General features: G+C 69.9%; 59 protein-coding genes, 1 pseudogene and 2 riboswitches (1 of these 62 cut by a window edge). Of the genes and pseudogenes, 36 read left to right on the forward strand and 24 right to left on the reverse strand.

Annotated elements, in window-relative coordinates; all coding sequences use genetic code 11:
• Nucleotides 1-150 precede the first annotated feature (150 nt).
• Complete coding sequence (locus tag ABIA33_RS13625; RefSeq protein WP_370080975.1) at nt 151-666, forward strand: flavodoxin domain-containing protein; 516 nt, start codon at nt 151-153, stop codon at nt 664-666.
• Nucleotides 667-1,010: 344 nt separating this feature from the next.
• A complete protein-coding gene (locus tag ABIA33_RS13630) occupies nt 1,011-1,253 on the forward strand; it encodes a hypothetical protein (protein ID WP_370080977.1) in 243 nt (80 codons plus the stop codon).
• Nucleotides 1,254-1,347: 94 nt separating this feature from the next.
• Here the strand turns inward: ABIA33_RS13630 and ABIA33_RS13635 are convergent, their stop codons facing one another.
• From ABIA33_RS13635 to ABIA33_RS13660, 6 genes are all read right to left on the reverse strand, one after another.
• Nucleotides 1,348-2,223, reverse strand: a complete 876-nt coding sequence (locus ABIA33_RS13635; RefSeq protein ID WP_370080979.1) for a universal stress protein — start codon at nt 2,221-2,223, stop codon at nt 1,348-1,350.
• 46 nt (nt 2,224-2,269) lie between these two features.
• Nucleotides 2,270-3,859: an oleate hydratase gene (locus ABIA33_RS13640; RefSeq protein ID WP_370080981.1), complete on the reverse strand. Its 1,590-nt coding sequence runs from the start codon at nt 3,857-3,859 to the stop codon at nt 2,270-2,272.
• Between the two features lie 436 nt (nt 3,860-4,295).
• Nucleotides 4,296-5,168 (reverse strand): universal stress protein, encoded by an 873-nt coding sequence (locus ABIA33_RS13645; protein ID WP_370080983.1) that lies wholly within the window; start codon nt 5,166-5,168, stop codon nt 4,296-4,298.
• Nucleotides 5,169-5,224: 56 nt separating this feature from the next.
• Nucleotides 5,225-5,683 carry a cyclic nucleotide-binding domain-containing protein gene (locus ABIA33_RS13650; RefSeq protein ID WP_370080985.1) on the reverse strand — a complete coding sequence of 153 codons (459 nt, stop codon included), beginning with the start codon at nt 5,681-5,683 and terminating at the stop codon, nt 5,225-5,227.
• A gap of 203 nt (nt 5,684-5,886) precedes the next feature.
• Nucleotides 5,887-6,630, reverse strand: coding sequence for a beta-phosphoglucomutase family hydrolase (locus ABIA33_RS13655; RefSeq protein WP_370080987.1), 744 nt, complete (start codon nt 6,628-6,630; stop codon nt 5,887-5,889).
• Nucleotides 6,627-9,041: a glycoside hydrolase family 65 protein gene (locus ABIA33_RS13660; protein ID WP_370080989.1), complete on the reverse strand. Its 2,415-nt coding sequence runs from the start codon at nt 9,039-9,041 to the stop codon at nt 6,627-6,629. The genes ABIA33_RS13655 and ABIA33_RS13660 overlap by 4 nt, the downstream gene beginning before the upstream one ends.
• A 551-nt stretch (nt 9,042-9,592) precedes the next feature.
• On the opposite strand from ABIA33_RS13660, the gene ABIA33_RS13665 reads away from it, so the two are divergent.
• The 5 genes from ABIA33_RS13665 to ABIA33_RS13685 all read left to right on the forward strand — a co-directional run bounded on the left by ABIA33_RS13665 (nt 9,593) and on the right by ABIA33_RS13685 (nt 11,883).
• A complete protein-coding gene (locus ABIA33_RS13665) occupies nt 9,593-10,201 on the forward strand; it encodes a DUF5994 family protein (protein ID WP_370080992.1) in 609 nt (202 codons plus the stop codon).
• A 288-nt stretch (nt 10,202-10,489) separates the two neighbouring features.
• Complete coding sequence (locus ABIA33_RS13670; RefSeq protein WP_370080994.1) at nt 10,490-10,687, forward strand: hydrophobic protein; 198 nt, start codon at nt 10,490-10,492, stop codon at nt 10,685-10,687.
• A gap of 144 nt (nt 10,688-10,831) precedes the next feature.
• Nucleotides 10,832-11,113, forward strand: coding sequence for a GlsB/YeaQ/YmgE family stress response membrane protein (locus ABIA33_RS13675; protein WP_370080996.1), 282 nt, complete (start codon nt 10,832-10,834; stop codon nt 11,111-11,113).
• A gap of 199 nt (nt 11,114-11,312) precedes the next feature.
• Nucleotides 11,313-11,669, forward strand: coding sequence for a PRC-barrel domain-containing protein (locus ABIA33_RS13680; protein WP_370080998.1), 357 nt, complete (start codon nt 11,313-11,315; stop codon nt 11,667-11,669).
• Between the two features lie 43 nt (nt 11,670-11,712).
• Nucleotides 11,713-11,883, forward strand: a complete 171-nt coding sequence (locus ABIA33_RS13685; RefSeq protein ID WP_370081000.1) for a hypothetical protein — start codon at nt 11,713-11,715, stop codon at nt 11,881-11,883.
• 114 nt (nt 11,884-11,997) lie between these two features.
• Here the strand turns inward: ABIA33_RS13685 and ABIA33_RS13690 are convergent, their stop codons facing one another.
• From ABIA33_RS13690 to ABIA33_RS13715, 6 genes are all read right to left on the reverse strand, one after another.
• Nucleotides 11,998-12,171, reverse strand: a complete 174-nt coding sequence (locus ABIA33_RS13690; RefSeq protein ID WP_370081002.1) for a CsbD family protein — start codon at nt 12,169-12,171, stop codon at nt 11,998-12,000.
• A 42-nt stretch (nt 12,172-12,213) separates the two neighbouring features.
• Nucleotides 12,214-12,384 (reverse strand): DUF5670 family protein, encoded by a 171-nt coding sequence (locus ABIA33_RS13695; protein ID WP_370081004.1) that lies wholly within the window; start codon nt 12,382-12,384, stop codon nt 12,214-12,216.
• Between the two features lie 439 nt (nt 12,385-12,823).
• Nucleotides 12,824-13,651, reverse strand: a complete 828-nt coding sequence (locus ABIA33_RS13700) for a SigB/SigF/SigG family RNA polymerase sigma factor (RefSeq protein WP_370081586.1) — start codon at nt 13,649-13,651, stop codon at nt 12,824-12,826.
• 70 nt (nt 13,652-13,721) lie between these two features.
• Nucleotides 13,722-14,147: an STAS domain-containing protein gene (locus ABIA33_RS13705; protein WP_370081006.1), complete on the reverse strand. Its 426-nt coding sequence runs from the start codon at nt 14,145-14,147 to the stop codon at nt 13,722-13,724.
• 359 nt (nt 14,148-14,506) lie between these two features.
• Entirely contained in the window at nt 14,507-15,031 is a 525-nt protein-coding gene (locus ABIA33_RS13710) for a hypothetical protein (RefSeq protein WP_370081008.1), read from the reverse strand.
• Nucleotides 15,032-15,561: 530 nt separating this feature from the next.
• Nucleotides 15,562-15,744 carry a hypothetical protein gene (locus ABIA33_RS13715; RefSeq protein WP_370081010.1) on the reverse strand — a complete coding sequence of 61 codons (183 nt, stop codon included), beginning with the start codon at nt 15,742-15,744 and terminating at the stop codon, nt 15,562-15,564.
• A 548-nt stretch (nt 15,745-16,292) separates the two neighbouring features.
• Here ABIA33_RS13715 and msrA point away from each other — a divergent pair.
• Nucleotides 16,293-16,817 (forward strand): peptide-methionine (S)-S-oxide reductase MsrA, encoded by a 525-nt coding sequence (gene msrA, locus ABIA33_RS13720; protein ID WP_370081012.1) that lies wholly within the window; start codon nt 16,293-16,295, stop codon nt 16,815-16,817.
• Nucleotides 16,818-16,879: 62 nt separating this feature from the next.
• Here msrA and ABIA33_RS13725 read toward each other — a convergent pair whose 3' ends face one another.
• Entirely contained in the window at nt 16,880-17,767 is an 888-nt protein-coding gene (locus ABIA33_RS13725) for an SDR family NAD(P)-dependent oxidoreductase (protein ID WP_370081014.1), read from the reverse strand.
• 71 nt (nt 17,768-17,838) lie between these two features.
• On the opposite strand from ABIA33_RS13725, the gene ABIA33_RS13730 reads away from it, so the two are divergent.
• Together ABIA33_RS13730 and ABIA33_RS13735 are read left to right on the forward strand one after the other, a co-directional pair.
• On the forward strand, nt 17,839-18,762 hold the full coding sequence (locus ABIA33_RS13730; RefSeq protein WP_370081016.1) for a LysR family transcriptional regulator: 924 nt from the start codon (nt 17,839-17,841) through the stop codon (nt 18,760-18,762).
• Between the two features lie 86 nt (nt 18,763-18,848).
• Complete coding sequence (locus ABIA33_RS13735; RefSeq protein WP_370081018.1) at nt 18,849-19,367, forward strand: hypothetical protein; 519 nt, start codon at nt 18,849-18,851, stop codon at nt 19,365-19,367.
• Here the strand turns inward: ABIA33_RS13735 and ABIA33_RS13740 are convergent.
• Nucleotides 19,360-20,520, reverse strand: coding sequence for a glycoside hydrolase family 64 protein (locus ABIA33_RS13740; protein ID WP_370081588.1), 1,161 nt, complete (start codon nt 20,518-20,520; stop codon nt 19,360-19,362). The two genes, ABIA33_RS13735 and ABIA33_RS13740, sit on opposite strands and share 8 nt — an antisense overlap.
• A gap of 473 nt (nt 20,521-20,993) precedes the next feature.
• On the opposite strand from ABIA33_RS13740, the gene ABIA33_RS13745 reads away from it, so the two are divergent.
• Nucleotides 20,994-21,659, forward strand: coding sequence for a class I SAM-dependent methyltransferase (locus ABIA33_RS13745; protein ID WP_370081020.1), 666 nt, complete (start codon nt 20,994-20,996; stop codon nt 21,657-21,659).
• A 306-nt stretch (nt 21,660-21,965) separates the two neighbouring features.
• Nucleotides 21,966-22,538, forward strand: coding sequence for a hypothetical protein (locus tag ABIA33_RS13750; RefSeq protein WP_370081022.1), 573 nt, complete (start codon nt 21,966-21,968; stop codon nt 22,536-22,538).
• A gap of 128 nt (nt 22,539-22,666) precedes the next feature.
• Here the strand turns inward: ABIA33_RS13750 and ABIA33_RS13755 are convergent, their stop codons facing one another.
• A complete protein-coding gene (locus ABIA33_RS13755; protein ID WP_370081024.1) occupies nt 22,667-23,932 on the reverse strand; it encodes an alginate lyase family protein in 1,266 nt (421 codons plus the stop codon).
• A 592-nt stretch (nt 23,933-24,524) separates the two neighbouring features.
• Here ABIA33_RS13755 and ABIA33_RS13760 point away from each other — a divergent pair.
• From ABIA33_RS13760 to ABIA33_RS13770, 3 genes are all read left to right on the forward strand, one after another.
• Nucleotides 24,525-25,280: a hypothetical protein gene (locus ABIA33_RS13760; protein ID WP_370081026.1), complete on the forward strand. Its 756-nt coding sequence runs from the start codon at nt 24,525-24,527 to the stop codon at nt 25,278-25,280.
• Between the two features lie 66 nt (nt 25,281-25,346).
• Complete coding sequence (locus tag ABIA33_RS13765; RefSeq protein WP_370081028.1) at nt 25,347-25,931, forward strand: PadR family transcriptional regulator; 585 nt, start codon at nt 25,347-25,349, stop codon at nt 25,929-25,931.
• Nucleotides 25,932-25,950: 19 nt separating this feature from the next.
• The gene (locus ABIA33_RS13770; protein WP_370081030.1) at nt 25,951-26,931 is read left to right on the forward strand and encodes an NADPH:quinone reductase; all 981 of its coding nucleotides are present in this window, start codon (nt 25,951-25,953) and stop codon (nt 26,929-26,931) included.
• Nucleotides 26,932-27,306: 375 nt separating this feature from the next.
• Here ABIA33_RS13770 and ABIA33_RS13775 read toward each other — a convergent pair whose 3' ends face one another.
• The 3 genes from ABIA33_RS13775 to ABIA33_RS13785 all read right to left on the reverse strand — a co-directional run bounded on the left by ABIA33_RS13775 (nt 27,307) and on the right by ABIA33_RS13785 (nt 31,566).
• Nucleotides 27,307-28,701, reverse strand: a complete 1,395-nt coding sequence (locus tag ABIA33_RS13775) for a PP2C family protein-serine/threonine phosphatase (RefSeq protein WP_370081032.1) — start codon at nt 28,699-28,701, stop codon at nt 27,307-27,309.
• Between the two features lie 224 nt (nt 28,702-28,925).
• Complete coding sequence (locus tag ABIA33_RS13780; RefSeq protein WP_370081034.1) at nt 28,926-29,156, reverse strand: three-helix bundle dimerization domain-containing protein; 231 nt, start codon at nt 29,154-29,156, stop codon at nt 28,926-28,928.
• Between the two features lie 229 nt (nt 29,157-29,385).
• The gene (locus ABIA33_RS13785) at nt 29,386-31,566 is read right to left on the reverse strand and encodes an MMPL family transporter (RefSeq protein ID WP_370081036.1); all 2,181 of its coding nucleotides are present in this window, start codon (nt 31,564-31,566) and stop codon (nt 29,386-29,388) included.
• A gap of 402 nt (nt 31,567-31,968) precedes the next feature.
• Here ABIA33_RS13785 and ABIA33_RS13790 point away from each other — a divergent pair, with 402 nt between their 5' ends.
• Nucleotides 31,969-32,616, forward strand: a complete 648-nt coding sequence (locus tag ABIA33_RS13790; protein WP_370081038.1) for a TetR/AcrR family transcriptional regulator — start codon at nt 31,969-31,971, stop codon at nt 32,614-32,616.
• Nucleotides 32,617-32,707: 91 nt separating this feature from the next.
• Here the strand turns inward: ABIA33_RS13790 and ABIA33_RS13795 are convergent, their stop codons facing one another.
• Nucleotides 32,708-34,324, reverse strand: coding sequence for an MFS transporter (locus tag ABIA33_RS13795; protein WP_370081590.1), 1,617 nt, complete (start codon nt 34,322-34,324; stop codon nt 32,708-32,710).
• 203 nt (nt 34,325-34,527) lie between these two features.
• On the opposite strand from ABIA33_RS13795, the gene ABIA33_RS13800 reads away from it, so the two are divergent.
• A complete protein-coding gene (locus tag ABIA33_RS13800; RefSeq protein ID WP_370081040.1) occupies nt 34,528-34,863 on the forward strand; it encodes a YciI family protein in 336 nt (111 codons plus the stop codon).
• Nucleotides 34,860-36,080 (forward strand): RNA polymerase sigma factor, encoded by a 1,221-nt coding sequence (locus ABIA33_RS13805; RefSeq protein ID WP_370081042.1) that lies wholly within the window; start codon nt 34,860-34,862, stop codon nt 36,078-36,080. The genes ABIA33_RS13800 and ABIA33_RS13805 overlap by 4 nt, the downstream gene beginning before the upstream one ends.
• 64 nt (nt 36,081-36,144) lie before the next feature.
• Here ABIA33_RS13805 and ABIA33_RS13810 read toward each other — a convergent pair whose 3' ends face one another.
• Both ABIA33_RS13810 and ABIA33_RS13815 read right to left on the reverse strand, forming a co-directional pair.
• Nucleotides 36,145-36,630: a hypothetical protein gene (locus ABIA33_RS13810; protein WP_370081044.1), complete on the reverse strand. Its 486-nt coding sequence runs from the start codon at nt 36,628-36,630 to the stop codon at nt 36,145-36,147.
• A 93-nt stretch (nt 36,631-36,723) separates the two neighbouring features.
• Complete coding sequence (locus ABIA33_RS13815; RefSeq protein ID WP_370081046.1) at nt 36,724-36,930, reverse strand: hypothetical protein; 207 nt, start codon at nt 36,928-36,930, stop codon at nt 36,724-36,726.
• 231 nt (nt 36,931-37,161) lie between these two features.
• Between ABIA33_RS13815 and ABIA33_RS13820 the strand changes: the two genes are divergently transcribed.
• Both ABIA33_RS13820 and ABIA33_RS13825 read left to right on the forward strand, forming a co-directional pair.
• The gene (locus tag ABIA33_RS13820) at nt 37,162-37,383 is read left to right on the forward strand and encodes a hypothetical protein (protein ID WP_370081048.1); all 222 of its coding nucleotides are present in this window, start codon (nt 37,162-37,164) and stop codon (nt 37,381-37,383) included.
• Between the two features lie 120 nt (nt 37,384-37,503).
• Nucleotides 37,504-38,448, forward strand: a complete 945-nt coding sequence (locus tag ABIA33_RS13825; RefSeq protein WP_370081050.1) for a DUF5996 family protein — start codon at nt 37,504-37,506, stop codon at nt 38,446-38,448.
• A 27-nt stretch (nt 38,449-38,475) separates the two neighbouring features.
• Here the strand turns inward: ABIA33_RS13825 and ABIA33_RS13830 are convergent, their stop codons facing one another.
• Nucleotides 38,476-39,363 (reverse strand): helix-turn-helix transcriptional regulator, encoded by an 888-nt coding sequence (locus ABIA33_RS13830; protein ID WP_370081052.1) that lies wholly within the window; start codon nt 39,361-39,363, stop codon nt 38,476-38,478.
• A gap of 177 nt (nt 39,364-39,540) precedes the next feature.
• Between ABIA33_RS13830 and ABIA33_RS13835 the strand changes: the two genes are divergently transcribed.
• The gene (locus tag ABIA33_RS13835; RefSeq protein WP_370081054.1) at nt 39,541-40,509 is read left to right on the forward strand and encodes an SDR family NAD(P)-dependent oxidoreductase; all 969 of its coding nucleotides are present in this window, start codon (nt 39,541-39,543) and stop codon (nt 40,507-40,509) included.
• A 91-nt stretch (nt 40,510-40,600) separates the two neighbouring features.
• On the opposite strand, the gene ABIA33_RS13840 is transcribed toward ABIA33_RS13835, so the two are convergent.
• Nucleotides 40,601-41,434, reverse strand: a complete 834-nt coding sequence (locus ABIA33_RS13840) for an alpha/beta fold hydrolase (RefSeq protein WP_370081056.1) — start codon at nt 41,432-41,434, stop codon at nt 40,601-40,603.
• Nucleotides 41,435-41,717: 283 nt separating this feature from the next.
• Between ABIA33_RS13840 and ABIA33_RS13845 the strand changes: the two genes are divergently transcribed.
• From ABIA33_RS13845 to ABIA33_RS13860, 4 genes are all read left to right on the forward strand, one after another.
• Nucleotides 41,718-42,197, forward strand: coding sequence for a MarR family winged helix-turn-helix transcriptional regulator (locus ABIA33_RS13845; RefSeq protein ID WP_370081058.1), 480 nt, complete (start codon nt 41,718-41,720; stop codon nt 42,195-42,197).
• 205 nt (nt 42,198-42,402) lie between these two features.
• Entirely contained in the window at nt 42,403-42,603 is a 201-nt protein-coding gene (locus ABIA33_RS13850; protein ID WP_370081060.1) for a hypothetical protein, read from the forward strand.
• A 628-nt stretch (nt 42,604-43,231) separates the two neighbouring features.
• Complete coding sequence (locus ABIA33_RS13855; RefSeq protein ID WP_370081062.1) at nt 43,232-44,131, forward strand: YhjD/YihY/BrkB family envelope integrity protein; 900 nt, start codon at nt 43,232-43,234, stop codon at nt 44,129-44,131.
• A 276-nt stretch (nt 44,132-44,407) separates the two neighbouring features.
• Nucleotides 44,408-45,133 (forward strand): polysaccharide deacetylase family protein, encoded by a 726-nt coding sequence (locus tag ABIA33_RS13860; protein WP_370081064.1) that lies wholly within the window; start codon nt 44,408-44,410, stop codon nt 45,131-45,133.
• Here the strand turns inward: ABIA33_RS13860 and ABIA33_RS13865 are convergent.
• Nucleotides 45,123-45,638: a transporter substrate-binding domain-containing protein gene (locus tag ABIA33_RS13865; protein ID WP_370081592.1), complete on the reverse strand. Its 516-nt coding sequence runs from the start codon at nt 45,636-45,638 to the stop codon at nt 45,123-45,125. The genes ABIA33_RS13860 and ABIA33_RS13865 overlap by 11 nt on opposite strands.
• Nucleotides 45,639-45,874: 236 nt before the next feature.
• Nucleotides 45,875-45,985, reverse strand: a riboswitch (SAM riboswitch).
• Between the two features lie 167 nt (nt 45,986-46,152).
• A riboswitch (SAM riboswitch) is annotated at nt 46,153-46,263 on the forward strand.
• A gap of 21 nt (nt 46,264-46,284) precedes the next feature.
• Between ABIA33_RS13865 and ABIA33_RS13870 the strand changes: the two genes are divergently transcribed.
• The 11 genes and pseudogenes from ABIA33_RS13870 to ABIA33_RS13920 all read left to right on the forward strand — a co-directional run.
• Nucleotides 46,285-46,365 (forward strand): putative leader peptide, encoded by an 81-nt coding sequence (locus ABIA33_RS13870; protein WP_370081594.1) that lies wholly within the window; start codon nt 46,285-46,287, stop codon nt 46,363-46,365.
• Nucleotides 46,366-46,612: 247 nt separating this feature from the next.
• Entirely contained in the window at nt 46,613-47,821 is a 1,209-nt protein-coding gene (locus tag ABIA33_RS13875; RefSeq protein WP_370081066.1) for an LLM class flavin-dependent oxidoreductase, read from the forward strand.
• A 16-nt stretch (nt 47,822-47,837) separates the two neighbouring features.
• Complete coding sequence (locus ABIA33_RS13880; protein WP_370081068.1) at nt 47,838-49,259, forward strand: NtaA/DmoA family FMN-dependent monooxygenase; 1,422 nt, start codon at nt 47,838-47,840, stop codon at nt 49,257-49,259.
• Nucleotides 49,256-50,392: an LLM class flavin-dependent oxidoreductase gene (locus ABIA33_RS13885; protein WP_370081070.1), complete on the forward strand. Its 1,137-nt coding sequence runs from the start codon at nt 49,256-49,258 to the stop codon at nt 50,390-50,392. The genes ABIA33_RS13880 and ABIA33_RS13885 overlap by 4 nt, the downstream gene beginning before the upstream one ends.
• Before the next feature lie 2 nt (nt 50,393-50,394).
• Nucleotides 50,395-51,528 carry an LLM class flavin-dependent oxidoreductase gene (locus ABIA33_RS13890; protein ID WP_370081072.1) on the forward strand — a complete coding sequence of 378 codons (1,134 nt, stop codon included), beginning with the start codon at nt 50,395-50,397 and terminating at the stop codon, nt 51,526-51,528.
• Between the two features lie 60 nt (nt 51,529-51,588).
• Nucleotides 51,589-52,101, forward strand: a complete 513-nt coding sequence (locus tag ABIA33_RS13895) for an NADPH-dependent FMN reductase (RefSeq protein WP_370081074.1) — start codon at nt 51,589-51,591, stop codon at nt 52,099-52,101.
• Complete coding sequence (locus tag ABIA33_RS13900) at nt 52,098-52,589, forward strand: flavin reductase family protein (protein ID WP_370081076.1); 492 nt, start codon at nt 52,098-52,100, stop codon at nt 52,587-52,589. The genes ABIA33_RS13895 and ABIA33_RS13900 overlap by 4 nt, the downstream gene beginning before the upstream one ends.
• A 12-nt stretch (nt 52,590-52,601) precedes the next feature.
• Nucleotides 52,602-52,706 (forward strand): annotated as a pseudogene (locus ABIA33_RS13905) (NADP-dependent oxidoreductase); the annotation flags it as partial.
• 127 nt (nt 52,707-52,833) lie between these two features.
• A complete protein-coding gene (locus ABIA33_RS13910; protein ID WP_370081078.1) occupies nt 52,834-53,289 on the forward strand; it encodes an Rrf2 family transcriptional regulator in 456 nt (151 codons plus the stop codon).
• Between the two features lie 132 nt (nt 53,290-53,421).
• On the forward strand, nt 53,422-54,351 hold the full coding sequence (locus ABIA33_RS13915) for a helix-turn-helix transcriptional regulator (protein WP_370081080.1): 930 nt from the start codon (nt 53,422-53,424) through the stop codon (nt 54,349-54,351).
• Nucleotides 54,352-54,472: 121 nt separating this feature from the next.
• Nucleotides 54,473-54,619, forward strand: the start of a protein-coding gene (locus tag ABIA33_RS13920; protein ID WP_370081082.1) for an organic hydroperoxide resistance protein. Its footprint extends 276 nt past the window's final position; the window shows 147 of its 423 coding nt (coding positions 1-147); it begins with the start codon at nt 54,473-54,475; the stop codon falls past the right edge of the window.

A 54,619-nucleotide genomic window follows, 5' to 3' on the forward strand; every position in this document is an offset into this window, starting at 1 on the left:
GCGGGGCCCCGGCTCGGGGGGGGCGGGGGCCCGCTTCGGCGGGCGCGGGGGGGGGGGGGGGGGCCGCCCCGGGGGGGGGGGGGGGGGGGGCCGCCCCCCCCCCCCCCCCGCCGCGGTATGTCCGTCAGACCACACATCCGAGGTGACGCCATGAACATCCTGGTGGGCTACGCGAGCGCACATGGCTCAACCCGGCAGATCGCCGAGCGGATCGCCGAGCGCATCCGCGAGTGCGGCGCGAAATCCGACGTCCGAACTGTCGAGGAGGTGCAGTCGCTGGACGGCTACGACGCCTTCGTGCTCGGCAGCGCGGTGCACAACCAGTCCTGGCTGCCCGCGGCAGTGGACTTCGTCCAGGGCAACGCCGCAGCGCTGGCGGACCGTCCCGTGTGGATCTTCAGCGTCGGGATGCCTGCGGCCCTGCGCGGGCCGTGGAAGGCCTTCGCGGACAAGGAGAGGCCGCATATCCTCGCCCAGCTCGACGAGACCCTCCGCCCGCGCGACCACCAGCTCTTCTCCGGTGCCATCGCGCGTGAACACCTACCGCTGTCCGGGCGGCTGATGTTCCGTGCAGCCGGGTGCCACTTCGGCGACTTCCGGGACTGGGACGCGATCGACGCCTGGGCCCGAGCGGTCGGTCGCCAGCTGACCGCCCGGGCTGCCTAGGCCGGCGGCAGGCAGGCGGTGAGCACCCAGCCCGCACCGCGCCGCCGTGCGGGTGCTCGTCGTCGAGGACGATCCCTGAACCGCCAATTCGCGGCTGCGCGGACTGGACCGGGCGCGGTATCTGGCGCGGAGCCTCGACACCGGCCGTGCGGCTCTGGCCGCCGACCCAGTGCCCGACGCGAGCGCGTGCCTCGTGTTCTGCTGCACCGCACGCCCAAACGGGCCCGACCCGCCTCGGTACAGCAGACCCAGCTCCAGCCGGTACGTCGGCCACCGGGAACAGGAGCGCTCGGCGCGGCGCTGTTCCATATACCTACTCGGGTATGTGAGGGGATGTGAGGACCATGGCACTGCTGGACGAGACCGCCGATCCATCCGAAGCCGGACCACTGGTGACGGTATGCGGACGCCGGATCGTGGTGAGCGAGCTTTCCTTTTCCGGTCCCGGGCACGCGATCGGCAGAGTGACTCTGCGCATCGGCCCGGAACGGGATGGCGCCCCCACGGCCTGGGCGGGCCTGAGCGCGTCCGAGGCACGCGCACTGGCTCACCTGCTGCTGGTGCACGCCCGGGCGGTCGAGCAGTAGATCCGGCTGAGCCGGCGCCTCTACCGGCTCTGTCGCCGACGGGTCCACTCGGGCTCGGGAAAATGCTTCGACTGACGGCAGGAAAGCCGACGGGTCACGGGTGCGGGACGACGGCGACGGGTGCCGCGGCGTGGTGGAGTGCGGCGTGCGCGACCGGTCCCAGGCGCAGGCCGACGTCGTGCGGCCGGATACGGCGTCCGACGACCACGAGGTCGGCGTGTACGGACGCCTCGACGACCGCCCTGGCGCCTCCCCCGATCCGTGCGTCCTCGACTACCTCGATGTCGGGGAACTTGTCGCGCCACGGCAGGAGTGCCTGGGAGAGGAGCGCCGCCTCGGCGGTCTGCAGGTCCCCGCTCTGGGTCAGCGGAGCCGCCCAGCCGACGGTCGACCAGACCGGAGGCAGGTCCCAACCGTGGACGGCCCTGACGCCGGCCCCGCGTAGCGCGGCCTCGGCGAAGGCGAACTCGAGCACCGGGCCGACCTGGGCACCCGCGTCGATTCCGACCACGACCTGCCCTCGGGACGGTGCCGACTGCCGGGAGTCCGGCTCGGCGCGTACCACGACGGTCGGAGCCTCGGCTCGTGCGGCAGTTGCCAGACCGACGGAACCGACCAGCAGGCCCGCGAAGCCGCCGAGTCCGCGCGATCCGAGCACCAGCATCCCACCGTCGCCGGACACGGACACCAGTCCCTCGACGACCTGGTCGTGGACCAGGCTGGTGTCGACGAAGAGCTCGGGGTGGCGGCCCTGGATCTCGTCCCGAATGTGGGCGAGCATCCTCAGGGCCGCCCCCTGGAAGTCGTGGTCCTCGGCATCCGTGGCCGACGGCGCGTCGAGCCAGGGACCGGCGTGGACCAGTCGCAGCCGAACGCGGCGGCGTACTGCCTCGTCCGCCGCCCACTGAGCGGCGAATGTGCTCTGCGGTGAGCCGTCAACGCCGGCGATCACGGGCTGCTCCACGTTCATGATGGTCCTCCTTCGTATGCGCATGGGGGTCAGGACCTCGCGGGGGTCAGCCGAAAGCGGTCTTCAGGGCGAGGAAGGCGGTCTTCGGGTCCGAGAGGGCGTGGTAGATCGGCGGGATGGGCTTGTCGACGCCGAGCAGTCCGTAGACGGCATGCATGGCGCCGCGCACCGAGTACTCGACGGTGAAGACCACGTCCTCGGGGATCTCCACGTACTGGCCCAGGAAGGCGAAGTTGGCGGCGCCGTGCGGGATCACCAGCGGCCGGTCGTGGACCGCACGGCGCTCGAACTGGCTGGTGATGTACGGCATCATCACCGTTGTCACGGTCGTGCTGGCACGGACCTCCTCGGCGATGTCCTCGAAGCCCAGGTGCCCCAGCAGCTCGGTGAGGATCTCCTGGCCGGTGGCCTCAGACATCTTCTTGCCGGTGTAGTCGCCGGTGGTGTCGACGAACAGGCTGTAGCCCCACAGGGTGAACACGTCCTCGGGCTGGCCCTCGAAGTGCGGCTGGTGCGGCACCACGATCGACATCAGCCAGTTGGAGTCCTTGAACGTCATCAGCGCGCCGGTGCCCGGGGCGTTGCCGGTGAACTCCTCGATGCGCTCCAGCAGCAGCGGACTGCGCATGGTGAGCGTGAAGGACTCCCACTTCGCCTCGCCGACGTTGCCGTTGAAGACGCCGGGACGGCCGAAGTCGGGTGCCTTGCGGGCCAGGGTCTCCCACAGCGCCCAGCCGCCGTCGCGCTTGTCCCGCACCAGCTCCGGTACGGTGTCGTCGCCGCCGTAGCCGGCGTCGGCGGTCATCGAGCCCAGGGTCAGAAACGCCAGGTCGCCCGGCTGCAGCTCGCACACGGCCGGTGCGCCGTTGCGCTCCACGTGAATGCGATCCGCGCGCCGCACTCCGTCGACGGTGGTGAAGTCCACGTCGGTGACCTTCACCTCGTAGTCGATGTGCACGCCCCGCTCGACCAGCCAGGCTCGGAGCGGCCGGACGATGGAGTCGTACTGGTTCAGGCGGGTGCGGCGGACCCCGGACAGGGTGTGGATGCGGGGGAACTCCTGCATGAAGCGCAGGAAGTAGCGCTTGAGCTCGATGGCGCTGTGCCAGTTCTGGAAGGCGAAGGTGGTCCGCCACATCGCCCAGAAGTTGGTGGCGAAGAAGTGCTCGGAGAAGAACTCGTCGATCCGGCGCGCGCCGATCACCGATTCGGGCAGGGCCAGCAGGCGCGCCAGTTCGATCCGGTCCCGGTGGTCAAAGCCCAGTTGCGTGGCGTCGACAACGGCGTGGTTGCGGTCGATGAGTCGGGCGTGGGCCTCGGTGGGCCACTTCTCGTTGAACTCGACGGTCTCCTGGCGCACCGACAGCGAGTCGGCGTCCAGGGTGGGGATGGTCTCCAGCAGGTTCCACAGGCAGGTGTACGCCTCCTCCTCCAGCATTCGCCCGCCACGGGTCACGTATCCCAGCTCGCGGTCCCCCCGGCCGTCCAGCGAGCCGCCGGGCACGGTGAGCTCCTCCAGGATGTGGATGTCCTCGCCGGGGAAGTCCGCGTCGCGGATCAGGAAGGCCGCCGCCGCGAGAGAACCGATGCCGCCGCCGACCAGATACGCCTGCGTCCTGCGCTGACTGTAGATCATTGCCACTCCTGTGCCTCGCAGGGTGCCGCTGTGACCAGCGGTACTACCTCCACCCTCGGGCCACGGCAGGGGCTACCAGGAGGGCCGAACGGCCCCAGGTGCCCGGCCGCAGGGCCCGCGTGATCCGCCCGCCCGGCAGGCCGACCCCCTGGCTGCCCACGCGTGGCCCGGTGACTCGACCGAGGGACCTGTCTGGCCCTACGCGGCATTGCGGGGCTCGGGGACGTCTCAACGGCGCTCGCTCTTCGGCCCGCCCGCCGTGGGCGCGGCGCTCATCGGCGGCGTGATCGGCACCGACGGGTTCGCCCTACAGCTCGAACGAGCCCCCGGTCGCCCCCGGTCGCCCCTGCCGTCAACGGCCATCGGTGAGTGCGGGTCAGCTGCCCTGTGGCCGCCGCGATCCCCGGGACTCGGCCGGAAGGAAAGCCTGCCGCGGTCAGCGGAGCGGCACCACGGCGACTGGGCAACGCGCGTGGTGGACGACCGCCTGGCTCACCGAGCCGAGCCGGCTCACTGGTCCGTCCTGGGTACCGTGGCGGCCAACCGCCACCAGTTGCTGCGTCGCGGACAGGCTCACCAGGTACTTCGCCGGGCTCGAGCGCACGATGTCCTCCTGCACCGGCACGTCCGGATACTTCTGGCGCCATCCGGCCAGAACCTCCGCAACCAACCGGGTCTCCTCCGCCGCCACGTGGCCCTCCTCGTAGACGGGCGGGAACGCGTGCCCCGGCCCGACGACCAGCGGGTAGCTCCAGGCGTGCACGACGCGCAGCCCCAGTCGGCGCCGCTGGGCGGTCTCGAAGGCGAAGGCGAGCAGCTCGTCGGAGGGTTCGCGCCCGTGCACGCCCACGGCCATCGACACCGACGCGCTCCCCTCGCTGGGGACCTCGGCTCCGATGTTCGGCACGACGACCACCGGGCAGGCGGCATGCGCGGCGACATGCAGGCTGGTCGAGCCCGCGAGCAGGCCGGGGAACCCGCCTGTGCCGCGCGAGCCGACCAGCAGGAGCTGGGCTGCGGCGCTCAGGGCGACCAGCGCCTCGCGGGGCGCGACGTCCACCACCCCGCTGCTCACCTCGAGCTCCGGGTGCCGGCCCTTCGCCCGCGCCACGAGCTCCTGTAGTGCCTGCTCTGCCCAGCGCCTGGCGATCGAGGCGTCGGGCGAGCCGGACGCCTGGTGCGGCTCCCCCGACCAGGCGTGGACCAGATGCAGCCGGGTGCCCCTCAGCTGAGCCTCGTCGGCGGCCCAGTCGACCGCAGACGTGCTTCCTGCGGCGTCGTCGACTCCAACGATCACAGGGTGTGCCATGGCATGCTCCGTAAGGTGTCAGGCGGCCCAAGGGGCCGGGTGTGGCTGCCGGGGATTCAGCGGTCTCCTGTCCCGCTCCCGTACGGGGCGTACAGGTCGAGCAGCCGGCTGCGAGTGGTCCGCAGACGCGTGCCGATGACGGCCGCGCAGCGCAGCACCAGCGACCGGCCGAGGTCGGGGTTGTCCTCGCAGAGCGCACGAACTCCGGCTGCGTCGAACTCCAGGGCGGTCACCGGGCCGCGAGTCCGGGCACCGAGCGACCACTGGTACGGCGGGAATAGCCAGGACCAGCCCAGCAGGTCGCCGCCGTGGAGCGTCTGCACCACGACGGGCTGGCGGCCCGGCACTCGCAGGTCGAGGTCCACGGCACCATGACCGAGCAGCCAGAACCGGTCCGCCCGCTGGCGCTCTTCGAAGATGTGGTGCCCGGCGGGGAAGGAGGTCTCCCGGGAGAGCGCCAGGAGCAGGTCCTGATGCTCCGCGCTGAGCTCGTCGAGGAAGAGGAAGGAGTGCATGGTTTTCACCGCCCATTCGGTCTGTCTCCATCATGGGTCGCAGACGGCCGCCAGGGGCCTGGCCGAACGGCCCTGATCCCCGGCGTGGTGGAAGCCCGCACCGGGGCCTACCGGCGCTCGGAACGGTGTTGGCGCAGCCCCGGATGGTCGGCCGGTCCTGGTCCAGTCGGCAACGTGGACCAAGTCCCGACCGTGTGCCGTGGTCACGCCCGTTCTCCGAGCAGTTCGGCCAGGTCCCGGACGACGAAGTCGGCCCCGTGACGACGCAGGGCCTCGGCCTGGCCGACCCGGTCCACGCCGACGACGAAACCGAAGCCGCCGGCACGGCCCGCCTCCGCGCCCGACTGCGCGTCCTCGAAGACCGCCGCTTGTCCTGGGCCCACGTCCAGCGCGCGGGCGGCGGCGAGGAAGGTGTCCGGCGCCGGCTTGCCGGGCAGTCCCTGTGCAGCGGCGACCACACCGTCGATCCGCACCTCGAAGAGGTCCTCGATGCCTGCCGCCACCAGTACGTCACGGCAGTTGGCGCTCGATGAGACCACGGCCCGGCGCAGACCGGCCGCGCGCGCAGCCTGAACGTAGCGGACCGAGCCCGGGTACGCCTCGACACCTTCGTCTTTGATCATCCGGAGCACGATGTCGTTCTTCCGCGCGCCGAGGCCGTGCACCGTGTCCCGGTCTGCGGAGTCGTCCGTGCCGCCCTCGGGCAGCCGGATGTTCCGGGAGGCGAGGAAGGAGCGCACCCCATCGGCCCTGGGCAGCCCGTCGACGTACCGGTCGTAGTCCGCAACGGGGTCGAAGGGGCGGAAGCCGCTACCCTCGCTTCGGCTCAGGAAGGCGTCGAACATCTCCTTCCAGGCCGCCGCGTGGACGGTCGCAGTGCGGGTGAGCACGCCGTCAAGGTCGAACAGGCAGGCCTGGATAGCGTCGGGAAGTCCAAGAGGTGTCATGTGTCTCCCCCGCCCGGACCAGCAGCAGCCGGGGTCGCGACGGCTGCGTCGCCGCGGTCGGTCACCCAGCTTCGGCGGGCAGGGCTCCGGCCCCAGGGCTGGGACGGCTCCGGTCCCGGAGAGGCCTCCGGGATCTGTCCCCGGCCGGGCGTGTCCTTGGTCGCCGTCAGCGGCGTTCCGTGGTGGTGGAACTTGAGCTCGGTGCCTTCCAGGAGCGTGTACACAGCTTCCTGGTGGGTGATGTCCACCTGAACGGAGCGCTGCTGGAACTGTACGGCGAAGACCAGCCTGCTCAACTGTGCGGGCAGGCGCGGCGCGAAGGTCAGCGCATCCGCGTCGTGCCGCATTCCGCCGAATCCCGCCACCAGCGCGATCCAGGTGCCGGCCAGCGAGGCGATGTGCATGCCGTCCTGCGTGTTGTGCTCCAGGTCGGCGAGATCCATCATCGCGGCCTCACCCAGATAGTCGTAGGCCAGCCGCAGCTGGCCCGTCTCGGCCGCGAGCACCGCCTGGCTGCTGGCCGACAGCGAGGAGTCGCGCACGGTGAGCGCCTCGTAGTAGGCGAAGTTGCGGGCCTTCTGCTCCGCGGTGAACGCGTCACCGCGCCGCTGCATGGCCAGGACCAGATCGGCCTGCTTGACCACCTGCTTGCGGTACAGGTCGAAATACGGGAAGTGCAGGAGCAGCGGGTAGCGGTCCTGCGCGGTCCCGGCGAAGTCCCACACCTGGTGGCCGGTGAAGCCACGGGACTGCTCGTGCACTCCCAGCTCCTCGTTGAAGGGCAGCGCGATCCGGTCGGCGGCGTCCCGCCAGGCGGTGGTCTCCTCGTCGTCCACTCCGAGCGAGGCGGCCAGGTCGGGGTGCCGCGCAGCCGCCTCGGCGGCCGCGCGCAGATTCTGCTGGGCCATCACATTGGTGAAGATGTTGTCGTCGGCAAGCGCGCTGTACTCGTCAGGACCAGTCACACCGTCCAGGTGGAACATCCCGCGCCGGTCGTGGTGGCCGAGCGAGCGCCACAGCCGGGCGGTGTGCACCAGCAGCTCCAGCCCCACCTCCCGCTCAAAGACCAGGTCGCCGGTGGCCGAGGTGTAGCGCTGCACCGCGTCCGCGATGTCCGCGTTGATATGGAAGGCCGCGGTGCTGGCCGGCCAGTACGCGGAGCACTCCTCGCCGTTGATGGTCCGCCAGGGGAACGCCGCCCCCGCCATACCCAGCTGCCCGGCCCGCTCCAGTGCGGCGGGCAGCGTGGAGTGCCGCCAGCGCAGCGCCGCCCCGACCGTGTGCGGCGCGGTGTAGGTGAGCATCGGCAGCACATACATCTCGGTGTCCCAGAAGCTGTGGCCGTCGTAGCCCGAACCGGTCAACCCCTTGGCGGGGATAGCCCGTCCCTCGGCGCGGGCGCCCGCCTGCAGCACATGGAAGAGTGCGAACCGCACCGCCTGCTGGATCTCGGCGTCGCCCTCCACCACCACGTCCGCTCGTGCCCAGAACTCGTCCAGGTACTGGCGCTGCTCGGCGAGCAGGCCCTCCCAGCCGATCTCCGCCGCGCCGGCCAGCGCGGCGTCCACCTGGTCGTGGACGGCGGGAAGTGATCGGACCCCGGACCAGCCGTGTGCGACCGTCTTCCGCACGAGAAGGCTCTCTCCGGGCCGGAGCAGCGAGGTGACGGTCAGACGGCTCACATCCGGGCTGCTCTCTACGGAGGTGGTTGTACCGTGCGGTCCCGCGACCAGATGGTCGGCGGCCACCGCGACCCGCAGCCCACTGCGGGCAGTGCGGTGCACCAACCGCAGCCGGTTGCCCAGCACGTTGTCCTCCTCGGGTTGGAGCACCGAGTCCAGGGCGGCCGCGACCCGGGGATCGCCCTCGCACTGGGGCAGTTGCTCATTGGCGACGAGCTCGGACTGCAGCACGACCTGGATCTCCGCGTCGACCGCCTCGACCTCGTACGAGATCGCGGCGATCGCCCGTTGGGTGAGCGAGACCAGCCGGGTCGAGCGGATCTTCACCGTGCGGCCTGAGGGGGCCGTCCACTGGGCCGTCCGGCTGAGTACCCCGGCGCGGAAGTCCAGGAGCCGCTCGTGGTTGTGGAGCCGACCGTAGCGCAGGTCCAGGGGCTCGCCGTCGACCAGCAGCCGCATCACCTTGCCGTTGGTCACGTTGATGATCGTCTGTCCCGACTCCGGATTGCCGTAACCGGCCTCCGCGTACGGCAGGGGCCGGAACTCGAACACGCCGTTGAGATAGGTTCCCGGCAGCCCGTGCGGCTCTCCCTCATCGAGATTGCCGCGCCAGCCGATGTGGCCGTTGGAGAGCGTGAACAACGACTCGCTCTGCGCCAGCACGTCCAGGTCCAGCTCGCACTCACGCAGGCACCACGGGTCGACGGCGTAGGCAGGGTGGGTGATCATCTCGGACCTCCGACGGCCGCCGCGCGAGCGCACGGCACGAACAGCACTCGCGGTCGCGAGCGGAGCCGCACCGCGACGAACACCGGATGTTCCATGATGATGCCCCTCCGTTTCCGTTCCGGATGCGCGGTGCTCGCGCAGGAGCAACCCTCAGTTGCTCCGAACCCGGGAGCGGCAGCTCTGCCGGTCCTGGTCTCCATCGTCGCCCGGCGGCTCCTCGCTGTCATTCGCCGCGCCCCGGACGAGGGACTGGGCGAAACGCGATTTCTGGCAGGACATTCGGGTTCGTCGCACGGATCGAGTCCTTCCCGGTACTGTCGCCTCGCCAGCCGCCCTTGGTCATGGGACTTTCAGCCCCGTTCCTGCGCCGTTCGGCCCTGACGCGCCTGCCAAGGGCGACCCCAACCAGCCGGGTTGCGCCCGCGCCGCTCGGTTGTGCGCCGGAGTACCGTTGAGTCACCGAGGGCACTTCGCATATCGCCAGCTTGGCGGCATCGTCTCCGGCGAGCGACAATGCCGGGTGATCGTCGGCCCGGAGGCAGGTTCGCGCCGTGACCACGATCAGCATCCGACCGAGCACGGACATGATGGTGAGGCCCGCACCGTCCGTGCGGATGTCCCTCAAGCCTGCGACCGAGATCCGGGGCAGGGTGGACGGAGCCTGGTGGCCGCGTTCCCATGACCTGGCCGACGAGTTGCCGCCGCTGGTGGCGGTGCTGGATCAACTCTGGGGACGGATCACCAGGGTCACGGTACATGAGGGGATGTGGCCGGAGCTGCCCGCGAAGGTGCGGACGGGGCTGCACACCGTGCGCCTGGGATGGTTCGACGCCGAGCAGAGCCCGCACGACCTGTGCCTGTTCTCCTACTCGGTCGGACGCTGGGACCTGCTCGTCATCCCGCCCGAGTGCGACCCGTCCCGAGCCGACCGACTGATGGCTGCGGCCTCCGACGTGCACAACACGCAGAGCTCCGGCGACCTCTTCGCCGAAGCCGCGCCACTGACGGGAGCCTCCGCAGCCTCCGGCACCGCGCGAACGCCTGCAGCGGCACCCGAGGCGGTAGTCGGCGCGAGCCCGTTGCGCGCGAACGCGGCGCGGGTCCGCGTGACCTCGTGGCCCAAGCCGGTCGACCCCGACAACCTCCTGATCCGGACCTGACCCCACCCATCCAGTTCCGCAGCCCGCCGCCACCCGGGCTCCGTGATTCAGCGTCAGACCGGTTCCAGGACACAGGTCGCGTTCCCGATCTCCACTGCGGACCCAACTGTGGACCGCAGGCGCGCTCGTACCTGAGGTTCGTTGACACAGGACGGCGGCAGGCGTTGACTGACAGGCACGGCGTAGGACTACGGCGTTCCGGACTGCCCGGACAACGAGCCCTCGATCCGTTTCGCCCGGCCCCCGCGGAACTCAGGGAATGACCTGCGTCCGTAGAGAGGTCCGACCGTGATCGTCGTCATTCTCTTCCTTCTGCTTGTGCTGGTCCTGTTCGTGGTCAGCTTCGGGGTGCACCTCCTGTGGATCGCCGCGGCCGTGGCCGTGATCGCCTGGATGCTGGGCCTCGGCCGCTATCGGCGGCGGCGCTACGACCGGTACGGCCGCTACGACGACCGCTACGACCGGGACGGCTGGTTCCGCCGGTGAGCGTCCGGGTGCCGGATTCAGCGAACCGAAGGGGCCCGGGACTTGAGGGAGCCGGGCCATGACCGTTCAGCACCGTCACCGCCTCGGGCCGGACCGGCAACTCCCACCCCCTCGCTCACCATCACTAGTCTCAAGGAGTCGGACATGGGCATCATCGCCTGGATCGTTCTCGGCCTGCTGGCGGGGATGATCGCCAAAATGCTGGTCCCGGGCCGAGACGGACACGGGTTGGTCATCACCACCCTGATCGGAATCGCGGGAGCGCTCCTGGGTGGCTTCCTGGCCAGCCGGGTGTTCCACGTCGCGGGCGTTCAGGGATTCTTCAACCTCTCCACCTGGGTCTGCGCCATCGCCGGCGCGGCAGTCCTGCTGGTCGCCTACCACCTCGTCGCCAGGAACGGCGGACGCAGCTACCGCCGCCGCTGACCGGAATCGCTGATCCGCCCTCCGACTACGGGCAAACCGCGTCGCGCCGGTACGAATGAATGGCCGTCGCGGCTGTGTGAGGGAGGCCAGCGAGGGAAGACAAGGATCATCGGCATGGGCCGGGGCCCGACTTCGGGTCGAACGAGTTGTGCCGCCGAGACCCGGAGACGCCGAGACCCGGAGACATGGAGGAGCCGTCGTGATCGAGGTCGGAGACATCCGCGAGTGGCGTACCCACGATGTCGTCGACCTGGACGGGCACAAGATCGGGACGCTGGAGGCGGTCTATGTGGACACCCGCAGCGACGAGCCGGCCGTGGCCACCGTCCGGGTCGGCCTTCCCACCCGTCACCGACTGGTCTTCGTCCCCCTGGACCGGGCGGTCGTCGGGCCTGGATACGTCAAGGTCGGCTACGCCAAGGCCCTGGTCAAGGACGCGCCCTCGATCGGCACCGACGACGTTCTGCCGGCCGAGGACGAGGAAGCGATCTTCACCCACTACAAGCTCCCCTACCAGCCCAGCTCAGGGGGAGAGCGGAAGCTCGCCCGCCGCTGATCCCCCACACCCGGACCCACCCGCTTCAGGAGGCGACGGCGTCATGGCACTCGTGCTCTTCCTGGTCATCATCGCCATCGTGCTCGGCATCATCGGCGCGGTCGCCAACGGACTGGGCTACCTGCTGGTCATCGGCGTCCTGCTGTTCGCAGCCGACCTGGTGTACGTCGGAGTGCGGTGGTCCCGGCGCGCGTGGCGACGCCCCGTTCGCTGAACCTCCCCACAGGTCGAGGCGGACCGCACCGGCCCGTTGGTCCGGGCCCACCCAGCGATGCTCAGCGCGGGGTGGGCCGCTTGGGTGGCTTCACCCGCCGTCACCCAGCTCGTGTCAGTGCTTGAAGGCGCCCTTGACCCGCTCGCCGGACTGCCTCAGCCTTCCCGCGAACCGGTCGGCCCTGCCCTGAGCCTTCAGCCGTCGGTTGCCGGTGGTCCGGCCGACCCCCTGCTTGATCCGTCCGCTGAGTTCCAGCCTCTTGGCTTTGATCTTGCCTGTGATGCTCATTGCCATCCTTTCCTCGATAGATCAGGCTGGTTCCTGCCGGTGTCAGCGCCGCCGTCTGCCGCTCCGGCGTCCGCCTCTGCTGCGGCCCTGGCGCATGAAGCCGAGGAGCCAGGCGACCAGCAGAACCACCGCGACGAGCCACAGCAGGTGCACGGAGAAGCCGACCCCGAACAGCACCAGGACCAGCAGCAGGAGAAGAATCCAGACGATCATGACCGGGCCTCCACTCGGACACAGGGAGAATCCCTGTATTCCGCGGGGTCCAGGCGAAACGGAACGCGGGCGCGCAGCCCGGACGATCCGGACCGGCATAGCCCTACGCCGTGCTTGTCAGTCAACGCCCGCCACCAGCCTGTGTCAACGAAGCGGGGACAGCAGAGCGTTGGGAGGTCGGAACCGGGACGGCTGATGTCGGATGTGTCTCGACGGGGCTCTCGCGGGGCCCGGTCCGTGGCAGGAGACGGTCCTCCCACCAGGACAGGCCCATGACGATGCCGAGGAGCACGAAGGGAAGCGCTGCGGGGATGATCAGCGCGTACATGAGTACCGCCTGTTGTCGGATGCGTGCGACGCCGGCAGGGCACAGGGCCTTGCCCGAAGTGGGCGCATGGCATGCCCACGAGTGCGATCGTGCTGATCGTGGTGGTGGCCGTCATCGGCGCAGCCCTGCTCGGTCGTCGGTGAGCAGGCCTTCGCGGAGTTGTCCGATGGCGCGGGAGAGCAGGCGGGACACGTGCATCTGGGAGATCCCCAGTTCGGCGCCGATCTGTGACTGGGTCAGGTCGCGGCCGAAACGCAGGGAGAGGACGGCCCGTTCCCGCTCCGGGAGGCCGGCCATGAGCGGCTTCAGGGACTCGTGGTTATCAACGTGCTCCAGAGCACGGTCCTCGTGTCCGAGCCGTTCGTTCATTCGGCCGTGCGCATGGGACTCCCCCTCGGCCGTGTCGAGGGTGCCCGCGGTGTAGGCGTTGCTCGCGCGCAGCCCTTCGATCACCTCGCTGGTGCTGAGACCCAGGTGTCGGGCGAGGTCGGGAGTGGTGGGGACGTGGTCGAGCGTCTGCGTGAGCTCGTCGATGGCCTTGGCCAGAGTGAGGCGCAGTTCCTGCAGGCGGCGCGGGACATGGGCGGCCCAGCTGGTGTCCCTGAAGAACCGTTTGATCTCACCGCTGATGGTGGGCAGGGCGAAGGTGGGGAACTCCACCTGGCGGTCCGGGTCGAACCTGTTGATGGCCTTGATCAGGCCGACGGTCCCGGACTGGACGATGTCCTCCATGGGTTCGCTGCGGCTGCGGAAGCGAGCAGCGACGAATCTCACCAGAGCGAGGTTGAGTTCGACGAGCGTGTTACGGACGTAGGTGTACTCCGGTGACCCTTCGTCCAGAGCGCGTAGCCGGGTGAACAGGACTTTGGACAGGGCGCGGGCATCCGGCGGGGAGCCGCCCGCAGACACCAGCTGCCCTTCGGGCCGAGATCCGCGCAGTGCCGGGGGAAGGGCGTCGGTGGAGGTCACCGTGTCGACCGATCCCTCGTCGTTCGACCGGGAGCGCCCATCACCGACCACCGCCCGAGACCACGGACATCACCGATACGAGTTGCTGGACGCCCGTGTACCGGGTCGAGGGTGGCGGTGAGAGCCTGCTTGCGACCAGGTCGTCCGGGAGCGCCAGGAGCAGGCAGTCCGCGCCGGTGCAGGCGAGGAAGCGCGCCAGCATGGGACTGGGAGATCGAAGGCGGAGGGATCCGCCGAGCATGGCGGTGTGCTGCGAGGCGGTCAGGAAGGCACTCAGGCCGCGGTAGTCGCAGAAGGTGACCGCGGTGAGATCGACGTCGATGGTGCGGATGCCGTCGCGCAGGCACTGCTCCAACGATTCGCTCAACATATGCGCCGAGTCGAGGTCGATCTCTCCGGTCAGGGTGATCGACGCCTGGTTGCTTCTGTCGCGCCGGTAGATGCCGAGTAGCCGCGTGCTGGGCATGTCGCCTCAGTTCAACAGACCGGCCGGGCAGCGACTTTCGCAGATGCCGGAAACGCGGCACCCGCGCGTACGCCCCGGCGGAAGGGTCATGCTTCCGGGATGAGGGCGAACGCCCGATCGACAGCCTGTGTTTCCACGACAGAAGACCCAGCTGGTTCCCCTCGGGATGGACGCGGCGACCGGAGGAATGAACCGCTCCCCGCACGCATCTGAGCCAAGCAGCAGCGCGCCGTCGGGGACTGGGACGTCAACCAGCATAGACCTCGGCCCGGCCCCGTGGGGGTGACCCGAGGTCACCAAAGCACCACCAGTGGCCTCAGAGACCTCAGAGGCCCCTCCCCACCGGCCGGACGCCGGCGTCAGTGCACGCCGCTCGGAGGAAGCGTCGCCACGGCGCGCGCCCCTCCGCCTCTGCGGTGATAGCGGTTGTCATCTGCCGCGGTGTCACCGGTGAGCGCTGCCGTGGCGTGGAGCGCCGCCTCCAGCGCTCCGGGCTCATTGAGAGTGCCTTCGCCGTCGGGGGGAAGCAGCCACTGGATGCCGTGAACACGGTGACCGGGCCGGGGGACGACGATCCACGTACCCCGGCCTGCGAGGCGGCTGCCCGCGCCCACACGGAACGTCATCGCCTGCGGAGGGACAAAAAACCCCACCTGTTCGCGGTCAAAATCGGCCAGGACCGGCCCCGGCTTGCGCGGTCCGTGCAGCAGGGCACCGAGGACCAGCAAGCCCGGCTGGACCGGAAGCATGAACACGTCCCACAAGCGTCCGGCGGGCAGTAGCTCGGTTCCCATTTCGTTGTGGTGCCAGCGCCACGCGCAGGCGACGGGATCAGGCGCTGCCGCCGACAGCCATTCCACGGCTCTCCTGAATCGCTGATTCACGGCACCTCTCCTCCAGGACCCCAAGACTGCGGCATGGGATGACCGTCCGTCATATGCCCCAACGTGAAATCAATGCTAGAGATCCGGGGGTCGAGGGGAAGGGGTGGCGCGACTGGCGAATTGGCGGAACTGGTGCCGGATTTCGCCGTGCCCGGTGCGGGCCACGTCGCCGCCTGCGCCGTCTTCGGTGGCCGGCCGCTCTGGACGGACCTCGGGTCCGGACCGCCTGGAGCAGGACCATGCCGGAGTCGCCGTAGTCGGGGGTGTCGGGGTCGGAGTCGATGCGGGTGACATCGAGGTGGTCGGTATGCGGTTGAAAGACGTCGCGTACCGCATCCCCGTCGACGGGGCAGCCGGGCCGCGCCGAGCGGACGAGCGTGGTGCAGAGCGCGGTGAACTCCTCGACGTCCTCGGTGATCCTCTCGGCCACGAAGTTCATGGACGCGAGAAGCCGCCCGGTTCGGGCGAGGTGTGGGTCAGGACCGCAGCCGCAGCCCCTGGCAAGGGCAACGGCACGGACTCGACGACCGTTAGCCGGCCTCAAGGAATCGGACGGACCAGGCGTAGCCGCCGAGGCTGTCGGACTCGACCTTGCGCACTTCGATCACCTCGCACCCGTCGTGGACGTACTTGCCCGCGAACCTCGCCAGGCGCTGGGCGCCGTCGAGGTCCTCCATCGACAGCGGTGCGCCCACGACCACGTCCTCGTGCACGGTCAGTCCTACTGCTCCGTCGTTCGAGCAGGTTCTGCACTCATGTGTGCTGGGAAGGGCCATACCACCCAGTGTGCACCAGGCCGGCCGGGCCGGCCGACAGCACCGGGCGCCCGCCGCTCTGCCGGTCCCGGCGCGGATGCGTAAGCTTCGGCGTCGTCCTGCCACTGACAGCGCGTGGGGGACTCGCCACGTTGCTGATCGAACGTGGCCCGGCGCAGGCCGGAAGTGCCCGGCGGGATCCTGGCCGAGCCACCTTGGTGACAAACCCTCACCGGCGTGTGTGACACCGAGGGCTCTGCGGGCGACCGCCGGGCCTGGGTGTTGGTTTGGTCAAGCTACCGTGGACATCGGCCGAGACCGCGTGGCTGCGGATCCCGCCGGTATTCCGGCCGAGCCGATCCGCACCCTGTGCTGCACGCGTCGGCCCACGCAGGCGGACGCGTGCAGGGGAGAGCCGTGCTCCCTTCGCATTGACGCGCGTGAGGGATGATCGCCGCGGCTGTGTGTGTTGGCAGTAGTGAGACGGATCTACTAGGAGGACTGAGATGGCGGCGCAGACGCAAAAGGCTGTCCTGGCGGGCGGATGCTTCTGGGGGATGCAGGCACTGATCCGCAGGCAGCCCGGAGTGACCGGGACGCGGGTCGGATACGCGGGTGGCGACGTGCCCAACGCCACCTACCGTAACCACGGCACTCACGCCGAGTCGATCGAGATCACCTTCGACCCGGCCGTCACCGACTTCCGCACCATCCTGGAGTACTTCTTCCAGATCCACGACCCGAGCACGAAGGACCGCCAGGGCAACGACATCGGTCTCAGCTACCGGTCGGCGATCTTCTACCAGGACGACGAGCAGAAGCGGATCGCGGAGGACACGATCGCCGACGTCGACGCCAGCGGCCTCTGGCCCGGCAAAGTCGTCACTGAAGTGTCACCGGCGGGCCCCTTCTGGGAGGCCGAGCCCGAGCACCAGGACTACCTGGAGCACTACCCCAACGGCTACACCTGCCACTTCCTCCGCCCGGGCTGGCGGCTGCCGCGTCGACAGAAGGACACGGCGCAGGGCTAGCGCCGACCACCACGGCAAGTCATGCAAGGCTCCCTGCGCGGTGCGGCGGTGCCGCTGATCGGTCAGGGGGTGAGCAGTTGGTCCTGCTCGGTGGGCGGGGCGCCGTCGTGCCAGGGAACGACCTTGCCCGAGCGCACCAGTTCGCCGTACTGCGTGGGGTCGACCTGCTCGGCGAGCACCAGGTCGAGCACGGCCATCGCGGCCCGGGCCGGGGTCTGGGCACCGCTGTAGTCGCTGAACCAGGGCCGTGAGGCGCGGGTGTCGACCATGCCGGGGCAGACCGAGGCGATCAGGGTGCCGTTGGCCAGGTCGCGGTCGCGGCGCACGGCGGCAACCGCGCGCACGGCGGCGACCTGGGCCACCTTGGAGGGCACATTGAGCCAACGCGGCCAGCCGGCCTCCTCCGCGGTGTTCGAGTGGATGGAGCTGCGCCAGGACTCGACGGCGTACTCCACCTGCTCGAGGGTGGCGCCGTCGAACAGGGGCTGGAGACCAGGCCTGAGGTGGCCGAGAGTGCCCAGGGTGCTGGCGACGACGATCAGCCGACCGCCGGGGCGCAGTACCGGTCCAAAGGAGCGCAGGATGGCGTGGGTGCCGCCGTTGGCGACGTCGATGAACTCGTCGGCCTGTTCCGACTGCGAGCGTCCAGGGGTGAGCAGGGCGACAGCGTTGGAGAGGACGATGTCCACCCCGCCGTGGCGCTCACGTAGGTCCGCCGCGAGTGCGGCGACGGCGTCGGCATCGGAGACGTCGAGCACCCGGCCCTCCACCCGGCTTCGCGTCCGGGGCGCCTGCGCGACCCCGTGCGCGGCGTCGGCGACTCGTTGGGCGTTGCGTCCGGTGAGCAGAACCAGGTCCTCGGCGTCCATCCGTGCCGCCAGCCCCTCGACGAGAGCACGGCCCAGGCCTTGGTTCGCCCCGGTGACCAGGGCGATGCGTGGAACGTTCATGCGGGCCACGCTAGGAACGTTCCAGGCATGAGTCCAACGAAAGTTCCGCACACATGGTATGCGTAGACGTCATGGACTTCACCGAGGTGTCGCTGACCGCACTGCGGGTCCTGCGGGCCGTGGCCGAGCAGGGCAGGTTCACTGCCGCAGCCACCGCGTTGGGCTACACGCAGTCGGCGGTGTCCCGGCAGATCGCCTCGATCGAACGCCTGGCGGGCACACAACTGCTGGAACGGCGCCGCGACGGCGTACGGCTGACCCCGGCGGGACACCTCGTGCTGCGCCGGGCCATGGTCGTGCTGGACGAGATCGACGCCACCGCGCGCGAACTGTCCGGCCTTCCCGCCCAAGCCGGGACCGTGCACGTGGGCTGGTTCCCGAGCGCCGGAGCCGTCCTGCTGCCACGGGCGCTGACCGCCCTGCGCCGCACCGATCCCGCCATCACCGTGGTCACCCGGGAGGGCAGCACCCCGGCGCTGGTGCGCGCGCTGCGCGCAGGCAGTGTGGACCTCGCCCTGCTGGGCTCCGCTCCCCCGTTCCGTCCGCCGGACGCCGAGACGCCCGCGCTCGTCCTGCAGACTCTGACCGAGCGCAGCCTGTCCCTCGCCGTCCCGGTCGGCCATCCGCTCGCCCGCCGGGACTTCGTCGACATCGCCGACCTGCACGGACAGCGCTGGATCGCCGGACCGGCCTCCGGCGAGGACCAGCTGATGGGCGTGTGGCCGGGCCTGGACGAGCGGCCGCAGATCGCTCACACGGCCCGCGACTGGCTGGCCAAACTCCACCTGGTCGCCGCCGGCTTCGGGATCACCACCGTCCCCGAATCACTGGCCCCCGCCGCCCCCGACGGGGTGCGGATCCTGCCGGTACGCGGCGGCCCCCAGGAACAGCGCCGCCTCGTACTGGCACGCCTTCCCGGCCCGCAGGCGGAACCCTGCGGGCGCGTCGCCCAGGCCCTGCGCACAGCGGCCATCGACCTGGACACACCGCACTGAGCCTGCAACCAGTACGCGCTGACCCGCCGCAAGATGATCACTTCCGCTCCGGTCCGAAGGCCGAAGTACCCACCCAAGGAGATCGGATGAACAGCACTCGTCCTCCGCACACCGCAGCGCTGCTGCGCCATTTCGCCGACCTTCGCGACGGCACCCACGGTGAACAGGTCTCACGCCGCGACAAGGAGCACCTGTTCGCCGCAGCCGTCACCCTGCTCGACCCGTACGTCCGCCAGGCCCTCGACGAGATCAACACTCACCTGCTGCTCGGCACCGGCGAGCTGTCGGCCACCGGCTTCCGCCGGGGCGACGGCGTCGACGCCGTATGGGCGCTGGCCTGGCCCGAACAGCGCGCCAGCGCGCTCGAACCGGTCATCGTCCACGCCTTCTACGGTTCCGGGTTCCACCACCCCCACCTCCGGGGCGGCACCGTCGGTGACTGGCCGCTGAACGTCTTCACCGACGAGCAGGCCGCGGCCGAACTGCCCACCCTGCGCGCCATCGCCACGGCCGAGCTGCACAACCTGGTGTTCCAGCGCGACTACCGCATCATTCCCGCCACGATGCGTGACGCGCCGTCGCCCGGGGCGCCGCCGGCTAGTTGAACGGGTCGAGGGTGATGTAGGCCTGCTGCGGGTTGCCGTCGTTGACCAGCGACTCGAAGTTGCCGACGTCGTCGAAGGCGAAGGCGTAGGCCTTGCCGTCGACCATCTGGGCATGGATCTTCCGGGCGTACTGGTTGCTGACCACGTCCTGGTAGAAGTCGGCGGCGTTGGTGTCCGGCTGGTTCGAGTCGGTGAGCAGCGTCGCCCGGTTGTAGCCCGCGCAGAGCGTGCGCGAGATCGGGCCGCGGACCAGGTCGTTCGGTGCGTCCAGGAGCTTGTAGCACCCGAAGATGCTGTCGGAGTCGGGCTTTTGGAACGTGGTGACGACCGAGCCCGCGCTGTTGGTGAAGTTCATGACGTTGCCCGAGACCCGGCCGAAGTACTTGGTGTTCGGCTGATCCGCGAACGGGGTCACCGTCAGCGTGGAACTGCTGTACTTCTGCCAGACCCGGTTGACGTAGTCGTTCATCACGCCGGCGGGGAGGGCCCCGTTCTCGATGCCGTGGCCGGGCGCGAGGGCACGCAGGACCGTGCCGTCCGCGCGGGTCTGGATCAGGTTGGCCCAGCCGCCCGGCTGGCCCCTGAGGGCATTGAAGAACCCGGTGTAGCCGCCGGGCTTGAGGTGCCCCGTGGACTTGGTGGTGCCGTTGGCGAGCTTGACACCGACCGCGTACGGCGCGGAGAACATGTCGACCTGGGTGCTGTTGATCCACAGCCCGGACGGATTGAGCGTGTACTCGGTCCAGTTGAAGAGGATGTTCTCGTTGGGGTCGCTCGGGTTCTGCACCGCAGGCTGGACGAGTCCGCCGGTGGTGAGCTTGAAGACGAGCTTCTGGCCGTACGAGAAGTACACCCGGCCGGAGAACTGGGGCATCCGCAGCGTCAGCGAGTGGCCGTTGGTCGGCCCCACGATGGACGCGTCCGGCGCGGGGATCGGCGGCTGCGCCCCGGCGGGCCAGGCGTGGAACGTGCCGTTGGCGTCGGCCCAGCCCTGCTGGCCGGTGGCGAGCAGAGTCCCGATGTCGTAGACGTAGACCTGGTCGCTGCGGCCCGAGTTGTTGGTGAAGGTCAGCGGGATGGTCGTGGACACGGCGGCATCGGCGCGCGGCGTGACCCCGACCGCACCGGCCGCGGCGATCCCTGCGGCGACCACCGCTGTGGCGATCGCCGGGGCCAGCAGCTTCTTCTTTCTGGCGTGCACGTGCTTCCTCCTGGTCGGGTTGGGTGGAGCCCACGGGTGGAATGTGAGGTACCAACACCGTTGCGGGCATTTCTGAGAGCGCTCTCAGGATTGACCGATGGCCAGGACCTGTCAATGAAATGTGCACGACTATCCGGGACAGGAGGCGATCGGTGACGGATCGTGACCAGCCCTGTCCTGTGCGACCGTTCAGATCCGTCGCCACACCTCCCGCCCCGGCCTTGCCGAGCTCGCGGCCGCCGAGCAGGAGTGCGGCCCGTTCTTCGACTTCCGTCTGCACCTCGAGGTACCGCTGCTGCGGCTGGAGGTCCGGGCCCCTGCCGGTGGCGCCGCCCAGCTGGCTGCGTTCTTCGGAACGCGGTGCGTGCCCGCGGCCGGGGACTCTACGCTGGTTCCGGTCCGGACACCGCGGGAGAGGACGACCGATGCGCAGCGCAGAGCAGGACCTGGCCGAGACCCAGCGTGAGCACTGGCAGGCCACCTATGACGCGCATCCGGGCATGTACGGCGACCAGCCCTCCGCCCCGGCGCTGTACGCCGCCGAGGCGTTCCGGGCAGCCGGGGCGAACAACCTGCTGGAACTGGGCGCGGGTCATGGCCGCGACGCGCTGTTCTTCGCGCGCACCGGGTTCCGGGTCCAGGCCACCGACTTCAGCCCCACCGGGCTGGGGCAACTCCGCACGTCCGCCGAGTCCGCCGGCCTGGCCGGGCAGGTCACCACCTCCGTCCACGATGTCCGCACCCCGCTGCCCCTTGCGGACGAGTCCGTGGACGGGGTCTTCGCCCACATGCTGCTCTGCATGGCTCTGACCACCGAGGAGATCCAGGCACTGGTCGCCGACATCCGCCGCGTCCTGAGACCGGGCGGCACCCTCGTCTATACCGTCCGCAACACCACCGACGCCCACTACGGCACCGGAACCGCCCACGGCGACGACATCTACGAGCGGGGCGGCTTCGCCGTCCACTTCTTCCCCCGGTACCTGGTCGAGGCGCTCGCAGCAGACTGGGACCTGGCCGAGGTCCATCCCTTCACGGAGGGCGACCTGCCCCGCCGCTTGTGGCGGGTCACCCAGACTCTGCCCCGCTGAGCCCCGCTGAGCCCCACTGAGCCCTGCGGGGACACCGGGCGGACAGCCGGTCAGCCGCTGTCAGGTCGCGTCGTGCAGGGTGAGTCGGTTGCGCCCCCCATCGGCCACCGTTCGAGTCCTGCCCCGTGGGTTCCCCCCGCAGTGCGTACATGCCCGGGGACTCGACGCATGCACCCGGGCCGGCCATCGAGACCCATGCCTCCGCTGCGGAAGCGCACAGGAACCCGCACGTGTGCCGGGGAACCCTGACACCGGGGCCCGCGTCCAAACCGCGCGCCCCAAGGACGCTCCGATCCAGGAGATGCGATGAACAGCCACCGCACGCTCGCCGCCGCTCTGATCACGGTCTGCACCCTGGCCGGTGCCTCGGCTTGTAGTTCCGCCAAGCGTGTTCCGGCGTCTGCGGCCGGCGGCACGGCGACATCCGGGCCCGCCACACCCTCGACGCCCGGGCCTGTGGCGTCCTCCACGGGTGCTTCGCCCACACCGGCCGGCACGACCAGCCTCGTACCCGCTTCACCCACGCCCGGTTCGGGAGGCGTCTCTGCGATCCCGACGCGCTCCTGCCTGTCCGGCGCGGTGCGCGTGCGCTACCCGGGCGCGGACAATCCCCTGCGGGCGGTCTGCGTCCATATCGGCACGCAGATCACCGTCACCCTCAATGCCGTGCCCTCCTACACGTGGTCACCAGTCGTCAGCTCGAATCCGGGCGTGGTGCGGATGCTGGGCAACCACGCGGCGGACGGAGGAACTCTGGTCGAGGTCGCGCGCGCCGAGACACCGGGCACCACCACGCTCACGGCCGCGGACACCTTCACCCCCGATCCACACGGGCCGCCCACGCGGCTGTGGCAGCTCGTAGTCCAGGTGGTGCCGTAAAGGCCGCTGCGCCGGCTCCGCGGGCCGAGACTGGCGCCGGTGAACGAGGACATGGAACGCGGTGCCACCACGTCCCTTCTTGGTCCGGCCGGCAGCCGGACCAAGAAGGGACGGTTTCAGTCACACGCTCAGTTGGGGTTGTCGGCGTGGGTCAGCGTCTCCCAGGCGACGAAGAGGTCATCGGTGCCCTGAGGACGCTGGCTCTCGGTCAGGGTCTGGGTGTTGGTCATGGCGATGCCCTCGCGGAAGTGGAGCTCGTTGAAGCCGACCTCGGTGACCGGGCCCAGGCCGAGGTTGAGCTTGCCGCCGCAGAGCCAGGACGGAACCGCCGCGCCCAGTTGGTACTTCGCCTGGAATCCCAGCGCCTGCTGCAGGCGTGGGCCGATCTGCGGGTAGAGCGAGACGCCCTGGATCCGGGAGGTCTCGGCGACCTCCGAGATCGCGGCGATGCCGTAGCCGGTGTGGGTGAAGTCCCGGCAGGTCTCCTGGGTCAGGCCGGAGACGAAGGTGGACTGGCCCTGCCAGTACTTGATGATCTGCGACGAGGTGGTCAGGCCGCTGCCGGGAACCGTCTTGGGCAGCGCTCCGTCCGAGGACAGGTAGATGTAGGCCTGGACCCGGTTGAGGTAGCGGGCGACCGCCGAGTCGTAGTCGGTCTTGTCGTTGAGGAAGACGGAGATGCCGACGGCGGCCTCCATCATGCTCAGTTCCCAGTTGCCGTTGCTGTTTGAGCCGTTGATGACCTCGGGGAGGTACACGGTGCGCAACATGGTGGCGAAGCGGTTGACGTTGGGCCAGCTGGTGTAGGTGTAGCGGATGATCTCCGCGGCTCGGGGCCACACCGAACCGGCCCAACCGGTCTGCAAAGGAGCGTTGCTGTTGGTGTGCGAGGTGATCACGGCGGACCAGGCGTCCATGATGGTGATGGACTCCTTCGCATAGGCCGCGTTTCCGGTGAGATACCAGGCCAGGGCGTCGGTGTAGGCGGCGATGGCGTCCTGGCGCTCGTCGGTGCACCCGTAGTTGGGGTTGGAGTACGATCCGCACTCCACCACGGCGCGTGGCTTGGGTATGCGCGACAGGGATGCGTAACTGCTGGCCATCATCTGGGTGTTGGCGCTCTTCCACGGCTCAGCCCCAGCGTTGACCTGGGATTTGACGTAGTCCAGCTCGGAGCGGCTGACCAGCACGCCGGGGTGGACGAACGTGGCCGGGGCGGCAACGGACGCGGGTAGCCTCGCCGTGGATAACGCTGCCTTGGTGACCGGCGTCGATGTGGACGCCGATGCCGCTGTGGTGATGACGCCGGCGACCAGCGCTGCCACGAGGGCGGCGATGGCCACGACGATGCCTTTTCGCGTGCGGGGGGCGCGTCGAGGTCGATGGAATCGCATGGGGGTAGGCCTTCCGGTAGCGGGCCGCCGAATCGAGTCGTTCACATATGAGAACAGAAAACCTGAACATGAACGCCGGGCTTGCGCTGAAGATAGGTCCAGACCAATGGAGAGTCAAGCCTCCCCGAGCCCGTAGTGTCATCCCGGATCGGGAGTCCTGCCCGGGCAGTGGCCGACGCGCGTGCATGCTGGAAGCGAAATGACCGTCGAGAGCCTGAGAACAGCCGCGCAGGAGTCCTCTGCGACGTGCTGCTCACAGGGATCACGCCAGGGCCCGCAGAGGGGCCTCGACCTGACGGTCCGTCGATCCGGATGGAGATGGTTGCGACCAGTGAGTCGATCCCAACGGCGTAGAGAGATCGGGGCACTTGTGCTGGCGGTCGGCATGGCCGCCACCTCCGCCTGCTCGGGCGCTCGGGCCAGGCCGACTGCTCCCACAGGTGCGGCTCAATCCAAACCGACTGCTCCCACACGTGGGGCTCAGTCCCGGCCGAATCCTCCCCAAGGTGACGGCCGGCCGGGCCTGACCGTCATCGGGAAGACCGTCTACATCGGCTGGAGCAGCTCCAACGGCACGAGGAATGCCGAGGCGTTGAACCTGGGGTGGACCACCGACGGCGGGCAGACCATCACCAGGGTCACCGGCGGCGAGACCACGCTGCCCGGCGAGGGCCCCGCGCTCGACAGCGACGGCCGTGGAGTGTTCGTGGCCTGGACCAACAGCACATACACCCTCACCATCGCCTACTACGACGGCACAGCACTGACCTGCAAGACCAGGCTCTCGGGTGTGATCAGCCCACACTCGCCCGCGCTGGCCAACGACGGCTCCGGAACCCGCTACGTGGCGTGGGCGGATGGCACCGGACATCTGAACTTCGCCAAGGTCAACAGCGCCAACTGCCGCTCCCCCGGCACTATTACGCTGACCCGAAGGAACAGGCTGCCCAACACGACCGTCGCCGGCCCCGCGCTGGTCAACGACAGCACCAGCGCCGGACTGGGCATCGTCGTGGCCTGGGCCGGCACCGACAGCGCACACACTCTCAACGTCGCCAGTTACGTCGACAGTGCGACGCTGGCGCACAAGGTGTCGGTCGCCCCCAACCCCCCGGCCGCGTCCGCGAGCGCACCCGGGCTGGCCTCGGCCTCATCCGACCTGTACCTCGGCTTCCGGGGAACCGACGGCAAGGTGTACACCGCCTACTCGGAAGGCTGCATCCCCAGCTGCTTCTCCGCAGGTACGGACGGCACCCTGGCCGGCTCCCCGGTGGGCATGACCGGCGGCCAGCACACCTGGCTCTCGTACTTCGACAGCGGCGGCAGGCTCGTCCTCAAGAGCTTCTAGTAGCTCATCTCTCGGACTCCTCACATCGATTCGAGGTATCTCGATTCGATGTGAGACCATGGCAGCATGCTCGAACTCGCCATACTCGGCTTCCTCGCCGATGGCCCGCTGCACGGCTACGAACTGCGCCGCCGCGTCGCCCAGCTGTCCGGCCACACCAGGCCGGTCAGCGACGGCAGCCTCTACCCGGCGATCACCCGCATGCTCAAACGGGGCCTGCTGAACCGGCGCGTCGAACCGGGCGCCGCGGCCGCCCAGCGGTACGTCATGAGCCTGACCGACACCGGCCGCACCGAGCTGCTGGAGCGCCTGCGGCAACCCGCCGACCACGAGATCACCGACAACACCCGGTTCTTCACGATCCTGGCGTTCCTCTTCCTGCTCCCCGACATCGCCGACCGGCACGCGGTGCTGCGCCGACGCCTGGAGTTCCTCGAAGAGCCGGCGAGCTTCTTCTACGACGGCGAGCGCCCGCTGCGCGCCGAGGAGGTCGCCGACCCGTACCGGCGCGGCATGCTCCTGATCGCCCGCGCCACCGGCCGGGCCGAACGAGCGTGGCTGCACGAGGTTCTCGACGGCGCTGACCAGGCCGATCCTGGTTGCGCGCACACGGCAAACGACGCGGTCGCGCTCGACGAGCGCACCGGCTGAGAGACTACGGAGGTTGCACATGCTTGCGTCCTGGTACGACCGACAGGGTCCGGCCGCCGAGGTGCTCCAGGTGGGCGAGCTCCCCGATCCGCAGCCCGGCCCGGGCGAGGTCCGCGTGCGCGTGCGCGTGTCGGGCGTGAACCCCGGCGACACCAAGAAGCGCCGCGGCTGGCTCGGCTCGACGATGCCGTTTCCCCGGGTGATCCCGCACAGCGACGCGGCCGGTGTTGTCGACGCCGTCGGCGACGGCGTCGACAACAGCCGCGTCGGACAGCGGGTATGGGTGCACGGCGCGCAGTCCTACCGGCCGTTCGGGACTGCCGCCCAGTACACGGTCGTCCCCGAGCAGCTGGCTGTGGCCCTGCCCGACCACCTCAGCGACGACCTCGGGGCGAGCCTGGGCATCCCCGGGATCACCGCCCACCGGTCCGTGTTCGGCGACGGCCCCGTGGACGGCCGGATCGTCCTCGTGCAGGGCGTGCTCGGCGCCGTCGGATCGATGGCGGCCCAGCTGGCCCGCTGGGGCGGCGCGACCGTCATCGGCACCGTGACGCGCAGCGGCGATCTGGACCGCCTGGACCCGTCCGTGGTGTCCCACGCCGTCGCCCTCGACCAGGACGACCCGGCGAAGGAGATCCGCGCCCACGCACCGCAGGGCGTGCACCGCATCATCGAAGTGGCCATGTCCGACAACGCGGATCTCGACGCCGCGGTCGTCGCCACCGACGCCGTCATCGCTGCCTACGCCACCCGATCCGACCGGCCCGAACTGCCGTTCTGGCCGCTGCTGTTCGCCAACGTGACGCTGCGCCTGCTCGGCAGCGACGACTTCCCGGTCGAGGCGAAGCGGCAAGCCGCTCGCGATCTCACCGCCGCCGCTGCTGTCGGCGCCCTGACGGCAGACGTGGGAGACCGCTACCCACTCGAGGAAATCGCCAAGGCGCACGAGCGCGTCGACGCCGGCGGTCGCGGCCGCGTCCTGGTCACCATCGCCGATTGACGGACCTTGACGTACGCGGACGCCTATGCCGGGCTGTCGGCCCGTCTGGTTCGCCAGGCGCCCGCTCCGAGGTCAACCATCCGCCTCGGAGCGAGCAGCCTTCACGAAGACCCCGGCGGAGTTCTGGTGCTCTCCACCGGGGTCCTCCGTGTCTCCCCATCCGACTCCGCCGGTTCGCACTCCAGCGGGTGTGCCGCCGCGACTGCGCCGGCACATGGCATCCTCCCGCTCGGTCTTGACGGCGTCGAGCCGAACGCATCGAGCGCCGGAGCGAGGGCACTCGCCGCGCGCCCGGATCCGGACGCGAACGCCGGAATGCACGGTCCACCAACCGTGCGATGCCGTGGTCCACAGGCGAGGCTGGTGGCGGCGCGCTCAGTCCTTCAGGCGCGCGGCGAGTAGCGCGATGTCGTCCTCGGGCGTCGTCGGCTTGACCGCGGCCAGGACGTTGTCGAGCAACTGGTCGAGGCTCGTGGACGGTTGCGGACGTCCGAGGCGGGTCAGCCTGGCGAGTGACACGTCGATGTCCTCGGTGCGCCGCTCGATCAGGCCGTCGGTGTAGAGCAGGAGCACCTGACCGGGGTGCAGGGGGTGGACCACCGCTCGGTAGTCTCCCAGACCGGTGCCCAGCGGCGGGCCGGTGGGCACGTCGATCAGATCCGCCGGGCGGTCCGGCGATATCAGTGTGGGGGGCAGGTGGCCGGCGCTGGCGAAGGTGCAGCGGCGGCGCGCTGGTTCGACCAGGGCGAGCAGGCAGGTGGCGGGGCGGGTGGCGTCACCCTGGGAGGTCAGCCGGTCCAGCTGTCGCAGGATGCGGTGCGGTGGGAGGTCGGTCGCGGCGACATAGCGGAGCAGCGTGCGGTAGGAGTTCATGTCGACGGCCGCTTCCACGCCGTGTCCCATGACGTCTCCGATGACCAGCAGTGTGCGGCCGAAGGACAGTCGTATGGTCTCGAACCAGTCGCCTCCGACCATCGCCGATGTTCCGCAGGGGAGGTAGCGGGAGGCCAGCTCCAGGTTCGCGTGCGGACTTCCCGGTTCGGCCAGCAGGGCGCGCTGCAACTCCATGGTGAGGTCCTGGGCAAGGGCGAAGCGCCGTGCGTTGTCGATGCTGGTCGCTGCTCGGTCGGCGATGGCCTGGATCATGGCTGTGTCGTGGTCGAAGGGCGCGGAGTTCGCGGTCCTGAGCAGCGAGAGGACGCCGATGAGCTGGCCTCTGGCCTGCAGCGGGACCCTGAGCACCGAGACTGCGCCCGCGTCTTCGCCCGCACTGCCGCCGATCTCGCAGGCCCAGTCCTCGCAGGCCCACTCCTCGGCGGCCCTGTCGCCGTTCCCGCCGGACAGCTGGTCGCCGATGAACGCGTGCCCGGTTTCCAGGCACCGCACGGTGGGGCACCCTTGTCGATGGCGGACCCACTGGCCGGGAGGCGCGAGGCCGTCGAGGCGGTGCCGCAGTACCGGCACCGCCTGCAGGGCGGTTCGCCGTGCCCTGAGTGGACCTCCGCCGAAGGTGCGGCCCGCCGGGACGGACTCGGGCGGCAGGATCTCCACGCTCGCCAGTTCCGCGAACCTGGGCACGGCGAACCGCGCCAGTTCCGCACTCGTTCCCTCCACGTCCAGAGTGCTGCCGATCCCCTCCGACGCCTCGTTGAGCAGGGCGAGCCTGTCCCGATCGGCCAGCAGGTCGCGCAGGGCGACCGCGTTGACGGAAGCCGATACGGCCTCTGCGTCACCCGCGATCGGGCCGGTACCGAGGTCCTCGGAACGCACCGTCGCCTCCCCCACCGGATCTCCGCCACGGCCCAGAGCCATCATCGGACCCTTCAGTCCCATGCACACCCCGGCAGCCCCTGCGGCAGCCGACAATTCGAAATCCTATGCGGCCGCACGGGCATCGTGGTCACCGACCCGTGAATCGGCCCCGCGACGCGCACGCCCTTCCAGGTCAGCCCGGCTACCCGGGCTCGCGGGCGGCGATCTCGCACTGGCTCAGGTCACGGCGAGGGATGCCCGTTCACCGGGATCAGCTCGGTGTCCAGAGCCGCACGGGCGCGTCGTTCGACCAGGACGGGCACGAAGTCGCGGATGCGGGTGTCCTGGAAGTGATCCAGTGCGGCTGCGACGGCGGCCTCGACCCGTTCCGGCGCGTGCCGGTCCTGGTAGGCGGCCTTGAGCCGGTCGGCGATGTGTCGGACGGCCTCGTCTTCATGTAGGTCGAGGGACATGGGGGTCCTCCCCGGGAGGGCGGGTCAGGTGCAGATCGGCGTCGCCGCCGACGCGGAGGTGCACGATCTCTTGTGCCCCCGTGTCCAGGGTGTCGCCGATCCCGCAGCTCGCTGGGGCGCTGATGAGGCAGCCGTCATACGGCCATCTTGAACCCGTGACCGGGCGACGGCTACCCCGCGCCCCGGAGCTGGGGCGGGAGGCGGTGCCCGCCCCTCCGCCCCAGGATTCTCACCCTCCGGTCGGCACGGGGTCCGCGGAGGCGCGGTCTTCGTCGGCCGCCGGCAGCAGCGACGCGGGCGGCGGCGGAACCCGGAGGAGTCGGGCCAGTCCTTCCGGGAGCCACCAGTTCCAGCGCCCCATGATCACCACAAGTGCGGGTACCAACAGGGTGCGCACGACCACCGCGTCGATGAAGATCCCGACACCGAGCCCACTCGCGATCATCTCGACCACGACGTCCGGGGCGCTGCTGAGCGAGGCGAAGGAGATGGTCAGGATCACAGCGGCGCAGGTCACCAGTCGGCCGGTGCGGGCCAGGGCGCCGACGACGGCGTCACGGGTCGAGCCGGTCCGGTCGTACTCCTCGCGCATGCGGGCGAGGATGAACACCTCGTAGTCCATCGAGAGTCCAAAGAGGAACGCGAAGGACACGATGGGCACCCAGTTGCGGATCGATCCGGTCGCCGGCACGCCGAAGATCAGGTCCGAGCCGTAGCCGTGCTGCCAGAAGAGCACGAGGAAGCCGAAGGAGGCGCCGAGCGAGACCAGGTTGACCAGAACGGCCTTGACGGCGAGGAAGAGGGAGCGGAACTCCCGGGTGAGCAGCAGGAAGGTGAGCAGCGCGATTGCCGTGAGCATCAGCGGGAAGTTCCCGTACACAGTGCTGTTGAAGTCGACGTTCTGCGCGGTGTTGCCGCCGACCTGGACGCCGCCGGGGACGCCCGCCAGGGCCGTGCGCAGGCGGGTGACGGTCGCGGTGCCCGCCGAGGTGTTGCCCTCGTCGGTCGGGATCACGCTCAGCAGGGAGTCGTTGCCCTGACGGAACGACGGCGCCGCGGGCGCGAGCACCGTGTAGACGCCAGGTGTGGACTCGGCGATGGCAGTCGCCTGGTCGGCGACGGCTGGTCCGCCGTGGGTGAGCACCTGGATCGGGAAGACGACAGCGCTCGGTACTCCCCCGCTCTCCAGGGCGTGCAGGGCCAGTGCGGGGCCTCCGCTTCCGCCGAGCGAATTCGCGCGTGGCTGCCCGGTGTTCATGGTGAGCGCCGGGGCGGCGAGGCCGAGCACGACCACCAGCCCGAAGACGCCCGCGATCCAGCGGCGCCGCACGATCAGCTTCGCCCAGCGCTCCCAGCCGCGGCTGAACGTCGTGGAACCCGACCGGAACCGGCGCTTGTCCAGTGCAGGCCCCCACGCAGCGAGGATCACCGGGAGCAGGGTGACCGCGGACAGCATCGCGACCAGCGGGATCAGCATGCCGCCGAGGCCGATGCTGCGCAGGAACGGTACCGGCAGCAGCACCAGCGAGAGCAGCCCGACCGCGACGGTCAGCCCGCTCAGGACCACGGCGCGTCCTGCGGTCGGTGCCGCCGCGAGGATCGCCTCCTCGTTGGACCGGCCGGATTCGCGTTCCTCACGCCACCGCGTGACCAGCAGCAGTGAGTAGTCGACGGCGATCCCGAGCCCCATCACGGCGATGAGGTACTCGACCAGGAAGCTGACGTCGGTCAGCTGCGTGAGTCCGAGCACGAGCAGGAAGGTGGTGAGGATGGCGGGCACGGCGATCAGCAGCGGCACGATCGCGAGGGCCGAGCCGTAGACGAAGGCCAGCACGGCCAGCGCGCCGACGCCGCCGATCAGCGTTTCGACGAGCACACTCGGCCCACCGCCGCTGGAACCGCCGACCGACTGGATCTGCTCGAAGCCGGTGAGCGACACCTGGGCGCCGGCGGGGGCGGCCGCTCGCAGCGCGGGCTCGATGCGATCCATCACACCTTGACCGGCCGGAATGTCGGGGTTGGGCATGTCGAGCAGCGCCCAGGTGGTGGTCCCGTCCGCCGAGATCAGCTTGGGGTTGTGCGTGTTCGCATAGTCGGCGACGGCCAGATGTCCAGCCTGCGGCGCGGCGGCGAATGTCCTGGCCGCGGTGGCCTGGCCGGCTGCGGTGTTCATGCTCTCACCGGCCGGGAGCTTCAGAACGGCGATCGTGGGCTGCTCGTTGCCGTCGATGCCGAAGGTCTTCAGCAGCTGCAGGTTGGTGTCGTAGCCGGCCGTGCCGGGGGTCGCGAAGGAGTGCGTCAACCGGTTGGTGGCGGACGAGACGGTGAGTGCGCCGACAACCGTCAGCACGAGCCACGCGAGTACGACAAGGCGCCGGTGGCGCAGGCAGAAGCGGGTGACTGTGCTCATGGCCGGAGCCCTCCCAGCGACGCGCTGTGGTGCTCGGAGAGTGGTTGGACGTCTGTCACAACTGGCCCTTCTGCGTGGGCGCTGCGCTGTGGCGGGCGCAGCAGGGTGGTCCGCGGTCGGGGCTCAGTGTGGGTGGCGGTTCCTTTCAGCGAGCTTTCAGCGCCATCAACACCCTTGGCTCGCCCACCTGATGGCGACCGCGTTCGACGTGCGCCCTGGTTCCGGGGCGTCAGGACGTGGTCGGGAACGCGTCGGTGGCGCCGAAGGTGGGCGACACTCCCCCAGGGCTGGCGCGGAGCACCCGCTCCTCAGTGAGAGCCTGCTCTCATGAGAGTATTCTGCCGCGCACGGCATCGTGCAAGTCGCCCCTCATTATCATGGCTGGCTTGCTATTCTTGTCGCATGCAGAACGGCGAATCGATGACACCGCAGAGTACGACCGGCCGCGCCAACCAGAAGCTGCGCACGCGCAATGCGATTGTGCAGGCTGCGGCCGAGCTGATCCGCACAGGCGGCGAGGTGACCATGCTCGAGGTCGCCAAGGCCGCCCTGGTGTCCGAAGCAACGGCGTACCGGTACTTCCCCGACCTGGCCAGCCTGCTGCAGGTGGCCCTGGCCGGACAGATGCCCACTCCCGCCGAAGCGCTCGAGGCCGTCGCCGACTCACGCGATCCGGTGGAGCGCATCGCCGCTGCGACCGCGCACCTGATGCGCACCGTCCTGGCCTTTCAGGGCGCGACCCGCGCCATGATCGCGGCCACCATCACCCGGCCCGCAAACGCCGCCGCCCGTCCGGGCCTGCGCTTCGGGTTGATCGACCACGCGCTGGCTCCCCTGGACGACACCCTCGGAGCCTCTGACCCCGCCGCACTGGCCCAGCTCAAACGCGACCTCGGCGTCGTCGTCAGCGCCGAAGCTCTCTTCTGCCTGACCGACCTGTACCAACTCGACCCCGAGGACGCCATCGCCAGCGCCGTGCACACGGCGACGACCCTCACCAGGGCTGCCCTGCACTCGTCGAACAACCCCCCGACACCGGCAAGCCGATGACGGAGGTGCGCCTGTAGGAGGAGCGGGCCGCTCGAACTCACGGATCCGGCTCGTACGCGTTGTCGAAATGGAGGCGATCGCGGTATCGCCACTACGGCTCCGCCGAGCCGGGCTGGGTCCGGGGGATCCGCTGGGTGAAGAACATCGCGAGGACCGCCGCGAGGGCGAGGATGGCCAGTGCCGCACGCAAGCCGTCGAGCCTGGCTGCGCTGTTCGCGTCGAGCGCCGCCTGGGACACCTGCGCGCTGGTGCCCGCCTTGTCGAGGGCGGCCTTGAGTTGCGCGTCCGACAGAAAAGGTGCACCGCTTGCGAGTTGGACGCTCGCCTGGCTTTTGACCTCGGCCGGGACCGCCGGATTCTGCTCGATGCCGGTCAGGAACGATGTCGTCAGCGTGGCGATCAGGATCGACCCCGCGAGCGCCGTGCCGATCGAAGCGCCCAGGTTGGTGACGGCGTTCTGGATACCACCGACCTCCGCGCTCTGCTCGTCCGGCACCGCGGACACGGTGACCGACCCGAGCTGGGACGCCAGCGAGCCCATCCCCAGCCCGATCAGCAGCAGAGGGATGATCACGATTTCCGCACCCGCTCCCGCGTCGAGCGCGCCCAACAGGACCAGCGCTCCCGCGAGCATCGAGAGGATCCCGACCCGCACCACCCGCCTCGGCGAGACAGCCGGCAGCAGACGCGGAATCAGGATCGCGGCAGCCAGCAGGGCCAACGAGAGCGGCAGGATGCGTGCACCGGTCGCCAGCGCGGACAGGCCGAGTACGACCGCCAGGTAGAGCGGTACGACGAAGAACACACCCATCTGCACCAGATACTGGAAGAAGAACATCGTCAGGCCGCCGGTGAACTGCCGGTTCCGCAGGAGCGCCGGATCGACTAGTGGCTCCCTGCGCTGCTCCACGAGGCGGGCCTCCCAGCGCAGGAAGAGCCAGATCAGGAACAGGCCCGCCAGTATCAGCCACACGACCAGCGAGATCCCGAGCCAGGCGGGCGCGTCGGGCTTCGGCCGGAACCAGCCCCACCTGTCCGAGCGGAGTACGCCGAAGACGAAGACGCCCAGCCCGAGGGCGGAGAGCACGACTCCGACGAGATCGAGGCGGGCCCGTCCGTCAGTCGGGGCGTCCGCGATGCGCCGTGCGAGCAGCATGATGGCGAGCACCATCGCGACCTCAGCGGCGAAGACCCAGCGCCAGGAGAAGAACGTCGTCGCGATGCCCCCTGCGAGCGGCCCGACCGCGATCGCCACCGCCCCTGCGGCAGCGACCAGTCCGTAGGCGGCGGGTCTGCGTTCCACCGCGAAGTTGCCGGCGACCAGCGCCACGATCGCGGGCAGGATGAGCGCCGCCCCGACCCCCTCGAGGAACGACCAGCCGAGCAGGAGCACGGGCAGGTTCGGGGCGAGCGCCGTCGTCAGGGACCCACAGCCGTAGATGCCGCAGCCGATCACGAACGCTCGCCTGCGTCCCAGGAGCGCTCCGACCTTGCCACCGGGAATCACGAGCATCGCCATCACGAGCGTGTAGGCCGTGATGGCGCCCTGGATTCCGGAAACCGTCGTGCCCACGTCGTCGGCCACCGTGGCGATCGAGACGTTCATGACGGAACTGTCGAGCGCCATCAGGAACTGCGCAGCCGCAAGCGTCAGCAGGACGAGGCGCGTCGCTGCTGAAGTCTCAGGAGCACCCGCCCTGGCTGTCATGGGCGTATCGTCCCAGCAACCCACGGAGGCGGAACGACGACGCACCACGAAGATCAGCCAGTTGGCGGCAGCCATCAACCCAGGCTGCGTCGTCCCGACGACACCGTTGCCCGCGGCTGGTGCACATTTACTTCCCTGCGGCTGTCCGGATCGGTGTCCTCCGATCGTCAGTAGGGTGCATCGAGGAAAGGGAGACTGTAGCGATGAAGTACATGATGTTCGTCTGCACCGACACCGAGCCGGACACGGACCCGGAGAACGAACCCGACATCGACGTGTGGGTGGCGGAGAACGATGCCGCCGGTCGACGGCTCCAGGGGATGGTGCTCGCGCCGAAGTCGACGGCCACGACGGTTCGGGTGCGTAACAGTCAACTGCTGGTCTCGGACGGCCCGTTCGCGGAGACCAAGGAGGTGATTGTGGGCTTCGACCTGCTCGAGTGCGAAGACCTGGATGAGGCGATCGAGGTCGCCCGGGCGCACCCGATGGCCCGTCGCGGCCGCATCGAGATCCGCCCGTTGGCCGACTTCGAACAGTGAGCGACGCCGCACGTGCCGCGGCGGCGCAGCTCGCCGCGGCCACGGCTGCCGACGCGTACCCGCGTATCGTCGCGGCACTGATCCGCGTCACGGGTGACTGGACGCTGGCCGAGGACTGCGCGCAGGAGGCCCTGGCCCTGGCGCTCGCGCGCTGGCCAGGCGATGGCGTACCGGCGAATCCGGGGGGCTGGCTGATGACGGTGGCCCGCAACCGCGCCCTGGACTTTCTGCGGCGGGCTTCGGTCGAACGGCGCAAGCTGCGCGAGCTGGCGGTGCTGGCGCTGACCGCCGCCACCGAGGAGCCAGCGCAGGAGGAGGTCGTGGACGACCGGCTGCGACTGATCTTCACCTGCTGCCACCCCGCACTGGCTCTGGAGGCCCAGGTGGGGCTAACGCTGCGCACGATCTGCGCGGTCCCGACCGCGGCCATCGCGCTGGTGTTCCTGGTCGGCGAGTCGACGATGACCCGCCGGCTGACCCGGGCGAAGACGAAGATCGCCCAGGCCCGCATCCCCTACCGGGTGCCCAGCGGTGCGGCCCTCACCGAGCGGCTGCCGGGCGTGCTGGCCGTTCTCTACCTGCTGTTCACCCACGGCTACAACCCTGACGGAGAGCCGGCGTTCGCCGAGGAGGCGATCCGGCTGACCCGGCTGCTGGCACGGCTGATGCCCGGCCAACCCGAGGCGTCGGCGCTGCTCGCCCTCTTCCTCCTGCAGCATTCCCGGCGCGAGGCGCGCCGGGACGCCGGAGGACTCCTGGTCAGCCTGGACAAACAGGATCGGTCCCGCTGGGATCACGCGGCGATCGGCGAGGCCGTGGGCATCCTGTCCGGCCTCCGTCAGCTCGGGCCCTACGCGCTGCAAGCGCAGATCGCCGCCTGCCACGCCACCGCGAAGTCCATGGAGGACACCGACTGGCGCCGGATCGCCGACTGCTACGACCAACTCGTCCGACTCCAGCCGAGCCCGGTGATCGAGCTGAACCGCTCCGTCGCGCACGGGTACGCGTACGGGCCCTCGGCCGGACTCGCGCTGCTCGCACAGGCCCGCACGGGTGGCGCGCTCGACGACTACCCGCTGGCCATCGCCGCCGAGGCGGACCTCACCGCCCGCGACGGCGACCGCGAGCGCGCCGCCGCCCTCTTCCGGCAGGCAGCCGAGCGGACCCACAGCGAGTCCGAGCGCCGGGTACTGCTCAACCGCGCCGACGAGATGTAGGGCACTCGGCCACGGCACTGGCGTGAGCACCGCGTCGGGGTGGCAACCTGACGGCGCGGCCCGGTCAGCCGGGTGCCTGCAGCAGGACGACCGCCGGGTAGCGGGCCAGCTGGGCGGCCATGACCGCGGTGAGGTGGCCTGCCTCGACGGCTGCAGAGAGTGGCGCGGGCAGCGGCCCGGCCGAGGTCGGAGTCTCCTCGGCTTCCAGCGGAAGTGGTCCGGAGTGGGTACTGGCGCGCCGCGCGGCCAGGGCGAGCGACTCCGGGGCGGGCACCTTGGCGGTGATCAACTGTTCTGGTTCGTCGGCCCCGTCGTCGTCGGACCAGCGCACGGCGTAGCGCCAGCCTTCGTTCTGGCGCCAGCGGAGCACCGTGTGCGACGCCGCGCCGGTGTCCGGCTCGATGACTTCGTCGGCCAGCGGGATCACGGCCTCCATGACGGCCTGGCCGCCTTCGTACGTGAAGTCCAGCGAGCCCCCCGGGGCGGCGAGGTCGCTGACGGCAGACAACACGGCGTCGATGTACGGCTTATGCGGGTATCGGGCGTTCATGCACTGTGCAACGAGCGGACCGGCTGGACAGCACGGCGCCCGACTGATCAAGCGAGTGTCCGTCCGACGAGCACTCGCTGAGCGGACACGTACTCAGCGGGCCGCCGTCATCACCTGTTCGAAAGCCGTCAGGCAAGGCGGACAGAAACGCTGCCCGCCTTGATCGCCTTCGTCGGCGGCGACCAGCAACAGCAGCTGGGCCCGGCCGCACAGAGTCGTCGGCGTTTCCTTGCTCACGATGTGCCACACCAGGACGGACTCGTCACTGGCCGGATCTTGTTCAGCGCGCATCTCGTACATCGCACGACTCCCGTCCTTCCTGAAGACGTTATGCGGCCTGCCCCAGTGCCGCGAGGCGGACGTGGCAGCAAGGTGGCGGCACGCCGGATCAGGGGGCCGAACCGGTGACTGGCGCGGCGTCACCGACGGGTCGCGACGGCGGTGCTCGCATTGGCTCCCCCGGGCTCCTAGTGTGCGAGGCAGTCTCCGGGCCCACCGGGTGGGCGCCTTCGCTATCGCAAGGACCCTTGGATGCCTCCTATCGGATCGCTGGAGCAGTTGCTGCGTGCCGTCGGCGGTCACGTCGCCCGCGGGCTGCTCGCGGTCGACCCGCACGGGGGGCAGAGCCGCGCTCGGCGCAACGCGGCCCAAGCTGCGGCCCAGGCCAGCGCGCAGCGGTACGAGCGCGAGGAGGTGTCCGCCTGGACCGCCGAACGCGCCGCGGCCCGCACCGACCAGGTCCCCGGCGGCTGATCCATCGGTGGGGCCCCTGATCGGCTACGCCGCACGAGCCGGACAGATGCCGTACCTGTCCGCCACGGCCATGATGGACGTACGACACGGAAGTACGGCGCACAGGCGAAGGGATTGGCGATGGAGCTGTTTCCATCTATGCCGCTCGCCGAGTGGCAGGACACCAAAGAGACGCTGCACCGGTTCGTGCAGGTCGTGGGCAAGATCCGACTCGCGTCGAGTCCTCGGAGCAACCACTGGTGGAACGTCCCGTTCCATCTCACCGGACGCGGGATAACCACGCGTCCGATGGGTCAGATCGACGGCAATCCGATCTTCACCATCGACTTCGACTTCGTCGACCACCAACTGGTTGTGGCGACCTCGGACGGACGGGCTGTGTCCTTCCCGCTCTTCGGCCAGTCCGTGGCGTCGTTCTACCGCAACACCCTGGACGCGACGGCCGCGCTGGGCCTCCAGGTGGAGATCGGCCTTCCCAGGCCGTTCGACCTGCCCGACGCCGCCCGGCCCTTCGCTGAGGACTTCGAACATGCCGGCTACGATCCGGTCCTGGCCAACCGCTACTGGCAGGTACTCAGCCAAGTGGCGCTGGTGCTGGAGGAGTTCAAGGCGCGCTTCTCGGGCAAATCCAGCCCCGTACACCATTTCTGGCACACGATGGACATCGCCCACACCCGGTTCTCCGAACGTCACGTCGACCCGCCGCCGGAAGCGGACTCGGTCACCCGGGAGGCGTACTCCCGGGAGGTGATCAGCTTCGGCTTCTGGTTCGGGGACGCCGCCTTCGCCGAACCGGCCTTCTACTCCTACACGGCCCCAGAGCCTGCTCAGCTGATCGAGGAACCACTCAAGCCCGCGTCCGCGCGGTGGGTCGCGTACAGGCAGGGCCATCTGGCGCTGCTGCGCTACGACGACGCCCGCGCCGAGACCGATCCGCGAGCAGCCGTTCTCGACTTCTACGAGAGCGCCTACCAGGCCGGCGCTCGCCAGGCCGGTTGGAACGCCGCCCGTTTCGCCTGCCCAGGCGGAATCACAGATCCGCGCCTGTCGGCCGCACCCCGCTGAACAGGTCAGCGCAGGTGCGGCTGCCGTTCAGCGTGGCCGCTCCGCATCCCGGAGGACAGAGTCGTCGGTCCAGCTGGCCAGCAGACGCAGGGCCTGTTCAGAGGCAGAGCCGGGTTCGGCGGTGTAGATGCCCAGAGTCTGGTCGGGGTCGCCGGTGACGGCCAGAGCTTCGTAGTCGAGGGTGAGGTCCCCGACCACCGGATGGTGGAACGTCTTGGTGCCGTACGTGCGGCGCTTGACGTCGTGGTCGGCCCACCAGATGCGGAAGTCCGGGTCGCGCAGCGAGAGTTCACCCACGAGTTCGGCGAGCTGGGGGTCGCGGGGATGCTGGCCGGCGTCGAGGTGCAGGGCGGCGACGGTGGTGCGGGCGATGCCCTCCCAGTCGTCGTAGAGGCTGCGGGCGGCTTCGTCGAGAAATATGAAGCGGGCCATGTTCCGCTCACGCCGGGGCAGGACGTCGAAGTCGGTGTAGAGGGCGCGCGCCAGTCGGTTGGTCGCCAGGACGTCGGTGCGGCGTCCGACGACCAGGGCCGGCACCTCGCTCATCGTCTCCAGGATCCGGTACAGGCCCGGGCGTACGCGCTGGGGCGGCAGGGCGCGGGGACGGGTCCGGGCGGGCCTGGCCACGGCGAACAGGTGGCTGCGCTCGTCGCCGGTCAGCCGCAGCGCTCGGGCGACGGCGTCGAGGACCGCTTCGGAGACGTTGACGTTGCGGCCGCGCTCCAGCCGTACGTAGTAGTCGACGCTGACCCCGGCGAGCTGCGCGACCTCCTCGCGGCGCAGCCCCGGAACCCTGCGGACCGTGGGCGAGGGCGTCAGACCGGCCTGCTCGTGGGAGATCCTCGCTCTGCGGGTGCGCAGGAACTCTCCCAGTTCGGTCGCCTGGTGGCTCGCTGTCGGCAGATGGACGTCCATGCCTCCACGCTACGACGCGCACCGCTTCGGCTTCGGCCGTAGACAGGTACTGCCGGACCCCCGGTCGGACCGTGCCCCTTGTGTCGCGCTGAACAGCGGCTTCGGGTGCTTGTCTGGAATGGACGGACGAACCGCTCCCCGCCGTGTGCGGCGGGGCTGCACAGAAAGGCTGATCCCATGACCGAGCACGGACGCATCACGACGCCGTTCGGGGCACAGACCACCGCGGCGGAGGTGGTGGTGGGCGTTGACCTGACCGGCCGTCGCGCCGTGGTCACCGGTGCCTCCTCCGGCATCGGCGTGGAGACCGCGCGCGCCCTGGCCGCGGCAGGGGCCGAGGTCACTCTCGCGGTCCGTGACACGGCCGCGGGCGCGAAGACCGCCGCCGACATCACCGACACCACCGGTAATGCCCACATCCTGGTCGCACCACTCGATCTCTCCGACCAGGCGTCGATCGCGGCCTTCGTGACAGCCTGGGAGGGCCCGCTGCACATCCTGGTCGACAACGCCGGCGTCATGGCCACCCCGGAGACACGCACCGCCGAGGGGTGGGAGCTGCAGTTCGCCACCAACCACCTCGGCCACTTCGCGCTCACCACCGGCCTGCGCCAGGCGCTCAGGGCGGCCGGCGACGCCCGCGTCGTGGTCGTCAGTTCGGTCGGCCACCTCAACGGCGAGGTCCTCTTCGAGGACATCAACTTCGAGCACCACCCATACGACCCCTGGGTCGCCTACAGCCAGTCCAAGACGGCCAACATCCTGTTCGCGGTCGAGGCCGCCGAGCGCTGGGCGGAGGACGGCATCAGCGTCAATGCCCTCAACCCCGGCCGGATCGCCGACACCAAGCTCTCCCGGCACATCGGCGATCCGGTCGCCAGTGCTCCGGCGTCCTTCGAGCCCGGCCACAGCACCGGCGTGTCGGTGAAGAACACCAAGCAGGGCGCCGCCACGTCCGTGCTGCTCGCGGCCTCCCCGCTGGTCGACGGCGTCACCGGCCGGTACTTCGAGGACTGCAACGAGGCGGCCCCGCATCAGCCGGGTGTCCGCCGCGGCGTGATCGGCTACGCCCTCGACCGGCAGAAGGCGGCCCGCCTGTGGCAGGTCTCGCTCGACATGCTCGCCAACGCAAGGACCACGGTCTGACCGCCGACGCACCTGCGCGAGTCGTTGGTCGGACACTCCTGCCGCCGTACCGGGCTTTCGCGTCGGCACGGCGGCAGGCGGTGGATTCGGGTCAGCCGGCGAGGAAGTCCAGCAGCGCGGGGTTGACGATCTCGGGGTGGGTCCAGGCGATGTTGTGCGGGCCGCCTTCCACGGTGACGAAGGTGAGGTCCTTGATCAGGGCGGGCAGGCGCTTGGCGGTGACCTCGTAGGGCAGGATCCGGTCGGCGTTCCCGTGGATGAGCAGGGTGGGGACGTCGATCTTGGGCAGGTCGGCCCGGAAGTCGGTCAACCAGGAGTCCACGCAGGCGTATGCGGCGTGGGCGGAGGCGGCGACGGCGACGTTGAAGCTGTTGTTCCAGGCCTGGTCGCTGATGCGGCTCCCCGCGAAGGTGTCGACGTTGTAGAAGTTGTCGAGGAAGTCCTTGAAGTAGGCCGGCCGGTCGGCGACCACGGCGGCCTTGATGCCCTCGAAGACCGACCTGTCCACGCCCTCGGGGTTGTCCTCGGTCTTGAGCAGGAACGGCGGGATGGCGCCCATCAGGACAGCCTTGCTCACCCGGGCGGATCCGTAGCTGCCGAGGTAGCGGGTGACCTCGCCGGTGCCCATGGAGAAGCCGACCAGGACGACGTCGGTGAGCTCCAGATGCTCCAGCAGCGTGTTGAGGTCGGCCGCGAAGGTGTCGTAGTCGTAGCCGATGGTGGGCTGGCTGGACTGGCCGAACCCGCGGCGGTCGTAGGTGATCACCCGGTAGCCGGCCTCCAGCAGGACGCGCTCCTGCTTCTCCCAGGAGTGGCCGTTGAGGGGGTAGCCGTGGATCAGGACGACGGGCTGGCCGCTGCCGTGGTCCTCGTAGTAGATGTCGATCGACGACGAGTTCTCCTGGCCGACGGTGACGAAGGACATGTCTGGTACCGACTTTCTTGAGGAGAGTGATTGACAGCCCGGCTTTGCGGGACCGGTCCGGCCCGGTCGACGGGCGCGGCTGCCGGGCGAAAAGGCGGGAAGGGTCCTGACCTGGACTCCGGTTCAGACGGTGCAATTCTCCGCGCAGACCCTCCAGGTGTGCCTCTCGAGAGCGTGAGGCAGGAGGTTCCGCTCGACGCCAGCAAACCTAGCCAACGATTACCTCGTGCACAAGCAAATCGTGTACATGGACATTGTGCACGCTCCCAGATATGCTCTGACGATGACCAGCCTCGACCTCGACCAGCAGCCGGATCCGGGCTTCTCCCTGCTCCTCGAAGACCAGCTCTGCTTCGCCCTCTACGCCGCTTCTCGTGCGGTCACCGGGCTGTACCGGCCACTGCTGGACGCTCTCGGGCTGACGTATCCGCAGTACCTCGCCTTGCTGGTGCTCTGGGAGCGCGGCGAGACCTCGGTCAAGGAACTCGGCATCGCTCTCCAGCTCGACTACGGCACTCTGACCCCGCTGCTCAAGCGCCTGGAGGCGAACGGCCTGCTGCGCCGGGAGCGCCGCCGCGACGACGAGCGTGCGGTGCGGATCACACTCACCGACGAAGGCGCCGCCATGCGCGAGCGCGTCCGTGCCCTTCCCGGCGCGATCGGCGACGGCATCGGCCTGGAGCCCGAGGAGGTCGAGCGCACCCGCGCCACCCTCCGCCGCCTGACCGCCAACGTCACCGCCCACAACCCGGCCCGCAGTTGACTCGCGAGATTCTGCTCCGAGGCCGGGGCCGGCCGTAGCTCGGGTCGTGGCCCATGGGAGCCGATGGCGCTGGCGGGGCTCGGCTTCCCGGAGTGCATCCGGCGGCGACCGCGGTAGGCGCGCTCCGCCATCTGAGACGTACACCTTGCGCCCACCCGGGCCCAAGATCCAGGATGGTGAGTTGCTGGACAAACGAGGAGGCGGCATGACCGAGCAGCCCGATTCGAACCCTCTGTCCGAGGGCATTACGCCCGACGCGCTCCTGCACGTCGGCTCCAGCGACGATGTCACCGCCGAGGATCTGGTTCTTGCCTCGGGGCGCGACCTGACCCCCGAGCATCTCGCCTGGGCGGAGCGCAAGCTGGCCGCGGAAGGCCGCGCCGCCATCGAGAAGCTGCTCCCCTAAACCGCGCCGCGAACCACTTCCACCCGGCCGGTCGCGGATCGTGCCTGGCCGGGGGCCGTCGACGTCGCGTCCCCCGCACCGCTGTGCGCCGCGCCGGCACCGGACCAGGCTTGGGGTGCGGCTGCTGCGGTGGGTCGCCGGAAGGCGGCTCGGTGATGCACTCAGCGCTGGGCTCATCTCCGCGACGACGGAGTGCTGCACAAACGCGACGGTGACCGGGTCGACCAGCGCGCTGCGGTCCTGGTCGCGCGGGGGCAGCTTCGAGAACTGACCGAAGACGTCTTCCACCCCACCGTGGTCGGCGATCAACTCGGCACTGACGTTTCCACCGTGCCCCATCGTGCGTGCCCCTTCTGGGTGACCATGCCTGCTCCGTGGGTGGTCCTCCCTGTCGAACAGAAGCCGGGCAGGTTGAGACGCGCCGCGCCGGACGAGGGGCGTCGCCGTAGCCTTGGTGTGGAGCCGCATCGGCTTCGCGTTTTCGCCTCCCGTGCCACCGGCGACCCGAAACCCTCTCCGGTGCGAGCGTCGGAGCGGGGTATGCGCGGGTCGGCCTCAAGTCGGCGGCTTCCGGGCCAGGAAAGGACGGCGACCACCGAACCCGCACTCACCCGGGAAGTGAGGAGCCATGTCCGGCGTGACCGCCCCGGTGACCCCCATGGGTCCCCGGAGACCGCCCTGGGGTCGCCGCGTGCGACGCGCCTGGCGGCGGTCCTGGGTCTACCGGTTCGGCGGGCGGGCACGGGACGTCGAGTTGATGCACCGGGCGCTCGGTTTCGCCGCCCTCGGCCTGGTCACGCTGGTGCCGCTGCTGATCGTCGTGGCGGCGGCTTACCCGGTCCGCGGCGAGGGGTTCGCAGGGTGGCTCGTGGACGGGCTCGGCGTGACCGGGACGCCCGCGACGACGGTACGGAACCTGTTCTCAGCGCCCCAGCGCGTGCTGGGCACCACAAGCGTCTTCAGCGTCGTGGCCGGTGTGGTCTTCGGAATATCCTTCTCCTCCTGCATCCAGACCGGCTACGAGCGCATCTGGGACCTGCCGCCCGGACGATGGCACGCCGTGTGGCGCCAGCTGACCTGGCTGGCTGCCCTCACCGCATGCCTCTTCGTGGACGTGCACAGCGGTTCGCTGCTCCAGCACGGATGGGCGGAGGGTACGTTCCGCGGACTCCTGACCTACGCGACCGGAACCGTCCTCTTCTGGTGGGGACAGCACCTGCTCCTGGCAGGGCGCGTCTCCTGGCGCCAACTGTTCCCCGGAGCGTTCTTCACGGCGCTCGGCCTGGTCGGCCTGCGAGTCGTCTCATCGCTGGTCCTCGCCCCGCTGCTGGCCAGCGACGCCCTCACCTACGGAGCAATCGGCACGGTGCTGCTGGTGCAGTCGTGGATGATCGGGGCCGGGGTGGTCGTGTTCGGCGGCGCGCTGCTCGGCCGCGAGTTCAGTGCGGGCCGCGATCCCGAGCAGCCCCTGCGAGATCGCCGGGTCTCCAGGTCACGACCGCAGCCACGGCGGCGCCAGGCTGGCTGAGGAGTCCTCAGCTCAAAAAAGGCGGTCCTCTCTCGGCCAAGCCGTCCGGCGCGCCGGAGAGCGTCCAGGGAGACGCGACCGCACTACTGCACCGCCCGATTGGCCTCATGTGGTTTGGCTGTGGCGGCCTTCGGGGATGTGATCGTCTCGCTGGCCATGCTGCGCACGACGAGGCTCAGGGAGCTTCGGGACGGATGCGAATGCTGGACGGCGGCCCGGCCGGCCCGGCGCAGCCGTTCCCTCGGCCGAGGCATCGTTCAACCAACAGGAGGGGTCTTGACTTCAACGGAGGGATCGCTCGTTTCCCGCAGGGCCCTGTTCTCGCTCGGCGGCCTCCTCGTGGTCAGTGCCCTCGCGAACGCCACCCCGGCCGCCGCCGAGGCGAAACCGCGGCCGCGGCGGCGGGCCGCGGATCCGGAGAAGCCCCAGTTCTACGTCCACCAGGGCCCGCGCGCGATCGCGCTGACCATCGACGACGGACCTCACCCCGAGTGGACCCCGCAGGTCCTGGGGATCCTCGGCAGGCACGGAATCACCGCGACCTTCTGCCAGGTCGGCGAGCAGATGCAGGCCTACCCGACGCTGGTGCGCCGAGTCGCTGCCGAGGGACATCTGATAGCGAACCACACCTGGACGCATCCCGATCTGGCGCGGGTCTCGCCAGGGGTGCTGCTCAGCGAAATCGAGCGCACCAGTGCCGAGATCCTCCGAATAACGGGCACTGCGCCCGGCATCTTCCGCGCCCCCTACGGGGTCTGGACTGCGGAGACCTTCGCCGCATGCCGTCAACTGGGGCTACGCCCGGTGGACTGGTCGGTGGACCCCCGCGACTGGTCCAGGCCGGGCACCGCCCACATCGTGCGGGAGATCGAACAGCACACTCACGGTGGATCGATCATCCTCGAACATGATGGCGGCGGGGACCGCTCCGAGACTGTGGCCGCCCTGCGCATCGCAATCCCGTGGCTGCTGGACCAGGGCTACTACTTCGTCACACCCTGATGTGGCGGACGAGGCCCACGGGTCTGGTGCTGATCTGGCCGAGGTACTTGGTCCCGGGGATGCGCGCGGCTGTGTACTTCAGGCTCAGGGTGGGGCCGAAGTAGATGTCCACCTTGCCGTTGGCCAGCCCGAGGAAGATCGGTGCGGTGTCGCTGAAGTACTGCACCTGGTAGGGGCTCTTGCCGGCCGCGGCGCACGCGGACGCGCCGTTGGTGAGGATCTGCTGGAAGGTGGATCCGGAGCTGGTGGCCACGTTGTAGCCGCACAGGTCGGTGAGGGTGGTGGCCTTGTCGATCTTTATGTCCTTCGCGCCCAGGAACGACTGGCCGTCGCTGAGGTACGTGGCGAAGTCGACGACCCGCTCGCGGGCCTTGGTGGCACCGAAGTTGGCCTGCCCCACGTCGTACTTGCCGTTCAGCACACCGCGGATGACGGTGGGGAAGGCGCCGTACTGCACGTCCCAGGTGACGCCGAGCACCTTGGCGACGGCGTTGCGCAGGTCGATGTCGAGGCGAGGGGGTGACGGCGTGGACGGATCAGTCCTCGGCGCCGGAGGGCGCGGGTGAGGTCAACAGACCGGACATGTCCTCGGACACAGCGCGTTGCTCACGGGGAGCAGGTCCTGGTGGCACCGGGCGATCCGCAGCTGGAAGGAGCCGTGCGGGTGCGGCGTGCTGCCGTCGCTGTCGCCGACGCCTCGTACCTGCATATGGTTCACCTCACAGTCGTCGGGCCCTCGGGGCCTCGCGCTTACAGGACGGCACCGTCCTGTCGGGTCGTCACCTGGAGCACCCCACCGCGGACGAGGGTTGCCGGTCAGCAAGCCAGGGCTTGTCGCTGACGCTCATCACCAGGGATCACGTTAACCGTTCAACCACGACTGGGCAATACCTATCGATCCAGTAGGGATTCAGGTCGCCGCCGAGGCGATGGAATCAGCCACCGGTTGACCGCCGGTCGATCTCCAGTTGATCTATGGGGATTGTGCTCGACGTCCATTCGAAGTTACGGTGTGAGCAGGTAATGAGCGTCAGCGACAAGCCCTGGCTTGCTGACCAGCAACCCTCCAACGCGGCGGGGTGCTCCAGGTGACGACCCGACAGGACGGTGCCGTCCTGTAAGCGCGACTTCGAAGGCGGAGGTGGACAGCAGTGCGTCAGGCCACAGGCACGTACTCACGGCGACACATCGATCTCCAGCGCATCGCCAGCGCCCTCTGTCCGACGGCCTGAGCCGCACAGCCTGAGCCGCACAGCCCGGGAGCGATAGGACCCCGGCCGTTGGCGTCCGCGGCCGCTGGCGTCCGACGCCGCGCCGCCGTGCACCGCCCCAGGCGGACTGCGCGTCCCTGGTAGCACCCTCCCTCCCGCCGACTCCGCCCCGGGCCAGACAACACACCCCGACGCGGTTCCGTTCGGCATGCCCGCCCTACCGGTGGAGACCGGTGGAGCACCCTCCCGAGCAGGAAGCGACATCCCCATGCCCCGACCACGCCCCGCCCTCCACCTCGCGGTCGCCCTCGACGGCGCGGGCTGGCACCCCGCGGCCTGGCGGCAGCCCGACGCCCGGCCGGACGAACTTCTCACAGCCCGGTACTGGTCCGATCTCGTGGCCGAGGCCGAACGAGGACTGCTGGACTTCGTGACCATCGAGGACTCCCTCGGCCTCCAGTCCACCGACTACAACATCACGGACGGGCGGACCGACCAGGTCCGCGGCCGACTGGACGCCGTACTGACCGCCGCCCGGATCGCACCGCTGACCGGCAACATCGGCCTGATTCCGACCGCGGTGGCCACCCACACCGAGCCGTTCCACCTCTCCAAGGCGATCGCCACCCTCGACTACGTGAGCACCGGCCGGGCCGGCGTGCGGGTGCAGGTGTCGGCGCGCCCGTACGAGGCGGCGCTGTTCGGCCGCCGGACCTTCCCGCCGTTCCGGCTGGAGGACTTCGACCAGCCAGAGGTCCAGTCCCTGGTCACCGAGTCGTTCGAGGAGGCGGCCGACTACGTCGAGGTCGTCCGGCGACTGTGGGACAGCTGGGAGGACGACGCCGAGATCCGCGACACCGCGACCGGCCGGTTCGTCGACCGCCACAAGCTGCACTACATCGACTTCGAGAGCCCGACGTTCAGCGTGAAGGGCCCGTCCATCACGCCGCGCCCGCCGCAGGGCCAGCCGGTCGTCGCCGCACTCGCCCATGCGACCATCCCCTACCGCCTGCTCGCCCGCTCGTCCGACGTCGGTTTCGTCACCCCGCGCGACAGCTCCCAGGCCGCCGCCGTCCTCGCCGAGATCCGCGCGGAGCAGGCAGCCGCAGGCCGCGCCGACGAGATCCTGCACGTCTTCGGCGACCTGGTGGTGTTCCTGGACGACGACCCGGCCTCCGCCGTCCATCGCCGGGACCACCTGGACGAGCTCGCCGGCTCTGCGTACGGCAGCGACGCCCACGTGTTCGCCGGGACGCCCGCGCAGCTCGCCGACCTGCTTCAGGACTGGCAGCAGGCGGGTCTCACCGGCTTCCGGCTGCGACCCGCCACCGTCCCGCACGACCTGGAGCAGATCACCCGCCGCCTCGTCCCGGAAATCCAGCGCCGCGGACTCTTCCGCACCTCCTACGAGGCGAACACCCTGCGCGGCCTGCTCGGACTCCCCCGTCCGGCGAACCGCTACGCCGCCGCCGTCTGAGCAGAGAGAGCCGACCATGAGCAAGCCCCTGAAGCAGGTCCACCTCGCTGCCCACTTCCCCGGCGTCAACAACACCACCGTGTGGAGCGACCCCGAGGCAGGCAGCCATATCGAGTTCAGCTCCTTCGCGCACTTCGCGCGCACCGCCGAGCGCGCCAAGTTCGACTTCCTCTTCCTCGCCGAGGGACTGCGGTTGCGCGAGCAGGGCGGCGAGATCTACGACCTGGACGTGGTCGGCCGTCCCGACACCTTCACCGTTCTCGCCGCGCTGGCCGCCGTCACCGAGCGAATCGGTCTCACCGGCACCATCAACTCCACCTTCAACGAACCCTACGAGGTGGCACGGCAGTTCGCGTCCCTGGATCACCTCTCGGCCGGGCGGGCCGCCTGGAACGTGGTCACCTCCTGGGACGCCTTCACCGGCGAGAACTTCCGCCGCGGCGGCTTCCTCAAGCAGGAGGACCGCTACTCCCGGGCCGAGCAGTTCCTGCGCGCCGCCCAGGAGCTGTTCGACTCCTGGAACGGCCACGACATCCTCGCCGACAAGGAGTCCGGGGCCTTCCTCGGCGACCCCGACCCGGGCCGCTTCGAGCACCACGACCAGCACTTCGACATCTCCGGCCAGTTCAACGTCCCCACCGGCCCGCAGGGGCGTCCGGTCATCTTCCAGGCCGGCGACTCGGAGGAGGGCCGCGAGTTCGCCGCCTCCACCGCCGACGCCATCTTCAGCCGGCACAGCACCCTGGAGGCAGGCCAGGCCTTCTACACCGACGTCAAGGGCCGACTTGCCCGCCACGGCCGGGGCCGGGACGAGCTGCTGATCCTCCCCGCAGCCACCTTCGTCCTCGGCGACACCGACGCCGAAGCCGCCGAGCACGCCTACGAGGTGAGGAAGGCACAGGTCAGCGGACAGACCGCGATCAAGTTCCTGGAGCAGCTCTGGAACCGCGACCTCAGCGCGTACGACCCCGACGGGCCGCTCCCGGAGATCGACCCCGCTCCGGGCGAGCACACCATCGCCCGAGGCCGGGCCAGCGTGCGGATGTTCGGGGACCGGCTGGCGACCGCCCGCGAGTGGCGCGAGAAGGCCGCCGCACGCAAGCTCTCGATCCGCGAGCTGGTGATCGAGACGACGAGCCGGCAGACCTTCGTCGGTTCCGCGGAGACCGTCGCCACCACCATCAACGACTTCGTCCAGGCCGACGCCAGCGACGGCTTCATCCTCGTCCCGCACATCACCCCGCGCGGCCTGGACGAGTTCGCCGACACCGTGGTCCCGCTGCTCCAGGAGCGCGGCGTGTTCCGCAGCGAGTACGAGGGCACCACCCTGCGGGACCATCTCGGGCTGGCCCGGCCGGGCAAGCGAGCCGCGGCGGAGCGGGCTGTGGCTGAGCGGGCTGTCGCGGAGCGGTCTGTGGCGGCGCGGGTGGCGTCATGAAGTTCATCACCATCACCCTGATCGTGCAGGCCCCGGACCCCGTCACCGGAGTCCAGGCGTCCACCCAGGAGCGCTTCCGGCAGGTCGTCGAGAGCGCGCTGCTCGCCGAGGAACTGGGCTTCGACGGCTTCGGCGTCGGCGAGCGGCACGAGCGCCCGTTCCTCTCCTCCTCCCCGCCGGTCGTGCTCAGCCACATCGCCGCCCTCACCGAACGGATCCGGCTGTTCACCGCGGTCACGACGTTGAGTCTGCTCGACCCGGTCCGCGCCTACGAGGACTACGCGACCCTGGACCACCTCTCCGGCGGCCGGCTGGAGCTGATCATCGGCAAAGGCAACGGCACCGCGCAGCGCGAGCTGTTCCAGGTCACCCCCGAGGACCAGTGGGACCGCAACGCCGAGTCCTACGAGCTGTTCCGCCGGATCTGGCGCAACGACAAGGTCACCGCCTCCCCCAAGTTCCGCCCCGCGCTGCACGAGGCGGAGGTCTGGCCCCGCCCGTTGCAGCAACCGATCCGGGTCTGGCACGGCAGCGCCACCAGCCGCGAGTCGGTCGACCTCGCCGCCCGCTACGGCGATCCGCTGTTCTCCGCCAACGTCACCAACAGCATCGAGCCCTACGCGGAGCTGATCCGCTACTACCGCGAGCGCTGGGAGTACTACGGCCACGACCCGGAGCTGGCCGCGGTCGGCGCGGGAACAGCCGGCTTCTACGCCGCGCCCACCTCGCAACAGGCGCTCGCCGACTACCGCCCTGTGTTCGAGGGCTACCTCGCCTTCCAGAAGCGGCTCGGCATCGAGCCGGTGTTCGCCACCCTGGAGGACTTCGTCGCGCGCAGCTCGGCCCTGATCGGCAGCCCGCAGCAGATCGTCGACAAGGTCCACCGCTACCACGAGCAGTTCGGCCACAGCGTGCTGCACCTGCACGCCGAGCCCGGCGGCCTGACCGCCGCTCAGCACCGCGCCTCGCTCGAGCTCTTCCAGTCCGACATCGCCCCCGTGCTGCGCCGGGTGATCCCCGACCCGCCCTGGGACTGGGGCCCGGTCCTTCCCGCCGCGGGCGGACCGGCCGCGGACCTCCGGGCAGCGGACCTCCAGGCAGACCTCCAGGCCGCAGACCGACAAGGAGCATGACCATGGCCACCACCCCCCTCGCGGTCCTGGACCTGGTACCGATCAGCTCCGGCTCGACCGCGCCGCAGGCGCTGCGCAACAGCATCGACCTGGCCCAGCAGGCCGAGCGGTTCGGCTACGCCCGCTACTGGTTCGCCGAACACCACCTCAACCCCGGTGTCGCGGGCACCTCCCCCGCCGTGGTCCTCGCGCTCACCGCCGCGGCGACCTCCACCATCCGGCTCGGCGCGGGCGCGGTGCAGCTCGGCCACCGCACCGCCCTGTCCACCGTCGAGGAGTTCGGCCTGCTCGACGCGCTGCACCCGGGACGGTTCGACCTGGGCCTGGGCCGCTCGGGTGGCCGACCGACCACGCCAAGCCGCGAACCGGCCCTGGTCGGCGCGACGACCGTCGTCGACGGATACACGCCCAACGGGCTGCGGATACCGGCCCGGTTCTCCTTCGCGCACCTGCTCCGGCACCCGCGATTCGCGCTGCAGAAGAAGCTGCTGCAACAACCCGGCGCCGAGGCCCAGGACTACGCCGACCAGATCGACGACATCCTCGCGCTGATCGCCGGCACCTACACCACCGCCGACGGTGTCGAAGCCCATGTCGTGCCGGGCGAGGGGGCCGAGCTGCAGGTCTGGATCCTCGGCAGCAGCGGGGGGACCAGCGCAGAGGTCGCCGGGGCCAACGGGTTGCGCTTCGCCGCGAACTACCACGTCAGCCCGGCCACCGTGGTCGAGGCCGCTGAGGGCTACCGTGCCGCGTTCACCCCGTCCGCCGAGCTGCACCGCCCGTACGTCAGCGTCTCCGCCGATGTCGTCGTCGCCCAGGACGAGGCAACCGCGCGTGAGCTCGCCACCGGCTACGGCCTGTGGGTGCGCAGTATCCGTAGCGGCGACGGCGCCATCCCGTTCCCCACTCCGGACCAGGCCCGCGCGCACATCTGGACCGAGGCGGACCGGACCCTGGTCGAGGACCGTGTGGAGACCCAGTTCACCGGGTCGCCGCAGCAGGTCGCCGACCAGTTGGAGACCCTGCGCGACGCCACCGGCGCCGACGAGATCGTCGTCACCACCATCACCCACGACCACGCCGACCGGGTCGCCTCCTACCGGCTCCTCGCCGAGGAATGGGCCCGACGGGCCTGAACGCACGTCACCGACCGCCGTACACACCACCTGCCCCTGCCATCATCCAAGGAGATCGCCGTGAGCGTCGTCGTCCTCGTCGGCAACCCCAGACCCCGTTCCCGTACCCATGAGGCGGCCCACCTGGTCGCCGAGGCGCTGACGGGGCGTCAACCCGACGTGGCCGTGGACCTCGCCGACCTCGGCGCCGCGCTGTTCGATCCGGACGACCCCCGTGTGGCCGAGGCCGTCGAGGCCGTTCAGGGCGCAAGCCTGCTCGTCGTGGCCAGCCCCACCTACAAGGCGACCTACACCGGCTTGCTCAAGCTGTTCCTGGACCGTCTCGGCCCGGGTGCACTCGCGGGTGTGACGGCGGTGCCGCTGCTGCTGGGCGGCCACTGGCGGCACTCGCTGGCCGCGGATCTACTGCTCAAGCCGGTCCTGGTCGAGCTGGGTGCCAGTGTCCCGACCCGCGGGCTGTTCCTGCTGGACTCCGACTACACCGTCTCGGAGGAGCTGGAGAAGTGGGTGACCACAGCTCGCCCCCAGGTGACCGCCGCTCTCGGTGTCGAACCGGTCCGGGTGACGGCATGACCATCGACCAGACGCTGCAGCCGACCACCCTGCGACGCGTCTTCGGCGCGTTCCCGACCGGGGTGACCGCGATCGCCGCGCTGGTCGACGGTTCCCCGGTCGGCCTCGCCGCAAGCTCGTTCACCCCCGTGTCCCTCGATCCGCCGCTGGTCTCGGTCTGCGTCGCGCACAGCTCGACCACCTGGCCGGTGTTGCGCGACCGCCCCCGACTGGGCGTCAGCGTGCTCGGCGCCCACCATGAGCGCGCCTGCCGGCAGCTGGCCGCTCGGGACGGTGACCGCTTCGCCTCGCTCGACTGGCGGGCCACCCCGGACGGGGCGGTACTGGTCGAGGACGCCACCGCCTGGCTGGACTGCAGCATCGAGCAGCTGATCCGCGCGGGCGACCACGACATCGTCCTGCTTCGGGTCCACGAGCTCGACGCCGACGCAGCGGTACCGCCGCTGGTCTTCCACGCCAGCGGCTTCCGCCGGCTCGAAGCCGCTTGAGCGGAGGAGCCGCAGGGCTTCGCGATCGGGGACGCCGTGTTCGGCAACCCCGTCAGCGGCGGCTACGCGGAGTACACGCGGCTCCCTGTGTCCCTCGCGGCCTGCGTCCCTCGCGGCACCTGGCGCAGGCGGCGGCGTGTGCGTGGCCGCCGTGCAGATCGCGCTTCGCGACGGGCTCGCCCGCAGATCGCCCGGCTCATGGCGATTCCGCAGGCCCGAATGACCGGCTGTTACCATCCCACGTGTGCAGATCTCGGCCAAGGCTGACTACGCGGTGCGCGCGATGCTCGAACTGGCTGCCCACGGGCCCGAGCGGGTGAAGGCCAGCCTTCTCGTCGACCACCAGGGGCTGCCGCACAAGTTCGTCGAGACCATCCTCGTCGAACTCCGCCGCGCCGACCTGGTCTGCAGCCACCGGGGCGCCGACGGCGGCTACACGCTGGCCCGGCCGGCGAGCGCGATCTCGCTCGGCTCGATCATCCGTGCGGTGGACGGCCCGCTCGCCGAGGTCCGCGGACTGCGCCCGCACGAGACGACCTACGTGGGGGCGGCCGAACACCTCCCCGACGTGTGGGTCGCCGCGCGGGCGAGCCTGCGCCGGGTGCTGGACGAGACAAGTCTCGCCCAGGTCCTGAGCGGCAAGCTCCCCGCGCATGTCCAGAGGCTGGCCGACTCCCCCGACGCCTGGCTCCCCCGCTAACGGCCGTCCGCGGGCGGGGCTGACCGGCATCCCCTCCGGCCTCTGCCTCCTGTACCCGGCCTCGCGATGCCCGCCTTGCCTAGCACTGACAGGGGCAGGTAGGCACCGCCGCCCGAGGCCATACTCAGATCCATGAACAGCAAGTCGCAGCTGGGAAGGTTCCTGAGGACGCGTCGCGCGCAACTGCAGCCCGCTGATGTCGGATTGCCGATGTTCGACGAGCGCAGGCGGGTGCCGGGTCTGCGCCGCGACGAGCTGGCGCAGTTGGCGGGTGTGAGCGAGTCGTACTACATGCGGCTGGAACAAGGACTGTCGCTCAACGCGTCAACGGAGGTGCTGGACGCGATCGCCCGGGCACTTCGCCTGGACGAGACCGAACGCCGTCACCTGCACGACCTCGCCGGCGCCGGACGCAAGGGCGGCAACGAGCGAACACGGAGACCGACACGCGAGAACATCACCGAGACGACGCAACGACTGATCGACGCCTTCGGGGACACTCCGGTCATCGTACTCGGCCGCCGCAGCGACGTGCTGGCGTGGAACCGCACAGGACATGCGCTGTTCGCCGGGCACCTGGATCCCATGAGCCCCGAACATCCGGCCCGCCGTCCCAACACCGCGCGGCTGGTTTTCCTGGACGCCCACACCCGCGAGCTGTACGCGGACTGGCCCAAGAAGGCCAGAGACGTGGTGGGGAGACTGCGCCTGGCCGTCGGTCGGCACCCCGACGATCCGACGCTGGCCGCGTTGATCGGCGAACTGGTCATGAACAGCCCGGAGTTCACCGCCATGTGGTCCGAACACCGGGTCCGCGCCTGGGACATCGCGACCTACCGCATGCGCCACCCCCTGGTCGGACCCATGGACGTCACCCAGCAGGCCATGTCAGTGCCGAACGGGCAAGGACAGCGAATGGTCGCGGTGACCGCCGAAGCAGGTTCGGCCTCTCAGTCCGCGCTGGCTCTGCTTGCCCAGGCCACAGCTCCGGGTGACCGGACTCGCCGGGCGGATACGACACCCGGCCAGACGCCCGTCGCGGCAACAGATTCGGTCTCATAGCGGGTCCGATCGGCGAGGAGATCCTTGCCGCGCTCAACCACCCCAACGCGCCGCCTGCGTCACGCAGTCGGCCGGCAATCCAACCTGTCCACGATCTGTGGCACCTATGAACGGAGACACCATGTCCGCGCTGTACACCACCGAGGCGATCTCGACCGGCGATGGCCGAAACGGAGAGGTCCGCTCCTCCGACGGCGTGCTCGACGAGGTCCTCGCGATCCCGAAGGAGATGGGCGGTCCAGGTGGCGACAGGACCAACCCGGAGCAG

It is taken from the genome of Streptacidiphilus sp. MAP12-16, assembly GCF_041262165.1.
In the GTDB taxonomy this organism is placed as follows: domain Bacteria; phylum Actinomycetota; class Actinomycetes; order Streptomycetales; family Streptomycetaceae; genus Streptacidiphilus.

Excerpts from the sequence above, each read along its gene's own strand:
- ABIA33_RS13850 (WP_370081060.1), top strand. The coding sequence starts at position 42,403 with ATGACCGAGCAGCCCGATTCGAACCCTCTGTCCGAGGGCATTACGCCC.
- ABIA33_RS13630 (WP_370080977.1), top strand. The coding sequence starts at position 1,011 with ATGGCACTGCTGGACGAGACCGCCGATCCATCCGAAGCCGGACCACTG.
- ABIA33_RS13900 (WP_370081076.1), top strand. The coding sequence starts at position 52,098 with ATGACCATCGACCAGACGCTGCAGCCGACCACCCTGCGACGCGTCTTC.
- ABIA33_RS13825 (WP_370081050.1), top strand. The coding sequence starts at position 37,504 with ATGGAGCTGTTTCCATCTATGCCGCTCGCCGAGTGGCAGGACACCAAA.
- ABIA33_RS13725 (WP_370081014.1), bottom strand. The coding sequence starts at position 17,767 with ATGAACGTTCCACGCATCGCCCTGGTCACCGGGGCGAACCAAGGCCTG.
- ABIA33_RS13635 (WP_370080979.1), bottom strand. The coding sequence starts at position 2,223 with ATGAACGTGGAGCAGCCCGTGATCGCCGGCGTTGACGGCTCACCGCAG.
- ABIA33_RS13685 (WP_370081000.1), top strand. The coding sequence starts at position 11,713 with ATGGCACTCGTGCTCTTCCTGGTCATCATCGCCATCGTGCTCGGCATC.
- ABIA33_RS13750 (WP_370081022.1), top strand. The coding sequence starts at position 21,966 with ATGAACAGCCACCGCACGCTCGCCGCCGCTCTGATCACGGTCTGCACC.
- ABIA33_RS13795 (WP_370081590.1), bottom strand. The coding sequence starts at position 34,324 with ATGACAGCCAGGGCGGGTGCTCCTGAGACTTCAGCAGCGACGCGCCTC.
- ABIA33_RS13790 (WP_370081038.1), top strand. The coding sequence starts at position 31,969 with ATGCAGAACGGCGAATCGATGACACCGCAGAGTACGACCGGCCGCGCC.
- ABIA33_RS13840 (WP_370081056.1), bottom strand. The coding sequence starts at position 41,434 with ATGTCCTTCGTCACCGTCGGCCAGGAGAACTCGTCGTCGATCGACATC.
- ABIA33_RS13885 (WP_370081070.1), top strand. The coding sequence starts at position 49,256 with ATGAAGTTCATCACCATCACCCTGATCGTGCAGGCCCCGGACCCCGTC.
- ABIA33_RS13735 (WP_370081018.1), top strand. The coding sequence starts at position 18,849 with ATGAACAGCACTCGTCCTCCGCACACCGCAGCGCTGCTGCGCCATTTC.
- ABIA33_RS13820 (WP_370081048.1), top strand. The coding sequence starts at position 37,162 with ATGCCTCCTATCGGATCGCTGGAGCAGTTGCTGCGTGCCGTCGGCGGT.
- ABIA33_RS13640 (WP_370080981.1), bottom strand. The coding sequence starts at position 3,859 with ATGATCTACAGTCAGCGCAGGACGCAGGCGTATCTGGTCGGCGGCGGC.
- ABIA33_RS13660 (WP_370080989.1), bottom strand. The coding sequence starts at position 9,041 with ATGATCACCCACCCTGCCTACGCCGTCGACCCGTGGTGCCTGCGTGAG.
- ABIA33_RS13625 (WP_370080975.1), top strand. The coding sequence starts at position 151 with ATGAACATCCTGGTGGGCTACGCGAGCGCACATGGCTCAACCCGGCAG.
- ABIA33_RS13845 (WP_370081058.1), top strand. The coding sequence starts at position 41,718 with ATGACCAGCCTCGACCTCGACCAGCAGCCGGATCCGGGCTTCTCCCTG.
- ABIA33_RS13915 (WP_370081080.1), top strand. The coding sequence starts at position 53,422 with ATGAACAGCAAGTCGCAGCTGGGAAGGTTCCTGAGGACGCGTCGCGCG.
- ABIA33_RS13705 (WP_370081006.1), bottom strand. The coding sequence starts at position 14,147 with ATGCCCAGCACGCGGCTACTCGGCATCTACCGGCGCGACAGAAGCAAC.
- ABIA33_RS13875 (WP_370081066.1), top strand. The coding sequence starts at position 46,613 with ATGCCCCGACCACGCCCCGCCCTCCACCTCGCGGTCGCCCTCGACGGC.
- ABIA33_RS13645 (WP_370080983.1), bottom strand. The coding sequence starts at position 5,168 with ATGGCACACCCTGTGATCGTTGGAGTCGACGACGCCGCAGGAAGCACG.
- ABIA33_RS13835 (WP_370081054.1), top strand. The coding sequence starts at position 39,541 with ATGACCGAGCACGGACGCATCACGACGCCGTTCGGGGCACAGACCACC.
- ABIA33_RS13810 (WP_370081044.1), bottom strand. The coding sequence starts at position 36,630 with ATGAACGCCCGATACCCGCATAAGCCGTACATCGACGCCGTGTTGTCT.
- ABIA33_RS13830 (WP_370081052.1), bottom strand. The coding sequence starts at position 39,363 with ATGGACGTCCATCTGCCGACAGCGAGCCACCAGGCGACCGAACTGGGA.
- ABIA33_RS13815 (WP_370081046.1), bottom strand. The coding sequence starts at position 36,930 with ATGTACGAGATGCGCGCTGAACAAGATCCGGCCAGTGACGAGTCCGTC.
- ABIA33_RS13770 (WP_370081030.1), top strand. The coding sequence starts at position 25,951 with ATGCTTGCGTCCTGGTACGACCGACAGGGTCCGGCCGCCGAGGTGCTC.
- ABIA33_RS13755 (WP_370081024.1), bottom strand. The coding sequence starts at position 23,932 with ATGCGATTCCATCGACCTCGACGCGCCCCCCGCACGCGAAAAGGCATC.
- ABIA33_RS13730 (WP_370081016.1), top strand. The coding sequence starts at position 17,839 with ATGGACTTCACCGAGGTGTCGCTGACCGCACTGCGGGTCCTGCGGGCC.
- msrA (WP_370081012.1), top strand. The coding sequence starts at position 16,293 with ATGGCGGCGCAGACGCAAAAGGCTGTCCTGGCGGGCGGATGCTTCTGG.
- ABIA33_RS13675 (WP_370080996.1), top strand. The coding sequence starts at position 10,832 with ATGGGCATCATCGCCTGGATCGTTCTCGGCCTGCTGGCGGGGATGATC.
- ABIA33_RS13880 (WP_370081068.1), top strand. The coding sequence starts at position 47,838 with ATGAGCAAGCCCCTGAAGCAGGTCCACCTCGCTGCCCACTTCCCCGGC.
- ABIA33_RS13855 (WP_370081062.1), top strand. The coding sequence starts at position 43,232 with ATGTCCGGCGTGACCGCCCCGGTGACCCCCATGGGTCCCCGGAGACCG.
- ABIA33_RS13655 (WP_370080987.1), bottom strand. The coding sequence starts at position 6,630 with ATGACACCTCTTGGACTTCCCGACGCTATCCAGGCCTGCCTGTTCGAC.
- ABIA33_RS13765 (WP_370081028.1), top strand. The coding sequence starts at position 25,347 with ATGCTCGAACTCGCCATACTCGGCTTCCTCGCCGATGGCCCGCTGCAC.
- ABIA33_RS13890 (WP_370081072.1), top strand. The coding sequence starts at position 50,395 with ATGGCCACCACCCCCCTCGCGGTCCTGGACCTGGTACCGATCAGCTCC.
- ABIA33_RS13800 (WP_370081040.1), top strand. The coding sequence starts at position 34,528 with ATGAAGTACATGATGTTCGTCTGCACCGACACCGAGCCGGACACGGAC.
- ABIA33_RS13690 (WP_370081002.1), bottom strand. The coding sequence starts at position 12,171 with ATGAGCATCACAGGCAAGATCAAAGCCAAGAGGCTGGAACTCAGCGGA.
- ABIA33_RS13650 (WP_370080985.1), bottom strand. The coding sequence starts at position 5,683 with ATGCACTCCTTCCTCTTCCTCGACGAGCTCAGCGCGGAGCATCAGGAC.
- ABIA33_RS13785 (WP_370081036.1), bottom strand. The coding sequence starts at position 31,566 with ATGAGCACAGTCACCCGCTTCTGCCTGCGCCACCGGCGCCTTGTCGTA.
- ABIA33_RS13745 (WP_370081020.1), top strand. The coding sequence starts at position 20,994 with ATGCGCAGCGCAGAGCAGGACCTGGCCGAGACCCAGCGTGAGCACTGG.
- ABIA33_RS13695 (WP_370081004.1), bottom strand. The coding sequence starts at position 12,384 with ATGATCGTCTGGATTCTTCTCCTGCTGCTGGTCCTGGTGCTGTTCGGG.
- ABIA33_RS13780 (WP_370081034.1), bottom strand. The coding sequence starts at position 29,156 with ATGTCCCTCGACCTACATGAAGACGAGGCCGTCCGACACATCGCCGAC.